Genomic DNA, 57,671 nt, shown 5'->3' with positions numbered 1-57,671 from the left:
ACCCACCAGTTCCTAGATCAATGTCCTCAAACGTTTCAGGCTGTGCCGCGACAATTTCCGCCAATGATACCAGAAGTCGGGACTCTCCTGTCCTCGTATCGATGATGTGAATTCCGTCGCTACTGCTCGCGCCCGAATGTTTAAGACGTGATAGGTCACGAACGATGACGCCATATCCAGGTTGAACGTGGGCGATACGACGAAGGCAGGGGGATAGAGCGTGGTCTCCATCCGGAGAGACCATGTATACCGTATGCTGCAGCTTTCGTTCGGACTGGCCGAGTATGTCAACCCTCACACCGAATGGAACCCATGTGGTAGAATCCATCCGATTGAAGAAGAGGTCTGTGTCCGTTTTTCCCCATTGGGCCTGTGCCCCTAATTGGGTATCCCAAGCGGCTGTGGCAGAGCGATAGACCTCAACACCCATCACCAAGTCTATAACCACGACATCGGCGTGGTCTCCTGGAGCAGGTACTCGGTCTTCGAACGGAAACTCCGTTACCACGAGGTATCGTCCGGAAGGGCTAATGGGTGACGTGTCGAAGAATCGATGAATTGCAGGCTTGCTTCCAGGTGTCAGACAGAACACTGGAACAAGCGGATCGTGCTCCAGATACCGTGGGAAGGTGTCAGCAAGAATCGGCATTTGTAACTATCGCTCGTTCACGCGGCAGTACGCATCAATCAGTGTGTCGACTTGGAAGTCCCAAGAGAGCTCGCTCTCTACTCGTTGCCTTCCATAGGCGCCCATTCGCGCACGTTTTTCTGGATTGTCGACGAGTTCAAGGATCTTGTCCGCCATGTCCGTACTGTCATTCGCATTGGCATACAGAGATGCGTCTTGCGCGCTGTAGCGACCTTCCCGGACATCGAATTGAACAATGGGTTTTGAGAACGCCATGTACTCAAGAATCTTGTTCATCGTGGACTGATCATTCATTGGGTTTACCCGATCGGGGTTCACGCAGACATCTGCCGACGAAAGAACTTCGAACAGGACATTATCTGGCGCGCGACCGGTGAAATCGACATAGTCTTCGAGGCCGAGCGATCGACACTGATCTTTCAGCGCATCGAGGCTGGGGCCTCCGCCGACGAGGCAGAACTGAATATCCGAGCGCGCTCGTTCGAAGACGATGTGATGCGCCGCTTCGAGCAGGAGGTCGATGCCTTCCTGATCCCCCATGACTCCAACATAGCCAATGAGGAATTTACGTCCGTTCCGAAGCGAGTCATTGTTGGGCATTTGCCTAAGGCGCGTCAGGTCCGGACCAGAGCGAACAACGAACGTGTCTTCTGGTTTCTTCCCACCTCTGCTGTGGGCGATATCGCGATAGCTATTGTTTGTGCTGATCACAACATCAGCGCTTTTGAAGTTCAGTTTCTCCAAAAGAACCATCAATCGCCAGAACAAACCGCGGCGGTTGAATTTCGCTTCGTATAGTTCGGGATTGATGTCGTGATGATCAAAGATGTACTTCCGACCGAGTAGTTTGAACGGCCAGGCGACGAGGAACAGCAGGTCGGGTGGGTTACACCCCTGAATCGTATCGAACCCACGGGACACAAATATCTTCCACGCCAGCACCGTTTCCCAAAACAGTGCGGCTGAATATTCTGCGAGATAGCCAAGGGCGCCTTTTGCATCGACCGGCAGTGGATGGCGATGGATATGGACACCCTCGAGATATTCATATCGTTCTTCGAAGCCTTTTCCCGTTGGGCAGATCACGGAAACTTCCGCGCCTGCCGCGACAAGCGTCCGACATTCCTGCCAGACGCGACGATCGAATGGCAGAGGAAGGTTCTCTACGATGATCAATATTTTGCGACCATCGAGTTTGCCTTCGTGCTTCAGGCGATCTTGCCAACTGGACTGAACGTCCGGCTGGAGCTCGCCTTTATTAACGCTTCGGAGATTGATGACGTTCATGCGAGCGCATTCAGGTCGACGATGTCCTGTCCTTCTGCAAGGTTCAATTGTTTGATGGTTGGGTTGGCAACGATGATCCGGTCATACTGCTGGGTTTCAGCAATCTCTTTGGATACCAGTAGGTTTTGCAGTGCGGGAAGTTGGGTATAGGCATAACCCAAGTTCGCGCCGACGAGTTTAGTTGCATCAACCGCCGGATCGAAGATCGACAAATCGTATCCGTCTTTCAGCAGATTTCGTGCAAGGTCAATATTTGGGCTTTCTCTCAAATCGTCAGTATTCGCCTTGAAGGCCAACCCAACGAGAAGAACCTTGGCGCCCGCTTTGAGGCCTTTTGTTGTCATCTCATAAAGTCTGAATTTGTGTGCGTCGTTCGAGCGAAGTAGTGAATCGATCAAATACGTGCCAGCACCACAATCACCAGAAATGTATTGAAGCGCTCTGACATCCTTTGGTAGGCAGGATCCGCCGAATGCTCCGCCAGGTCGGGTGTAATACGGAGAAATGTTCAATTTTGTATCTGAGATGAAGATCTCGTGTGTTTTGGCAGCGCTGATACCGAGTTGCATGCAGACACGTCCGATTTCATTTGCATAAGCAACTTTTACCGCGTGCCAAGTGTTATCGACGAACTTGGTAATTTCAGACTCGCCATAGCCGACATAGAAGACTGGTGCTTTGATGTTAGCGTTCAGTTTGTCCATATTTGCACTCGGTTTCCCATCGCGCGTGCCAATGATGATCTTCGGTGGTTCGAAATAGTCTTTGATCGCCGCGGCTTCGCGCAAGAACTCCGGGTTGTAGACAAGTTCAATCGTGCGATCGAAGACTTCGTCCCCGAGTTCGGAGCGGAAAATGGGCTCGACCAATCCAGTAACCGTACCAGGACGGACGGTAGATCTGTATGCGACGGTTAGGGGTGAACTTCTATTTGGGTCTACTGCCTGTGCGATCTGACGCGATACTTCAGCAATATAGGACATATTGTGAGATCCGTCCGGAGCGCTCGGTGTCCCCACACATACAATCGCGAGATCTACGTCGGCCAGCCTATCCCCAATGTCAGTGAAGGCGGACACTCGTCCAGCATCTTTAACTTCGGTCAAAAGCTCTTGAATTCCAGGTTCGCTAAAAGGTGCGACACCTCTGTTGATCTTGTCTACCTTCTGGCCACTGACGTCAAAGCCAATGACGCTGTGGCCCTCTGATGCGATACAGCACATTGCGGTAAAGCCGACGTAGCCCAGTCCAAAAATTGCTACTTTCATACGGGGTATCCTTTGTTTGATAGTCGTCCCGTTCTGACAGAGATGTGCAGAGCTCACGCAAGGGCGTGTTCAGCGCTGACATTTCAACGTCTGTTGGGGGTGGTTCGACGGATGGGAGGTGTGGAAAGGCTCGTTGGTTCAGTGTCCAACGGAACCGAATTTTCGACGTAGTGCCTGAAAGGGAGCAAGTGCGTATCGTTCCGATAGCCAGGCTATCGGAATGGTCACGATAAAGACGATAATTGCGTTAGCAACAAGAGTTCCGTATCCATTTCCGACGCCAACATAATCACCCATTGATCGCAGGTAATTACAGGGAGCGAGATGCCAAATATACATCCCATAAGACAGTCTTCCCAACAGTTTGAGGACCGGGACGTCGAGTAGACCGATAATGAAGGCTCCGAACTGGGAGAAGAACAGGAAGAACATGAACAGAATAATGGAGATATTCTGAAGCGAGTATCTGTATGTCGATCTGAACTCATGGCTCCGAATGGCGAGTGCAACGAGCATCAACGCTATGGACGCGAACAGTATGATAGGCCACGTCTTTGAGACGAATGTCGAAACTTTCGCAAAGCGATAGCGACATACGATTGCCATTACGCACCCGATCAAGAGGGAGTCGATCCGGCTCTCTGTTGCGACGTACGTATAAACGCTGTTTGCGTAGGAGATGCGTTCGATCGCGAAATTCTCAAAAGCGTACACGCGATAGAATGGAACAAGGATGATGTAGAGAACTGCCAGAAAAACAAATCGGAATGGAGACTTCCGAGTTAGATAATAAGCTGCAGGCATCACGATGTAGAAGTGTTCTTCGATAGCAAGTGACCAGAAGTGTCCGACTGGAAACAAACTGGTCTCGCTCGTCCATTTGAAGATCTTTGCGTAGTTCGCGAAATAAAAGGCGGGCGCGATTACATCCATCCAGTTGATATTTGACAAGATGAGGCCCGCGGCAACCACAAACAGAAGGTATAGGTACAGCTCAGGTGTCAGTCGCAAGTAACGACGAACATAAAAGTTCCTGATTGAAAGTGCTCCTGAATTCTCCCATTCCGAGATCAGTAGGTTTGTTATGAGAAAACCGCTCAATACGAAGAAGATGGTAACGCCAAGTCCGCCGGGTATGATGTGACCGAACCCTGCATGGGCGACCATCACCAGTCCAACGGAAAAGGCCCTGATGCCGTCGAGTCCTGGAATGGAGCTCTTTTCGGCTCCATCGAATATGAAACGATAACAGCTTTGGGGGGCGCAACTTTGCGTCATAAAAATACCAGTTGTCTTGATTAGCTTAGCAAAAGCAGCGCTATGGAAGCGAGCTCAGATGTGGTTATCCACCGCGAGCGAAGAGTACTTCACGGAAAGTGCGTACAAGAATGATAAAGTCTCTCCAAAGAGACCAGTTGCGAACATACCAGGCATCCATCCGGGCGCGTTCCGCAAACGTGGTGGAGTTACGGCCATTTGTCTGCCAGATGCCAGTAATCCCTGGCCGCATGCGTTTGTAAGCAGCGATTGAGGGACCGTACTCTTCGATTTGAGGGATGGTCATAGGGCGTGGACCAACCAAACTCATGTCGCCGCGAAGAATGTTGATAAGCTGAGGAAGCTCATCCAGATTGGCTTTCCGTATGATTTTTCCAATTCGCGTAATGCGCGGATCTTTTTGTAGTTTTTGATACGCGTTCCATTCAGCGGCGACTTTGGGATCCGATGCGATCATCTGGCTCAATCGTTCTTCCGCATTCATGATCATGGAACGGAACTTCAGGCATTTGAATACTTCGCCGTTCCGACCAAGCCGTTCCTGTCGGAACATGGCGGGGCCGCCATCAAGCTTGATGAGCGATGAAATGATAATGAAGACAGGGGAGAGAACTAGAAGCATCGTGAAAGACACTGCGATGTCAAACAGTCTCTTCGTCGCGAGTGCCAAGGGCCTCGCAAGAACATCGGGCACTTCCAGGACAGAAATATCTTCAAGAGGATAGTTATGTACCTCGGCCTGGTTCGGTAGTGGGCTGCTCTGAGCAGAGAACATGAAGGGAAGCCCTTCCGCGACCAGTGATTCGAGTACCTCGTGCTGTTCCTGGTCTTCAGGCGCCGGGGCATAGATGATCACAGATCCCGAACTCGTGGCTGCCCGCATGGCATTAAGAAGGTTAGTGGCAGCATTGCCCGAGCAGAAAAACTTCTTCGTGAGCACAATTCCCAGTTCATCGTGTTTCTCAATGAGCTTTGAAACCTGGTCCGCTCTGTTTGGCGCCGTAAACAGGACAGCATTATTCGTCCAGATGTTCGCCGAGCGAAGTATATGTCCGGCAATCAGGCGACCGATAATAATCAGGGGAACCAGCAACAACCAGTAAGAGAGAGTGAGTAATCGTGACCCAACCTCAACAGTCGCGAATTGTGTTGCGGCTGCGCAGATTAATGCCATTCCACAGCCGCCGAGAATTTGTCCGAGTCGATTGATCAACGCCTCTCGTCTTCGATAGTGACCCTTGGAGGTGAACCATGCGAATAGTGCGACGGTGAACACGAAGATGATAGATATGTGAAATGTAAATTCAACGGATTCTATCGCTATGGGGCGCGCGCCCAGAAGAGGGCGAATGGCATTGCTAAGCGTAACTGAGACCAGAACCGCGAGAATCGCGGAAACGATATCTGCGTATACTAAAACAGTCGATTTCGTGTGCTGAATTAGGAAAGATGCGGGGCGATCAATGTGCTGGTCAACATCACGCGCCGGTCCGTTTGAATTCAAGAACATAGATTGCCTGTTTCCAAGACGTACAACGACTATGCATCTAGTCGTACGCGCCTACGCTGTGTCTTCCATGAGCAACGAAAGCAGTGAACGGATAAAGTGAAATCGCTTTGAGAGGCGATGACACTATTTCGGCCGCTTGCTTTCCGCAGACCGAAAACTCGTGATGGGAGTCGCTTCACGAATATCCGTCGAGAAGTATTCCTGTCGGGCTCTGAAGTTGATTATTGATGTTGAGCAAGACGACTAATGAAAAGCTACCGCACTCCCGGGTGCAAGCATTTGAGCTCACGCGGAAGTTATTTGGGTCGTGTTTGCGAGGCCTAGCTATAGAGCTGCGTAGGCGAGGTCAATGGGGAATTCGACGAAGTTTTGAAGTCAATTTTCCGAATATCAAAATTTGGTCGTTCGTTGGTCTATCCGATTGCATTTCGTGCACTGGGGGTGCTGCATCTTGCCAGAAAATTTCGACGCCATGTTCGGAGGATGCGCGAGATATATAGAAGACGGCCCACGAATATAGTGGCTTTCCTGGAATTCAGTAGGCAGAAAAAGTTCATTCTTCTTTTCTTTTTCTGCGGTTGGAAAGTGCCGTTTTCTGGGCGTGGTACTTCTTTTGGCTACCAGATGCGTTACCCCATCAGGTTGATCCCCTGAAGGCGGTCCGCTGCTAGTCTCGATCTATCGAACAAGAATCAGAGGCGGGTGGATACAATGCAGCCGGTGCGAACTACCGTAGAGCATTTAAGTGCGAGTTCGGATGAATGGTTCGACATTGCAAATTCGGTTGAGGTCGTCCTGGATCGAGCAAGCCCTGCGTCAAGACTTGATATCGTTCGCCAATTGCAGGTGGCCGGTCACAATGACTGGACAGTGCTGCCTGGCGGCGAGCCAGGTGACTGTCGTCGTTTTCTCCTCGCAATGATTGATGGTGGACATAGTGTCAATGCGTCCGAGCATACCGTGAAAGCCGCGATTCAGCGCCGATTGGATCAAGTCCGTATCTATCTGAAACGCATCGGACCGGACATGGAAGGTGTGGTCCTTTATGTGGATAGGTCGCATTTTATGTGGCGTGGCGGATTGAAGTCACCAGCGTACCAGATCTGGTGCGAGGCGTGGTGTCGGTTTCGCGCGATTCTAAAAGAAACCCGCCCGCAAATGAATGTCCGGATTGTCTTTGCCCGGCCGGAGTCGTCAGAATTTGATATTTGTCATTTTGGAATAGATGGTGCCCCGGTCGGTGGGCGGCGTCTGCTAAATTGGTGGCGAGACGCAAGCATAAATCACAGGCATCAGTTCCGGGAGCGGATTTTGTTGGCTCGTCGTTTGGGCGTGATGGTAGATTTCGAATGCAGTTACATTCATGAGAGTTCGGCCTCGTTTGATGTGCGGCGGCCTTGGTGTCCTGTATTGGAGTTTGGGCGGTCTTCTCAGCGCCCTGGCGATACGGATATCCAGCGTGTGAGGCTGCATCTGGATCCAGGACAAGATATGCCGTTTGTATTTGATGGGCAAAAGTACAATTGGGAGCATCGCATGGACATTCACCTCGTCGAGAGAGGTGACGAGGACGGGCAGTTTGTTTGGCGCCCGGCAGATATGAGTTTGTTTTCTCTTGACCCGAGCCTTTGGCTCGTGCGGTCGGGCGCCCTGGTCTAGGTTATCTTGATGGGGTGCTCGAATGGGGGGGGGGGGCTGAGCCTATCCGGAGCCCAATTTAGACCTCCGGTGCCCTTCACTTAGATACCGTGGTCTTGCAGAACAGGCGCTAGGAAACCATCGTCCATGTTCCCATTCGATTTACTGAAGCGATCATCCAGTCCGTCCGGCTCGCCCGGAAAGCGCGCTTATGCGATTGGTGATATTCATGGATGCTTCGACTTGCTTCTGGATCTGGTCGCGCAGATCGAGGACGACAACGCGCGGCGAGCGCCAAAGGAGCTTGCCCTTGTGTTTCTCGGTGATCTGATCGATCGCGGGCCTTCTTCACGATCCGTGGTGCAGTTTCTGCGAGACGAATTATCTGTGCGGCACACATGCCATTTCATCGCCGGGAATCATGAAGAAATTCTCGTCCGCGCGTTAAGCGGCGAAACGCAGCTGATTAGACCCTGGTTGCAACAGGGCGGCTTGGCGTGTGCGGAGAGTTACGGTGTGCAAAGCCGTGAGCTGCGTGATCTGGATGAGTTCGAGCTGCGTGAAGTTTTGCTATCCGCCATTCCATCTGACGATATTCAGTTCATGTCCGGATTTCATGACTATGTGCGCTTTGGCGATTACCTTTTTGTGCATGCTGGGATCCGTCCCGGGATTCCATTTGAGCATCAGACACCGCAGGACATGCACTGGATAAGAGAGCCTTTCCTGAGGTCGCGCATCGATCATGGTCTTGTGGTCGTGCATGGTCATACGATTAGTCGCGAGGTGGATACCTGTGCCAATCGGATTGGACTGGATACCGGCGCGTATCGGAGTGGTGTTCTGAGCGCGCTGATGATTGATGGGCAAACGCGGCACATACTTCAAACTTGTTCTGCTGACGTGTCAGAACCTGCCGTCTGACCCCCAAATGGGGGAATGGTGACATGATGGTTGATTGGGTATTTTCGTAGGCAAGTAATCATATTGCACTGTCACGTTCACAACGAACAATGTCTTGCAGGGAAGATAAGATGATGAACAAAGCTCGTCTTTTGGTTAGCGCGACAATCGTCGCCGCATTCGCCTGCGGAATGGCGGCGGCAGATCAGGCGGAAGGAGGTGCCGGTAGCGGTCCCATCGGAACCTTGTCTGGGGTGACAGGTGCCGTTGAGGTGCAGCGCAGCGGGATCACTGTTTCGGTGACGGACGGTTTCCAGTTGATGCCAGGCGACAGGATCATCACGGGGGCAGATGCCCAGGTTCAAGTCTCCGCCCCGGGGTGTTCTCCCGTGAGTGTTGGGGCGAGTAGTTCAATGGCAACAGGCGCGAATGTTTGCACAGCAGAAATAGTGCAGCTTCAGGCGAGCAACTTCGGTGCTGCACCAGTTCAGGCACCGGATAGTGCACCTCTACTTGGGTTCAACAGCCCAGTTATTCCCGCCGCGGTAGGGGCTGGTGTGCTTGTTGGTGGCGTCATCATCATTAATGAGCTTGATGACGATGGTGACCCAATTAGTCCGTAAGGGGTGTAATTATTTCTGCGCTCATCATGGTGTGATGGTGAGCTGTGCTGATCGCGATCAATACAAGCACATGTATATTTTTGACGGGCTGGATTGTGCGCAATCTCAGCTCGTTTTTGTATGCCGATCTGACGGCGTTCCAGGTCATGCTTCATTTTCCAGCTTGTTGGTTAGTCCAAATGTGGGGCCGTCTCGGGTGGCTTTCGATGAGGCAAGATCATTGGCACCTAAATTCACGACGGGGTCAGCTGGGCTGGATTAATAAAAATCAGCCCACGAACAACAGTCTGTCGGGGGATATCTATGTCAACGGTTTCGAGCTGCGTGGTTTCTGATGCAGCACAGGTTCGCCATGAAGTGCATTGCGGCGAGTTCAGGCACTGGTACGTGGTGCAAAGCAAGGCAGGACAGGAGGCTCTTGCCAACTCCCATCTTTCACGCCAGGGCTACCGATCTTTCCTGCCAACCTTTGAGAAGAATGTGCGGCATGCCCGAAAGGTTGTTCGTCGAAAGAAGCCGCTTTTCCCTGGATACCTGTTTGTTGAATTAAATCTTGAGAAAGACAGCTGGTATCCGATAAACAGCACGATCGGCGTAAGCAGGGTGCTGAGTTTCGGGGGGCAGCTGGCACAGCTCCCGTTCGGTCTTGTTGAGCGCATGATAGAGCTGTCTGATCGACAGGGAGCAGGAAGTGTTCAGCCGGAGTTTACGCCTGGGGATCGTGTGCGCGTCCTATCGGGTGCTTTCGACAACTGGATTGGCGATGTGGTTTCGTTGCCGGATACGGATCGCGTAACCTTGCTGGTTAGCATGTTGTCGCGAAAGGTTCCCGTCACTGTCAGGCAAAGCCAGCTGCAAAAAATCGGCTAGACAGCAGTAGCTGTTGGCCACTTATATGGGCCACAGCACCGAGAACTGCGTGCCACGGCCTGGTTCGCTATCTATGAAAATTGCGCCGTCGTAGGACTTGGCAATATTGGAAACGATTACGAGGCCGATGCCGGTTCCCAATTCTTTCTTGGTGGTGAAATAGGGTTTCAGCACGTTTCGTCGTGTTGCCTCATCCATGCCGGCTCCGTTGTCGGATACTTCAAGGCAGAGATATTTCTGTTCGCGTGTGGTGCTGCCGAAGTCGGGTTGGCGTTCTGCGAACTCCTCTGGCGCATGATTGATTTTGATTGTGAGTTCGGGGTTGGTTTTGTTCGCCCTCAGGGCGTGTCGCGCGTTGATCGAGAGGTTCATGATCAATTGTTGCAGATCAGTGACGTCAATTTGGTAATCCTTGATAGCTTCATCAATGGAGACGTGCACCTTGGTTTTCTTGCCAGATCCAAGCTCTATGAGTGTCACGATCTCGTCGATGACATCGGAAACATTGTGAGCGCCTGCAGTTTCGTGTCGCTCGTGCGGATGTATCAGCCGCTCTACAAGCAGGCCTGACATTCGTGATGCGGCGAGAATTCGTTCAGCATAAACGTGCGCGTGGCGCTCCGGGTTGGACAAGATAAGTGTTGCAAACCCCGCCGTTGCAGCAATCAGATTATTCAAGTCGTGCGCGACGCCCTCCACAAAATGACTTTGCGAAGAGATTGTGCTTTCGTCATCGTCTAGCGGCTGGTCTTTATTCATAACTGTCTTCAATTTCCTCGCGATCGGATATGCGTGATGTGACAATGAAGTGTGATGCTGCTGGCGGTTTGGTGTGCCCAATTTTTCCGATGCGCTTCAGACGTTGCGTCAAACATTCGTAGCGTCGGCAAACATACTGGCGCCTAGAGTCTAACGTATATTCCTCATGTGCCGTTCCCAAAGATTCGGGGGGGTGGAAAGCTTGGTGGCTTCACTTTGCCATTGTGAGGTGGCGGTCCCATCATATTGTTCCGCCGGGGGCATCCTGCGTGATGCGCCACATTGCGGGTGATGTATTTCCAAAGTTGATTGATGGAACATCACTTCCTGCAAGCTGAATTCCAAGTCAATGCTACTGCCTAGCAAATGATCATTCTTGCATCATCTGGTAGGAAGCAGTGAATCAATTTGAATTTTGGCAGCAATGCCCCCCGTTTAGGGTAGTAATTGATATGTTTTTCTATATGCAGTTTTGGCTGCTCGTTGGTGTCTATCCCCTCATCAGGTTGGACGGCAAGGTGCATTCAGGCGCTGTATCGAAACTGAGTTAGGCTAACATTTTGACCGACGAGCAAACCCAATTTTCGAGGGGGAGGCTATTAGGGGGGGCCATATGGGGGTATCAGTTGGCGTGTATGTTTGGGCTATACTTGTCTCCACACTCTTGGGGGCGATGGGCGACCAAAGCGCATCATCAATAATCTGATCGGACCGAATATTGTGACTAGTGAAACTGGTATGAAGATTCTTGTGGCTGATGATCACAGCTTGTTTGTGGACGCCTTGTCCTGCCTGCTGGAGATGTGGCCTGACGTGGCAAAGGTCGTGAAGGCATCAGACTATGCGAGCGCAGTGCGCTCCTTGTACGACAATCCGGACACTGCGGTTGCGTTGCTTGATATCAGAATGCCCGGCTTGGCTCTTCCATCAGGCTTCGCGAACTTTCGTGAGATCATGCCGGATGTAAAGTTGATCGCGCTTTCGGGTATTGCCTCGAGAGGTGAGATCGAATTAGCCCTTGAGGGTGGGGCTAATGGCTTCATTTCAAAGAGTATTTTGGGTCACGAGTTCGTCCGGGCGGTGCGGGACATTTGCAAGAATGAAGGCTCTGAGAAGACCCGGTCATTTGGCGTAATGGCCCATGATCGCCAGGTGAGTGTTCGGTTCACTGAGCGCGAGCAGGATGTCCTCGGACTGCTTCAAAGCGGAATGACGAACAAGGAAATGGCTCGCGAGCTGGGATTGTCTCCCGAGACTATCAAGATTTACGTGAAGTCTATTGGGGACAAGCTCGGTTCGCGGAACCGGACGGAACTGATCGTCCGTGCCTTGGAAGTTGGAGCCATTCGTCACGCGGTCTGACTTTGACATAATGCTGCAAGGATATGCGGGTTTTGTGGCAGAATGCAGACTATTTTTCTCGGAAGCTGCATTTTTCTTCTAAAAATCAGTTCACGAATGAAGCGTATACTCAGGGCTTCGAAGTTCCCGCTCGACTAGTTGGGGGAGTAATAGATGCCTCTGTTCACGAAGCTTGGTTGCTGTGCCAACAATCCTCACTAGAGCGTTTTGTTCGTGAGATGGATTTGCATATGGAGGCGGAAACTAAAACATAGTTGCTAGTAGTCACTAGGTTTTCTGGGGCGGAACGAAACTGAACGATTACCCTTTCCTTCAATAAACTATAGGGTGTATCTACTAGCGCTAATCGTCAAAAGTTGGGGGGGCGTCATGAGCCAGAGTCGGATCGATTGGGACAAGCTCCGCGTCTTCAAAGTAGTGGCTGAGATGGGTAGCATGACGGCTGCCGCTGCTCGTCTGAATGAGTCGCCGCCGACCGTCAGCCGCAAGATGGATGAATTGGAGAAGTTCCTCAGCAGCAAGCTGTTCACGCGGTCGACGCGAGGCATGGAGCTGACTGAGACCGGCAAGATCGTCCTGCGCTATTCGCGGCAAATGGAAGATGCGGCAAATCAGGTGCTGAGCGAGGCTGTTGGCCAGAGTGATGGCTCAGAGGGGCGCGTCACGATAGGAACTGGCGATGGTGTCGGGCCGTACTGGATTGCGCCACGTCTCGCGCAATTTCAGAAGGTGCACCCGAAAGCGCAGGTTCGTATGCATGTTCAGGAGCAGGAGCCTGATCTACTGAAAGACGAAGTCGATATTGCAATCCAGTTCACCGAGCCGAGGGATCCTGAAATTATCTCCCACAAGCTGGGTACGCTTCATTATATCGGCTTTGCTTCTCAGGATTATCTGGATGCGCAGGAAACGCTGCCGTCGAGCCTTTTTGAGTACTATCAGTATCGCTGCATCTTGCACGAATCGTATGTGCGCCAAGTCGAGCGATGGGCGCCCAAGGCGGGCGAGTTGAAGAAGATGATCGACTTTGCGTTCGTGACGAATTCGGCGAGCGCCATGATCGAGCTTTGTCGCCGAGGCGGGGGAATCGCCCTCCTGCCGACTTATCACAAGGAAGTATTCCCGGACCTCATGGCGCTGGATATGTCTGAAGTGGCACCGATCCAGTTCTGGATCGCTTATACCGACCAGACACGCCGCACGCCTCTTGGAAATCTCATGATCGAGTGGATCAAGTCATTGTTCGCCAAGGATGCATCGCCTTGGTTCACGGACGACTTCCTCCACCCAAAAGAACTGAGTGAATTGTCTGCCACCGGCCAAGAGCCCGCGGCTAAAAATCGTGCAGTGGGTTAGGTTGAGGTCGCCGTTGGGTCGGACTTAGTCAGTCGACATGACGCGCAGAACTTTAGCCATCATGCTAAGGCGTTCCTTGGACGGCGTCCGATCGATCCAGGAGTGACACTCTGCCCGCACCTTGGCGGACGGATCAGCATCCTTGCTATCTTCCGCGTTCTCGTCCTCGAACAGGCTGGCAATGGAAACGCGGAGAACATCCGCAACATTCGCGAGCATGCCGGCGCTGAGGCGATTTGTGCCGGTTTCGTACTTCTGCAGCTGTTGATGGCTGATGCCCAGCTCGGAGCCGAGTTCGGCAAGAGTCAAATTACGGTCCAGACGAAGTCTTCGGATTTTTTCGCCAACCATCTGATCGACTGCCGTTGGGGCTCTGGAAGTAGATTGCTTCATGATCTGCTCTCTCCATATATCCATCAGAGGTGACAAGTTTTCGCGCAAAGGGTGTTATAGCAAGATTGCCGTTACCCCCAAAAATGTAATGCGCGGAGACTTACGTATTACGCTCCGATTATGAATCCAATACTGAACTGCTTTGGGGTTTGAAAAAACCCATATAAAGCAGCGCTTTGTGTAATTCGTTTAATCCATGATAGGGCGCAGCGGTCGCCACCATAGGTGGATTAAACTTGCGTAACGATCAGTAATCTTTTTTCCACTTTATAGAGAGCCTTGCCTCTCCGTCTGTAGTAGTTTCTGAAGTAACCGAGACTTGAGGTCTTGGCTCCCACTCAACCTCAACGGAACTTCCTGCCGCGCCTGCTGAGTTTAACTCGAGATATACATCCTCCGCGATGTATTGTCCCACACCTACTTGGGCGGCTCCTTCTTCACTCGTGCCAAACGACAAGCGGTCTACGCCCAACGCTGCCTGGAGCTCGGAGGTCGGGTCGAATCCCGTGCTATTGCCACTCAGTTGCGCGATTGAATTGGCCAATTGCGCTGCTTCGAGTGCGGACAGGTCGACCGATGAGCGGCCAAAGAGCAGGCGGGAAAGAATCTCGTCTTCCGGCAAGTCCGGTGTGCTGCTCAATTCGATGTCGGGTCGCATCGGTGAGCCGGTTAAAGCGACCGTCGCTTCAAAACCGTTGACGCTTCGCTCGGCTTCGATGTCCAGTCGCGCGCGTTGGATGGGCCCATCGAAGTAAACTGTCCCACTGTCAAAGACGAATGGGCGGCCAGCTAGGGCAAGTGTTCCGCGTCGCATACTGGCGCGTCCGTTAAGTTGCGGGTCAGCTGCCGTTCCGGTCAGTTTCAGGTTGGCGCTCCACTCACTTTCAAGGCCGCGCCCGTCGATATAGACACGCCGGTCAGCTGCGATGGCCAGATCGAGCGCCAGGGACTGGCGGAATTCGCTTTCGCCGGCTGCGAACTCGCCGTCTTCCATCCATCGTACGTCAATCGCTTGGGCTTTCGATGAGGGAAGATTGTCGAGATTGAATTCTGCCGATTCGATGTCCAGCTTGCCATTCACTGTGCGAGATACTGCGTCTCCGGTTAGCGAAATGTCGCCATCCGCTCGCAAAGAGTCGCCGTCGCGATTGTAGAGCAGCAGATCCGAAAACTCGGTCTCGAGACTTGTGTTGTCATTAGACAACGCTCCCAGGATCTTGGCGGAGCCGCCGTCCGCGCCGTCGCCTGATCCATTCAGTCGTAGCTCATTGTCGCCATATGCCGCTTCGAGACTCAAATTCACGAGCCGAAGACTGGTTGCGCCAAATTCGTAGATGCCATCGCTCAAATCCGCGTGGGCGCTGAATTGCGGAGATTTGAGTGGTCCACTGAGGCTGGCTGATGCGTCGATTATTCCGCCGATGTCGTGACCATAGGCAAGTGCGAGGGATCGCAGATCCGATAGATCTCCATTGAGGTTGGCGGTTCCTTCTACCGGGGCGTCCATATTGAGATGCGCAATCCCGTCCGGATTGGCGGATACGGGCAATGAAGCGGCGCCAGCGAGTCGAAGGGCCCCATAATCCCCGGCCCCTTCAATCGTCAGGGCCTGGCCGCGCAACTGTCCGACCAGTTCGATGGCAAGGGACCGTTCCAGGCCGGGGAGCGGCCCTTCAACTTCCATGTCAAACTGACCTTCCGGGTTCGCGCCGAATAGCAGGAAGTCGCCACGGCCATTCACCATCACGCGCCGGGTGGCTATGCCTGCCGACGCCATCACGGGGGCCAGGTCGACGTTTGCGATCTCGAACTTCATTCGGGGCGTGCGCGTGTCTTCCTCAATGCGGGCTTCAATCGATCCGCCGAACATTGCGAGGTTCGCCTCGATGGATGGCGTGTCTCCCAAGCGCCAGCTGACAGGCTGGACCGAACGAACTGCTTCGCCAAGCAGTGTGCCATCCAGCTCGATCTGGCCGCTTGGATAATTGGCTGCGAAGTCTGCTGATCCAAGCATGTCCAGTGATGTCGGCCGGGCATCATGGTCTCGTTCGATTTGAACGGCGAAATTGTATCCTTCCGGAGCGTTTTGGATCTTCCCTGTTACGGAATCGAAGCGCAATGAAGGGGATAGCCAGACGTCACGCACGTCGCCAGATGCGACGATTGAAGTGTCTTCCTCTGGAGGGCGCCGAATTTGAACGGCGACATTGAACAGGCCCACTTGTCGAGACTCAAATGCGAATCTGTCTCCGGTGGCATTCAGGTTCATGTCGAGCCCAATGTCCCCTCCGTAAACCAGCGATCCGCTGAGTTGGGCGGTGTCGTATCTGGATGATATGTTCCGGAGTGCGAACACGCTATCGGCCCAAGAGGCGGTGGCGTTCACCGCGACAGGCTGCTGTCCCATCTGGCCTGCCAGCTCAACCGGCCCCGCCCAGGAATTGTCCTCATTCTGCAACTCGATCGTTGTCTCAAGGCCTTCAATCTCAACACTGTCCCGCGCGAGGCGGCCACCGGAAGATGCGAAGTGAACTGCGTCAATGCCATTCGAGCCGGTCAGTCGGACTGTGCCGGTGCCAAGCTGTATCTGCGTGCCAGAGATCGAAAGCGCGTCACTTTGCGCGAGCTGGACTACCAGATCGGTCGCGTCGCTTGCTGCAAACTTGCCTGAGCCCGTTGCGCTGAGATTGCTCCCGTCGAGCGATGCGGAGCGAACGACAAACGTCTGCCCCTTTTTCTGAATGTCACCTCGCAGCCGGGCAGATGCACCCAGCGCGTCGACGGCGATTGCGTTCAGAGCATCAATATTCTGGATGCGGAGATCTGCTGAAATGTTTGGTGCGTCGAATGTGCCGTTCAGCGCAAGAACGCCGCCCGCGGAAAGGTTCGGGGCAGTTGAGAGCAGTCCCGAGACATTTTGCAGTTTGACCTGCAGGTCGAGTGTCTTGTCTCGAGTGGATACGTTTCCACTGGCATCCGCCCTGCCGCGCTCGAGCTGAGCTGTGGAGGGAGACAAGCTCAGTTCGCCAGAAGTCCGGTCGTATTCCCCAGCTACCTGCATACTTGGCGTCTTCCCCAGAATTCGCAAGGCCGTTTTGTTCGACTTCAGAATACCTTTGCCGGCCAATTGTCCTTCAAATTTAATTGTCTGCTCGTTCGAGCGAATCTTCACCGGCCCGCTAATCTGGTCAAACGGGAGGTCGGATCCATCGCGGCGATTCAGAATCGCGTCGCCTGACATTGTCGGTATCCCCAGCGGGTCTGCTAGCTGGCCTGTGAAAGTCAAGTCTGCGGAAAAGTCAGTAAGCGTCTCAAAACCTGTAAAGGAAAGATCAAGATTGAGTGGGCCATCAAGATCACGTTTGTCACTCCGATAAGTGCCGTTGGCGGACAGTGTGCCTGAGGCAACGTTCGCCGATAGCTCGAAAGGTGCCTTTTTCTTTCCGGTTTCGGCGTCCAGCGTGACACGCGCGGATTGTCCGACAAGTTGTCTTACCCGGTCTGATACGGGCAACCGCTCGGCGTTGATGGTTGTGTTGGCGCGCAGCTTGCCATCGGTGATCTTGGCGGTGAGTTCGGCGACTGTCGCATCTGACAGTTTCAGTTCAGCAAAGCCATCACCGGATTCCAGCGTGCCGCTGGCGCGCGCGATGAGGGTGGCGTTTTCGCCTTCTGGCAGATTGGTGAGGGTGGCGATCGTTCCGCCGGCTGGTGCTTCGATGTCCGCATCGATGCGAAAGGCCCCCGAGGCGTTGCGCGTCAGGCGCGCGTCTATCCTGTCTCCAGCGCCTTCAAGGGGCAGGGCGGTGAGCGCGAGTTCAAACGTCCGCGTTTTTGGTAGGCTGAAATTGCCATCAATTTCAAAGGCCGCCTTAGGGCCTGCGACGCCTTCCTGTAGTAATAACTCGTCAATCGCCAGCGTATCGAGCGACACTGCCCAATTGCTGGAGCCGGAAGAGTTCTGTTCATCGCGTCGGCTGAGGATCGGGCGACGGATGACATTGATCCTGTCCGCCCCTATCAGGTCCAGCTTCACTGTTCGGGATACGAGACGCGCGGGCGACCAGGCAAGGTCTATGCCTTCGGCGGTGAGCCATACGCCGTCGTCATCTGATATGGTCAGACATGCAACAGACATCTGGTCCAGCGGATCTCCGCGCAGCCCATCAATTTCTACTGTTCCAAGTGGCCCGGCTTCTCGACCATCAATCTGTGCCTCCAGAAAAGCGCGACCACCGTTGGAGGCAATCCAGATGCGTGCGGCAATCAGAATTGTGCACAGGACGAGCAAGACTGACAGCGCCGCCATCAGCCAGCGACGTCTACGGACCATGCCAAGAAGGGAGTGAAACGCTGCCATCAGAACGCCTGTCCGATAGATACGTAGATTTGCACGGGGTCGTCACCGTCGCGGCGATCCAGAGGTGTTGCAATGTCAAACCGTACTGGACCGAAACCTGGGTAGAAGCGCACGCCGAAGCCGACCGACGTTCGCATCTCGCCGATGGCTTCATCCACAGAGCCGGCCGCAGAGCCGGAATCGACAAAGGCCACATAACCCCAACGTTCTGATTTGCGCCAGCGAAGCTCGGCTGATGCGGCGAACATCGCGTCACCTCCGATGATGTTTCCGTCTGCGTCGGTCGGGGAAAGGGACTGATACTCAAAGCCACGGACAGAGCCGCCGCCACCCGCATAGAATTTGCGATCGACCGGTACATCGTCTTCGCCGAGGAACGTCCCGGCCTCTGCGCGCACAGCGGCAACCAGCCGCTCCGAGATCTTGTGATAGGTTGACGCCGAACTTGTGATCCGCGTGAAGGGCGCTTCGCTATCGCCGACAGAGACGCCGGGCTCGACGCCAAGCGAAACACGATTGCCGGATTGAGGGTCCAGCGGTCGTTTCACCGTGTCGTAGGTTGCGCCTAGCGGGAAAGAGAAGGTGACCTGCTCCTCATAATCGTCCTCGCCGGCAGCGCGCAGTTCGTAATCCGTCGAGCGCGTCGCATCGATGGTTGCGCCCGCAGATAGCGTGAAGTGGTCGTTGAACGGTTGCGACAGGCTTGCCGTGGCGCTGATGCCCTGCAGGTCGTAGGCATCTGTTTCTTCTGCGCGGATGCCTGTCTCTGCAGAAAAGTCGCGACCATACCTGCCAATATTGGGACGGTTATAGCTCAGTGTCAGACCACTTGTGAGAGTCGCGATCTGCGCATCGACACCGAGCGTGTCGCCAACGCCGGTTAGATTGCGGCGTTCCCAACTCGCTGTGGCGCCGACCCCTTCAGATGTTGAAACGCTGATACCTGCGCCGATGGATCGGCGCTTGCCTTCGGACAATTGCAGCTCAACGGGATGTAATCCATCCGCCGCCGGATCTTCCTGGATCTGGACGCCAATACCATCAAACAGTCCGGTCCCGCGTATGCGGGTGCGAAGCGTTTCCACCTTTTCCGGAGTGTAGTAGTTGCCGAGTTCCCAATTGCGAAGAATTTCAATCGAGCGATCTTTCGTCTCCAGGCCTTCCGGAATGATCAGTTCGCCGAGTTGGACGCGTGGTCCCGGAACGAGTTGGTAGGTCAGCTCCAGCGTTTTGTCGGCGCGGGAGGCAAGCGCGTCGATGCCTTCGCTTTCCGCGAAGGCATACCCTTCACGACGGAGCTCAGTGACGAGCCGTCGCTCCAATTCCTCAATGTCAGTGGTTACGGCCCATGTGCCGATACCCAGTTCATCAGAGGCGATGCTCAGCTTGTCCAGAACGTCAGCTGGTAAAGTCTCCGTACCAGACAGGTTTATCTCGGCGATGGTGAAGCGCTCGCCAACGTCCACGTCGAGCTGGGGACGCATATCCATGTCTTCCACAAGGTCCGGGCTGACCACCGCCATGAAGTAACCTTCGGACGCGAGATATTCTTCCAGGGCGCTGGCGGCCTGGGTTGCGCGGCGCCTTACGTCCAGCAGGCTGGTTGGTTCGCCTGCGCGGATCTCGACGGATTTGAGCGCGCCGCTTTCCAGTTGTTTCGGTACACCCTCGATTGTGACCGGAATCGTCGTGTTGCCTGAGCCGGTCGTTTCGTCATTATCAGTGAATGGAAGATAGGCGCAGGCAGGGGCCAGGCTGAGCGCCAGGCAGCAGACAGCGATCCTGCCGAAAGGCGGGGCTGAATTCTGCGCGGGGCGGATCGCCCGATTTACCATCTTCCGTGTGATCCTTGCGTATCCATTGAGATATGTGCGCCATCGAGCTGAGTGTACGGTGAACAAGATTGCTGAAATTTGTCGCGCCTCCCCGGATATCTGCTTTTTTGTACGTTTGGGCGGTCGGAAGGGTCCTCGAAAATCTCAGCATGGGTCAGATTGCGCTCGTATTCGTGGTTTACCATATTCAAGGCTTCATTCTTTCCCACGGGGATTTTCATGACATATCTGATGGTTCTGGGCGGCCTCATTCTCTTGTTCATAGGGGGTGAAGGGCTGGTTCGCGGATCCGTGAGCGTTGCGCGAAAGCTCAACATTTCCGAACTCGTGATCGGGCTGACGCTGGTTGGCTTCGGCACATCGGTTCCTGAGTTGGTCACCAGCTTGCGAGCCATCAGTGAAGGCGCGGTGGGGATCGCTGTCGGAAACGTTGTCGGCTCCAATATCGCGAATGTCCTTCTTGTTCTGGGCGTAGCGGCCGTTATTCATCCAATCATCACCAACCCGCGGGCTCTGATGCGGGATACGTCCATCATGGTGATCATGACGGCTGTGCTGTGTACATTGATCTGGTTTGATTTGTTCTCGCGCCTTGCCGGCTTCGTACTGGTCGCCGCATTGCTGGCCTATATCGCCTTCTCGCTGATCGCTGATCGGACTGCGGGCGACAAGGCGGCGGACATGCATGCGGAGGAGGGCGAAATCGTCGAGGCGAACTATGGCATTCTTCTCGGCATTCTCATCGCGGTTGCGGGCCTGGCAGGCGTCGTCATCGGGGCAAAGCTGCTGGTTGATGGCGGTGTCATCATCGCGCGGGAGTTTGGCATCAGCGAGACAGTTATTGGTCTCTCGATTGTCGCTATCGGCACCAGCCTGCCTGAACTTGCCACATCGGCTATAGCGGCGTTCCGGGGCAAGGCGGATGTCGCGCTCGGCAACATCATTGGTTCGAACATCTTCAATATTCTCGGCATTCTGGGCGTAACGGCACTGGTGCATCCATTCAGTGTGCGCGGCGTACCGACCGGCGATGTAACGACAGATGCGATGTCGTCCGGAATCAGCCACAGCCTGATCAGTGTTGGCGATATTGCGGCTCTGCTTCTGTCTGTCGCGCTGATGGTGGTCTTTGCGATTTCCGGCAAGCTGGTTGCGCGCTGGGAGGGAGCGGTTCTCCTTTTCGCATATGCGCTCTATATGGGGCTGACCTTCAATCTCATTCCCGTACCGGCGATCCTTTAATATGGCTGACAATCCGATCTATCAGGGGCTGGGCCAACTCGGCCAGCAAACCGACCAACCGCAAAGCCCCGAGACAGCAGAGCTCGAGCGGGTGGCAAATCCGCATGCCGACACGCTCTATCTCACGCGCTTTGTTGCGCCGGAATTCACGTCCCTGTGTCCGGTCACGGGCCAGCCCGATTTCGCGCACCTTGTCATCGACTACGCGCCGGGTGATTGGCTGGTCGAATCCAAGAGCCTCAAGCTCTACCTGACCAGCTTCCGCAATCATGGCGCGTTTCACGAGGAATGCACGGTGTCTATCGGCAAGAAGATTTTTGACTTCACCGAGGCGAAGTGGCTGCGCATTTCCGGATACTGGTATCCGCGCGGCGGCATTCCGATTGATGTGTTCTGGCAGTCCGGCGAGGTGCCAGCCGGGCTCTATGTGCCCGACACCGGCGTCGCTTCTTATCGCGGTCGGGGCTAGCGCGACCAGCGCGTGACGATATCCGCCATGCAGGCGCGTCCACGTTCGGGTGGGTCGATCTTTGATGTGCCGAGATAGATAAACCCGGCGACGCGCTCTTTACCAGTGAGGCCGAGTGCTTCGGCGACCTGCTTGTCAAAGGCTGGCCATTCGCTGAGCCAGGCGCCCGCCCAGCCGCTGGCATTGGCGGCGAGCAGCAAATTGTAGCACACGGCCCCAGCGGACAATTCCTGTTCCCAAATTGGGGTACGCCCATCTTCCTTTGGTGAGGAAATGACGGCCACCACGGTTGGTGCGCGCAGGAACAGACCTGCGGCCTCCATCAAATCCTGTGACTCTGCATCTTCCAGGGTCTCGCCCCGAATGCGCGCCAGTTCCTGGCCAAAGTCGGCCCGCGCGTCGCCTTCGAACACGATGAAACGCCAGGGCGTCAGCTTGCGGTGATCCGGTACGCGAGCGGCGATCTCCAGCAACTCGTCCAGCGCGTCTGGCGTTGGGCCGGGTTCGGAGATGAAATGTTTTCCCGCCGAACGTCGCCGGGCCAGCAATTGCCGCGCCTCCGCGCTTGGGCGTGTTGCCAGCATTGGGGTTCCGATGGCGGGGGCGGGGGGGAATCGCTTTGTCATGGCGGCAACATAGGCTCGCGTGAGGCCCACTTAAAGCCGCCTGTTAACAATTGCCGTCTTGAGCTTGGGCCCCGAAAAGCGTACAAGAGTGAACAGTGTTCACTTTCTGAACGCTTTGCACGAAGATTGGGTCAAATGCAGACAGATGACGCCCCTGAAGAGACGCCAGCCGACCGTCGTCGGTCGCGCGTGCGGGAGTCCATCATCTCGGCCGCCGAGCGCGTGTTTGCCAAGGAGGGGGAGGAAGGTTTGTCGATCCGCCGTTTGGCGGACGAGATCGATTATTCGCCCTCTGCGATCTACAAATATTTCGGGTCCAAGGAAGAACTCATTGATGAGTTGAAGGAGGCGTTCTTCGAGCGGCTCCTGGAAAAGGTCGACAACAGTTCCAGCGCCGACCGTCCGTTTCTCGAGCGTGCAAAAGCGTGTGTCGCAACATATGTCGAAACCGCGGTGACACGCCCTTTCCACTACGCGGCCGCATTTTCCAGCATTCAGAATGATCTGCCTGAAAATGGTGCCGGAATTCTGTCGTGGGACGGGTTTGTGGCGTCGCAGAAAGGGCAGGCTTTCGGTGTGCTGATCAGCATGGTGCGCGAAGGGCAGGAACTTGGCGTGTTCGACCCGGCGCTGCACCCGGTCATCGCGGCGAAGTCTCTTTGGGCCGGGTCGCATGGACTTGCGCAATTATTGATCCACGTTCCAAAGTTCCATCAACTCGTGCCGGACGAAACGCCCATGTCGGCAACTGATTTCATAGAATTCCACGCAAGCCTGCAGATCCGCAGCCTGCTGAAACCCGCAGTCGCGAGTGAAAACGGCGACCTCTCAGGACAAGCAACATGACAGAGACAAACCCGCATATCGGAGATGTGTCGCGCGACAAGCGACCGACAGCCATCAAGGGGCTGATCTTCATGCTGATCCTGGTGGTGGTCTGCGTCGGTCTTGTGCTCGCGGCGACGCGCCTGCGCAGCGAAGAAGGGCCGAAGATTGCCAAGGCTGCTCCTATACCGATGACCGTTCAGGTCGCGCCGGTCGAATTGGTCACGGCTTTCACATTGAACGAGGCCTATTCCGGTCTTGCCGAAGCCAGACGCAACAGCGCGCTTGGCTTCTCGACCGGTGGTCGGATTGAATCGATTGCTGTGGATGTTGGCGACCGTGTCCAGCGCGGCAGCATCCTTGCCAGTTTGGATACGCGCGGCCTGCGTGCGCAACTGGCTTCGGCGAATGCCGTGGTTGAAGAGGCGCGCGCGGCGCATTCGCTTGCCATGAGTACGGTCGAGCGCCAACGCAAACTGAAGATGCAGGGGCATGTTTCCCAGCAAGCGGTGGATGAAGCTGAGGCGCAGGCAGATACGGCGCTCGCGCGTGTTGAAGCAGCCAAGGCGCAGGCAGACATTTACCGCGTGCAGATAGACCTGTCTCGCATCACAGCACCTTTCGATGGCGTGGTGACTTCCCGCATGGCGGACGAAGGTACCATTGCCGGGGCTGGCCAGCCTGTGCTGGACCTGGTCGAGGCGGGGCATCTGGAAGCTCGCATCGGACTGCCTGCCAACAGCGCCGCCCGCCTGACACCTGGCGAGACCTATGATCTCAAGACCGATGTTGGAACAGTCGAGGCCATTTTGCGCAGTGTCACCGGCGTGATCGATCCGGCGCAGCGCACTGTCGCAGCCGTTTTTGAAATCGAGAACAAGGGGCAGGTTGCGTCAGGAACTGTTGTGCGCCTGACGATGCAGAGAGACATTGATGAGCCGGGCTTCTGGGTGCCGGTCAAATCTTTGTCTACCGCGTCGCGCGGACTATGGTCGATCTATGTAGCGGAGCCGAGCGGGTCGGGCTGGAAGGTCGCCACCCGTCCGGTAGAAATGGTGCATACGGATGGGGATCGCGCCTTTGTTCGCGGCGCTGTCGAAGAAGGTGAGCGGGTCATAACCGATGGTTTGCAACGCATCGTGCCGGGTTTGCCGGTTGAGCCGCGCGACGTGCACCGTGCTGCTGCCGTGAATGGTGGCTAAGTCTCATGTCGACGCTTTTCTTCAAACTGCCGCGCCTTGCCATACTCGCGATCCTGGTTGTCCTGATCGGTGGGCTTGGCGCGATGCTGACGCTGGGGCGTCAGGAAGACCCGACCCTGATCGAGCGCTATGGCTTTGTGCTGACGCCATATCCCGGCGCGGACGCTGAACGGGTTGAGGCGCTCGTCACGGAACCTGTCGAAGCGGCTCTCATGGAGTTGGCCGAGATTGAAGACGTGACATCCACCAGCCGCGCGGGCTTTTCACAGGTGCGGATCGAGATCCGGGAAGACCTGACTGAAGGCGAGGTCGATGACACTTGGACGCTGATCCGGGGGCAAGTGGAAGAGGCGCAGGCCCAATTCCCATCTGGCGTCGGATCGCCTGAGGTTGAAAGACTGTATGTGGGCGCTGCGACGTTGGTCGTTGGTCTGACCTGGACAGGCGAGGGAGAGCCTCCCCTTGCTGTCATGCGCCGGCTTGTACTGGACCTCGAAGACAAATTCCAACGCCTTGGTGGCACCGAGGAAACGGAAACCTACGGTTTGCCAGAAGAAGAAGTTCGTGTGGTCGTCGATCCGCAGGCATTGTCGGCAGCGGGGCTGTCTTTCCGTGAGGCCGCGGGCCTTATCGCGTCGGCCGATAGCAAAACACCAGCTGGTCGCCTACGCGGGCAGGGTGGCACAATCGGCCTCGAGGTCGGCGGTGAGTTTGATGGCATCTCGCGCGTGCGCCAGGTGCCGCTTCTGCAGCGGCCTGACGGCTCGGCCGTCCGCGTGGCGGATGTCGCACGGGTGGAGAAGGGGTATGCTGATCCGTCCACCAAGCAGGCCTATGAAAACAATCTTCGGACTGTGCTAGTCGGCGTTTATATCTCGCCTGGACAGCGCGTGGACAAATGGGCAGAAAGCGCCCGCGCTATCGCCGATGAATTCGCGGCGTCAGCGCCACCGGGGCTGAAAGTAGAGACTGTATTTGATCAGAGTCTCTACACAAATGATCGCCTGAACGGCCTGGCGCAAAGCCTGTTATTCTCGGCCTTTATCGTTGTGCTCGTCCTGTTCGTGACGATGGGGTGGCGGTCCGCCATCGTTGTTGGCATGGCCATTCCGCTTACGGTCAGCCTGGTGCTGATCCTGTTCAGCGTATTCGGCCACCCGCTCCACCAGATGTCTGTGACGGGGCTCGTCATCTCACTTGGCTTGTTGATCGATAACGCCATCGTTGTGGTCGACGAGTTCGACCAATTGCGCGCCAAGGGCAAGAACCGTTTCGAGGCTATTCGGGAAAGTCTGGGTCACCTTGCCGCGCCGCTTGCCGCGTCGACATTGACCACAGCGCTTGCCTTTGCGCCCATCGCCCTGTTGCCGGGCGGCGCAGGCGAGTTCGTTGGCATGATCGGCCTGTCAGTTGTGTTCGCGATCTCCGCATCTTTCCTCATCTCCATTACCGTGATCCCGGCGATGGCCGGCTGGTTCGACCGCAAGCGCGGCTGGGAGACTGGCCACGCAAAACGCCCGCGCCGCTGGTGGCGGGACGGCGTGATGAACGACTATATTTCGGATGGCTACCGCGCCTCCATCGAGGCCATTTTGCGCTTCCCGCTGCTGGGCATCGCGATTGGTGTGGCCCCGGCCATATTCGGTTTCTGGCTCGTCGGGCAGTTGCCATCCCAATTCTTTCCGCAAACGGAGCGCGACCAGTTTCAGGTGACGTTCCAATTGTCGGCCGAGGCAGACATTCATGACACCGTCGATGTGGTTCATCGCGCCACCGACATGATCAGTGCCATTGAGGGTGTTGAAGATGTAACCTGGGTGCTCGGCCAGCCTTCGCCGCGTGTCTACTATAATGTTCTCAACAATACGGAAGGCGTTGAAGGCTTTGCGACAGGTTGGGTGCAGCTCGATTCAAATGAGCGCACGCATGAGATTGTCGGCGAAGTCCAGCGCATGGTGCGGGAGGAGTTTCCAAGTGCGCGCTTCCTGGCGCTGCCATTCGAGCAGGGCCCCCCCGCTGACGCACCGATCGAGTTGCGCGTCATGGGGAATGATTTTGATACTCTGGACATGATTGGCGACGAAATTCGCAACGTTCTCGGACAAACACCCGGCATCACCTACACGGTCGCGTCATTGGAATTGGGCGCGCCCACGATGCGCCTGCAGGCTGACGAAGCCGCATCGGCTCTCGCTGGTGAACGCCTGACCGATATCGCCGCAGACCTGAGCGCGGAACTCGAAGGCGTGCGGGCTGGCTCTGTGCTGGAGGGGACGGAAGAGTTGCCGGTAAAAGTGATTGCGCCGATGTCGCGCAGGTCTGGGATGACGGACTTGCGATCAGCCACAGTTGGCACTGGCTCTGGTACGCCGATTTCTGCCTTGGGCGAGGTGACGCTTGTGCCCGAAACCGCGGTGATCACGCGCCGCAATGGCCAGCGCATGAACCAGATTCTCGCCTATCTGGATCCATACACGCTGCCAGCACCTGTGCTTGCGGACTATCAGGCGCGGTTTGAGGAAACCGGGTTTCATGTTCCCGCTGGATATGAGGTCGTGATTGGAGGCGAAGCAGAGAATTCCAGCGACGCTGTTGGCAATCTCGCCGCTGTCGGTGTCCCACTCGTCATGGTGATGGCCGGGGCGATCATGCTGGTGTTCAATTCGTTCCGCATGATGCTGCTGGTGCTGGCGTCAGGATTTCTCTCGCTTGGCTATGCCTTCTTTGGGGTGTGGTTATTCAATCTGCCGTTCGGCTTCAATGCCATCATCGGCGGCCTTGGCCTGTTCGGCATTGCGATCAACGGCTCTATCGTCGTTCTGTCATTGCTCAGGGCGAATCCGGCTGCAATGGCGGATGACGTGATTGCCCAACGTGAAGTTGTCGTGGATGCGACGCGCCATATTGTGGCGACGACATTGACGACAATGGGAGGCTTTGTGCCGATCCTGCTGACGGGGGATTCCTTCTGGATGCCTCTGGCAGCGGGAATCTCCGGCGGGGTCAGTGGATCCGCGCTTCTGGCGCTGTATTTCACGCCGGCCGTATTCCGCATCACGACCATGAAACCTGTGCAGAAAACGTTTCGCCGGATCTTTAACCGTCAGGAAATACCCGCCGAATAGGGCAGGTCAAAGACTTGCACTTGGGCAAAAGTGGCCCATGTCGGAAAGACAGGCATTGGAAGGAAGAGATATGCCAGACAATCCGGATATCGGTGCACCCGCACCAGCCTGGAATCGCCTTCGCTTCGAAGCTCGCGCTGCGGCTGCGGACGAGCCTGCTCTGGCGAGCTATCTGAACTCTGCCATCCTGGCGCACTCAACCCTGTGTCAGGCGCTTTCCTTCCATCTCGCTGAAAAGCTGAAAAGCCCGGTCATGAGCACACAGCAGGTGCGCCAGATTCTCAGCGATACCTATGATTCCAACCATGCACTGGTCGAGGCCGCTGAAGACGACCTGCAAGCGGTCCTTGAGCGCGACCCTGCCTGCCGCGGCATGTTGCAGCCTTTCCTGTACTTCAAGGGTTTCCTTGCCCTTCAGACCTATCGCGTTGCTCATTCGCTCTGGCGTGAAGGGCGTGAAACGCTGTCCTTCCATTTCCAGAGCCGCGCTTCTGAATTGTTCGGCGTGGACATCCACCCAGCCGCCCGCATAGGGACGGCTGTCATGCTGGACCATGCGTCGGGCATCACGATTGGTGAAACGGCGATTGTCGGCGACGGGTGTTCATTGCTGCACGGTGTCACGCTCGGCGGAACCGGCAAGGAAGTGGGTGACCGCCATCCGAAGATCGGCAAGGGCGTGCTACTGTCCGTTGGGGCGAAGGTTCTCGGCAACATCCATATCGGTGACGAGGCCAAGGTCGCAGCGGGTAGTGTGGTGCTGAAAGACGTGCCAGCGAAGTGCACTGTGGCAGGCGTTCCGGCGCGAATTGTCAGCGGACCGTCCTGCTGCCATCCGGCAGAAACCATGGATCAGACGATTCCCGACGATATGGGCAAGTAAGTCCGCCGTTCGCGTGTCAGTTGACCGGCCTGAATACAAATCGCGCGACAGCTGAGTTTTTGCAGTAATTGACAGCAATATTGTCTCCAGCAACGTTTCATTTCGGGATCGGAATGTTGTTGCGGCCCTTTGTTTCGTTTAATATTTGACCCACGACCCGGTTTCGGGAGGGGTGTTTTTGGCGCGTGAACAGAGGGTGGCCGGTTGACCGACAGTAGCAGCACTGCAGGCCGGTTCATGCGCACGCGCAAGGTGCGGCGCGCTGAGGCAGAACGTTTGCCGTTTGTGCCCTACGCTGTGGTTCCTTTGGCCGCTCTGGGGCTCCTCCTTTTGTTCGCGATCTGGCCTTTTGCGTTTGGTGTGGTGCAGGCAACCGCCCAGCGGACCGCGTCGCAGGCGCTGGTTGAGGCTGATGCCAGCTGGGCCCGGTCTCGTGTCTCTGGCCAGTGGATCACGCTCGAAGGGCGTCCTCCCAGCCGTGAAGCCGCGGACGCTGCCGTCGACGCAGTGAGGAAAGCGCGCGCACCAGCCTTGTTCGGATCGGCTAGGCCGGTCACGCGCATTCGAGAAAATTTCGACTGGAGCCTTCTGGGTGAAGGTGCCGTTGGCCCCAATACGGATTGGTCGTTTCGTGTGGCTGATGGTGTGCTGACACTTGATGGCGATATGCCGAACACGGAAATTCGTCAGGAAGTCGTCGCAGCCGCTCGCACGAAAATAGACCCACCGCGCGTAATTTCCATTCAGGACAGTCTGTCGATCAATAACGAGCCCGTCGCCGATGGTTTCCTGGAAGTCGCCATGCGCGGCCTAAACACGGTGTCGAAGTGCGACCGCGGTGTATCTGCGTTTACCACGAACCGGTTTTCGCTTGATTGCGAGCTTCCGGGCGCCGAAGCCGCCGCCACACGCAAGCTTGCCCTGGAGCCGATCCCGTTAGGGGAGGTCGGGGCGATCAATGTCATCTCACGCGAAGCGGTCAGCTCCTGTGAAAGTTCACTTGAAGAATTGTTGGGCGATGCGCGCATTGAATTCCAGTCATCCAGCGCGGTGATCGGCGCATCAAGCGCTGGCCTGCTGGATGATGTCGCCGAAGCCGTGCGCGCATGCCCGGGATCTCTGCGCATCGCTGGCTATACAGACAGCACCGGTCTGCCGGAAACCAATCGCCAGCTCAGTCAGGCGCGCGCCGAAGCGGTGCGCAATGCACTGATCGCGCGGGGCGTGCCATCTGGCCGACTAGTCGCAACGGGGTATGGCGATGCCAGCCCGGTTGCGCCAAACTCCACTGCGGCAGGTCGCGCCCAGAACAGACGCATCGAGATTCGGGTGATCCGTGTCTCGGAATGAATTCCACCAGCTAGCCTGAAAGTAAACATCATGTGGTTTCTTCTCATCCAGATCTTGCTGCTCATGCTGCTTGCCGCGCTGGCGGGGGCAGCTCTGGTTTATTGGTGGATGCGCAATCGCTACGAGGACGTCACCGAGTCCTATGAAGAGCTGATGGAAAATAGCGCCATGTCGGAATTGCGTGCCGGCGTGACGCGTGACGATTTGCTGGCACACTTCGCCGCGATCGAGGAGCGGCTCTCTGCCATGCCTTCGCCGGTCACGCGGGATGAATTCCACGCCAACATCAACAGTCTGGGTGATCGTCTGAGAAACATTCCGACGCCAGACATTTCACCCGTGAATGCGCGTTTGGAGGCGATTGAAACCCGCCTTGCCGATAGCGGCTCAAGCTTTGACCCGGTTATCTCGCGGCTCGCTGATCTCGACATGGCTGTGGGCCAGTTGAAGAATACAGATCTGGACAGTCTGGAAGCCCGGCTGTCGCGCATCGAAGACAGTGTAAACGTGCTGGTCAATACAGAGCCACCGGCGATGCCACAAATGCCTGAGATACCAGCATTTCCGGAGATTCCTGAAGTTGATCTCGGCCCAATCCATAGCGGCCTTGCGCGCCTTGAACTTGCACTCGAGAATCTTGATGTGCCGGTTACGGATCTTGATCCGATCCGCGGGGATTTTGGCCAGATGGAAGCCCGTCTCGCCGAATTCGCCGAGCGGCTGGATGCCCAGCGCAAGGCTGACAATGAGAGCATGACCATCCGTCTGCAAACACTGTCTTCGTCTCTTGCCTCGCTGCGTGTGCCGGATGTGGACAGCCTGCGCGACCGCCTTGCCAAGCTTGAAACCGCGATCAGCCAGATCACTGTGCCGGACGTGGATCTCGGCCCGGTCACGGAAACCTTGCGCCAGATCGAACGCGACCTGAAGACTTCGCCGGATCATGTCCGCGTTACGCATAACAAGCTGGCCGATCTGGAAGGCGGTACGGCCGCCCTCCATTCGAAGCTCGCTGCACTTGAGGCCCATGTCGCCAGTATGGATCGTGGACCTGTGGACCTGTCACCACTGCAGGCACGCCTTGCGACACTCGATTCCGCGCTGGCAACGATGCGCGTCGACATTCAGTCCACATCCGACACATCCGACACATCCTCGCTTGAGCGCCGTCTGGCCACGCTGCAGGAGATGGTGGTCGGGCTTCAGGATCCCGACATGTCGGCAATCACGAACTCGCTCCGCAAGATGGAGGCGCGCCTCAATATGGCGGCGGTCGAAGACCGGCTGACTTCAATCGAGTACGGTATGGCGGCGATGCATCACATGGTGCGTACGCTTCAGGAAACCGCCTATTCGCGCACAGATATTGATTATTCTCAGCGCGTTCCGCTGTCCCAGGCGCAATTCACGCAAACCACAACGACAACGGAAACTCCGGCGACTCCCCCGCCACCACCACCTCCGCCGCCGCCTCCGGCCCCACAACCGGAGACGACCACGACCGTCCACAAGATCGAGATCATTCGCGGCCAGGACCCTGTTCGTCAGGCCATGCGCCCGGATGACCAGGCCAATTTGCTGGTCGAAGCGGCCTTCGGGGAGGAAGACGATCTTGAGCGCGTGAACGGTATTGGTCCGATGCTGGCTGAATTGCTGAATGAGATCGGCGTCTATTATTTCTGGCAGATTTCGGAATGGGGCCCTGACGAGATCCAGTGGGTCGATGACAAGCTGGAACATTTCAAGGGCCGTATCCTGCGCGATGACTGGGTCGGACAGGCCAAGGTTCTCGCGCTGCTCCCCGAAACAGCAAACCGCCCGCAAAGCGGCTGATTCAGGCTTCACAGCTGAAGGGCAGGCTTGCCCCCTTTTCTCGTGCCGGGAATTGGGGTTAGTTAATGCTGTGCTCGGGGGACGCATTGAGCAACCAGCGGAAGGGGACGCCCGCAATGCTTCGGACCGTAATTGCAGCCTTTCTATGCCTTATCCTGGCGCCCGTCGCATTGGCGGAAAGTCAACAAGCACCGCGCTACGCGCTCGTGATTGGCAATTCCAGCTATCAGCAGACCGGTTGGCAACTGCCCAATCCGGCGCGGGATGCACGCCTGATGGCCGAAACACTCGGCAAGGTGGGCTTTACGGTAGACCTGGTCATAGATGGCACGGAAGACCAGATGGAACGGGCCTTTGCCGATCACGGCGCGCGTCTCAAGGCGGGCGGCTCCGATTCTGTTGGTCTGATCTATTACGCTGGGCACGGGGTTCAGTCGCAGGGCCTGAACTATCTGGTGCCAGTGGATGCAAACGCCCGTTCGGAGCAGGACATCTGGCGACAGGCCCCGCGCCTTGGCGACGCGTTGCGCTATGTGGAGCATGCCGGGAATGCGGTGAATTTCGTCATTCTGGACGCCTGCCGCGACAATCCATTGCCAAGCGCAACGCGTAGTGCAGCGGGCGGGCTGGCCGAAGTGAAGCCGGCGCGCGGCCTGTTGATTTCATACTCCACCGCGCCGGGCTATGTCGCCTATGATGGCGAGGGCGAGAACTCGACCTTTGCGATGGCGCTGTCACAGACGATTGGCCAGCAGAACCTGATTGCCGAACAAGTCTTCAAGCGCGTGGCAGATCGGGTAAACCAGTCGACCAATGGATTGCAGACACCCTTTTACAATTCCGGGCTGACAGGTGCGGATTTCTGCTTCGCGGGCTGTGATGGCGGCCCGGCGCCCCAGCCCGTGCCAACCAATACCAGCGCGCAGTTGCCGGCCCATGGGGCACGTGGCTCAGCCGCCCGTAGCGCCGGTGACATGGCTGAGGTGCCAAACGCCGTGAATGCCGCGCCCGGCTTCACCAGCGTGTCCACCTTGCTGCGCGGCGCGGCCTTTACCGCGGCTGATGCCGGCGGCGCCATTGCCGAACGCAAGTTTCGCGATTGCACAGACTGTCCGGAAATGGTCGCCATTCCGGGCGGAGAGTTCATGATGGGCTCCCCGGCAACCGAGAAAGAACGCAAGGATAATGAGGGCCCACAATGGCGCGCCACGATCAAGCCCTTTGCCGCGTCCGCAACTGAGATCAGCTGGGCCGATCTGACCGCCTGTGTCGAAGGCGGCGGCTGCGTTGGAAACGAAGCCGCGAATGAGACCCGCAGTGACCAATGGCAACAGCCGGGTCTGCCGGTGATCAACATCACCTGGGTTGAGGCAATGGCCTATGTCGATTGGCTGAATACTCGCGTCGATGGGGAGCCCTATCGCCTGCTGAGCGAAGCAGAATGGGAGTATGCCGCGCGCGCAGGCACCACGACTGCTTTCAACACCGGCGATACGCTGACGGACCAGCAGGCGAACTTCAATGCCGGGCGGATCTACAATGACGGTCCGAAAGGCGTCTGGCCCCGCCGGCCCATGCCGGTTGGCTATTATCCGCCGAATGCCTTCGGCCTGCATGAGATGCACGGCAATGTCGCCGAATGGACCGCTGACTGTAGCGTGCGCAGCTATCTTGGCCGGTTTGGTGAGGCGACGGTCTATGATGAGCGTGGCTGTCGCTCCCGTGCAGTCCGGGGCGGCAGTTGGGAGAAGGTGCCGTCCTATGTTCGGTCCGCAATCCGTGATGCATTTCCGGATACGGGCCGCGATGATGGGATTGGATTTCGGGTCGCACGGGACAGGGATTAATCGATGAAGACCATCAGCCCCCTGATTAGCCATCACCGGTCCGAGCTCAAGGCAGAAGCCAAATTGGACCGTCACTTGCTGACCGGGGCGATCTTCATGGCGGTCGTGTCGTTCAGCGTCTTCCTGTCGACCCTTCTTGGCAAATACCCTTTGCCCTTCGGCGCGGACGTATTCGCAGATAATCCGGAGCGCATGATTGGCGCGTCAAATTTCTTCGTCGCGACCGCCATTGGCGCAGCGCTGCGCATCTGGCGAAAGCGGCAGATGCGGATCAAGCTGCTCGTGGCGGAGGCCTTCATTCGCGAAGGTGACGAGGACACCGGTTTGCGTCTGTTGCTGGAACCCGTCTTTGGTGAAACCGTCTGGGATGGCGCCGAAACGCCAATCCTCTCTGAAAGGAGCCGGGCATGAGCCTGCAATCAGAATCCGGAACCTCGCCGGTTACTTCGCTTGACCTGCTGCGCGAGTTGCAGGGAGAGCAGAAGGCTTTCCGCTTCCTGATCCGTGCCCTGGCGGTCTTGCTCGTCACGGCAGCGGTGATTGCTGTGGGCAGCGTAATCTATTTCTATGTCGCGCTTCAGGGGCTGAAATCGGAGTACGCCCATCAGGCGCGGTTGAACGAGATCAATCTCCGCATCGTCGCAGGAGAAGCCAGTCGACAGCGCGAGTCGACACAGGCTCAACTCGTCGCAATCCGCGAGGAAAATGAGTCGGCGCGCAGGCAGGCCGAGCTTTCAAGAGAATTGCAACAGGCCGGATCGGCGCGCCAGATCGCTGCTTACAAAGATCGCGCTGTGAACATTGCGCGCAGCCACGTGCTCGGCAAGACGATGAACGAGGTTACCTCGCAAGTGGTCAGCATGGTGCTCCGTGCGGATGAGGGGGGTGTCCGCCTGCTGAGGGATGAGGAGCACCAGTTGCTGCAGGCCGCTTTGGATGATTGGGGCGGAGAAGTGGACTCCGCAAATGTACGCGCTGCGTTTGAACGTTTGATGGATGCAGAGGCCCTGTCGGATCAGGCAATGGGCGCTGCGGGGCTGGCCATGCTGGAGTACCGCGCAGCAGATGAGGCGTCACTGGTCTGGAGCCAAGGATGCTCCACCGTGGTGGACTATGTAAACCAGGCGACGGCGCGCGATCTTGACGCGCCGATGCTGCTGATCTGGAAGGGCCAGTGCCTGCGCAAGCGCGGCGACGCCTTGCTGGCCTATCGCGCTTTCAGCGAGGCGGCACATCTGATTGGGGCGGATTCCGAAGACATCACACTGGAACAGGAACAGATGGCGCATCATGGCGTCGGCACAACACTGGTCGCGCTGGCGGCGCAGCGCGAACTGCCGGAAGGGCGCCTCTACGAAGAGGCGTTGCAGGAGGCCTTGTCAGAGCTGCGCATTGCGGCCCGCATCCGCGCTGAACGCGGCGCAACGCAGGTGGGCGTCGCCTATACGGAAGAGAATATCGGCTTCATTCACATACTGGACGAAGACTGGCCCACCGCGCTGGAACACACGCAACGGATTGATGATATTCTCCCGCTCGCCTGGAATTTGACGGTTCGCCACATCGCCGCCCGCGAGAATGAAGCGGCGCTGCGCCAGGCCGGGGCGAGCCAGGATGCGCTGGATTATATGGAAACGATTCAGGACGAAACGGCGATGGTGTTGTCGCTGATGGATTGCGACCAGATCGACAAGCCGGAATTGCAACGCCTGCTGCCGGCGCGTTTTGAGGAAACTGTGGAATCCCTGTCGGCGCATTGCGTTCTGGAGGCCGAGCGCAGCTGATTTGCAGGCTTTGCGGTTGCAACGCCAAGCAAAATCTCTAGGTTCGCCGCGAACACAAAGACCCAAGAGGAGCCCGACCCATGGAGCGCGAAGAAACGCTGCGCCTTGAAGCCTATCTCAAGGAAAAACTGCACCCGGGCCTTCGCCTGGTTGCGCGTGACAAGACCGATGATTCCGTTGAGTGCTATCTCGGCGCCGAATTCCTGGCCGTGGTCTACAAGGATGTGGACGAGGGCGAAACGTCCTACCAGTTCCAGATGACCGTGCTGTCGGAAGACATCAGCTAAACTGTTCTCGCCTCGACAGGCGGGCATGAAAAAGGCCGGCGCTCCTTTCTGGAGGGCCGGCCTTTCGCTTTTTGAAAGCGCTGTCGTGCTATTCGTAATCCTTGCGAACAATCACGGCGGTTTCGGGATAGTCGGTCCAGATGCCGTCGACACCAGCTTCGATGAGGACTTTCAACTCCTCTTCAGCTGATGCGAATCCTTCTGCCGGTTCATCATCGCGCACCGTGTAGACATGCACGATCTTGCCGAGGGCGTGGGCACGTTCAACGAAGTCTGTCGTTCCGCCTTCAGGGGTCAGGATCATCGCCTTGTGAGCGCCGACGCCTGCTGTCGGAATGTCTTCCAGCTTCATGTCCAGGCCGAGCAGGGCCGCGTAGGGCGGGCCGACGAGGTTCTGTACGAGTGTCAGGTCGCTCTTAGCGGCGACCTTGGCGAGGAAGTCCGGCTCAAAGCACTGGATGAAGATCGGAATGCCCGCTTCGACGAGGCCGCGCTCTTCAATCGTGTTCAGGATCGGATCGACCATGTCGAGCCCGGCCGCCGAGAAATTGGAAGGCCATTTGGCCTCGATGTGCAGGCCGACCTTCCGGCCTTGCGCCGCATTCTCTTCAACCAGGTCGATGATCTCGTCAAACGTCGCGATCCGGAACTGGTCGTTATAGTCTTGCGGGCGGCCTTCAACGCGCTGGATGGCATTCAGCGTCTTCAGCTCAGCGAGGGTGAAATCGTCAGACCACCAGTCTTCCTTGTCGCCCAGAGGCGTTTTACGCACGCTTTTGCGATCGGCGAATTCTTCGTGATCGGCAATGCTTGTCGTGTCGGACAGGTAGCCATCATGGTTGGCAACGAGAACGCCATCCTTGGTCATCACCAGATCCGGTTCGATGAAGTCAGCCCCCTGATCGATGGCGACCTGGTAAGCTTTCAGCGTGTGCTCGGGATAAAGGCCGCTTGCGCCGCGATGGGCGATGATGACAGGCGGCTCGCCCGTGAGGGTCTTTAGCGCGGTTTCGGTGTCGCTTGCGTCGGCCGGAGCTGCTTCTGCTGGCGCTTCAGCCGGGGCATCCACAGGCGCAATCGTTTCAGCCGCCGGATTGCAGGCGGCCAGCAACAGGCCGCCGAGGAGGAGATATTTCTTCATGGTTCATAGTCCTGTCTGGAGGATCGGGGCGAGCACGGGCCCGCCCCGGTATGTAGTCAGCCTAGAACTTGATATAGGCACCGGCTTTCAGCATCTGCGGCTTGCCGCGGATGATGGTATGCAGGCCAAAGGCACCGCCCGTGTTGCCCACGTCGATCAGGTATTCCTCATCGAAGATGTTTTCGCCCAGGAAGTAGACGCCCCACTGATCGTCTGCGCTGTCGAAGCCGATGCGGAGGTTGGCGATGCCATATGCGTCCTGTTCTTCCTCGACAAAGGTGCCGTCCGGATAGGCTTCACGAACACGGGTGAATCCACCATTTCCATCAGCGGCATAATTGTAGCCATTGTCATCTTCGAAATAGTGATGATCTTTCCAGACATAGCTCGGCACGATCGAGAAATCGCCGCGTTCGCCGGCCGGGATCGTGATGTCAGCCGCAAGCGAGAAGCTGTGCTCCGGGCTGATACGGAAGCTGTTACCAGCGAACTGGAGCGGGTTTCCGTTGTCGTCTTCGTCATCATATTCCGAATGCGTGTAGGCATATGTGCCGAGCAGGCGGATATTGTCGGTGACCAGGGCCTGACCATCGAATTCGAAGCCATACTGGGTGGCGTTACCGGAGTTCTCGGTGATGAAGACGCCGTTGATCGGGTCAAAGCGCGTGGTCTGGAAGTCCTTGTACTCACCATAATAGACCGAGCTGGTCATCTGGACGCGATTATCCCAGAGACGGGCGAATACACCGGCCTCGACATTGTCCAGCGTTTCCGCGTCGATGACATCATAGCTTGCACCAGAAGCGGAGAGCACTTCCGGGCGACGGCCCCGGCCGTAGGCGACCCAGGTGTTCACATTGTCAGATACGCGATAGGCGGCATTCAGGCGCCATGTGAACGCACCATCCGTTTCTTCTGATCCGGTAGCCTTGTTGTTGAGGCGATCAGCGCTCAGCAGCAGGGAGGGCGCCAGGGTCACACCATTGAGGCCGCCGAGGTACGGGTTGCTCTTGAGGACGGCTGCGACGGAGCTCGCCGCCAGGTCTTCCTTGGTGTAGCGAAGGCCACCTGTCAGTTCGAGGCGATCTGTCAGCTGATAGGTCACATCGCCGAACAGGTCATATGTGTCGCGTTCGTCGGTGGAGATTTGCTGTTCCAGATGCTCACCGTAAAGCGGTACCAGCGCGCCTTGCAGCAGGGCTGCCAGAGCGGAGTACTGAAGAGGCGTATCGAAGCTGCCGAAGTTTGCACCGCCCGGAATACCGGCGAGTGTCAGCGCGCCCTGTACCTGCTCAACGGTCAGGCCAGCGGCACCTGCGAGGCTCGGTGCAAACAGGGATTGAGCGTAAGCTTCATCCGTGGAGAAGCGCAGCTCATCCTTGCCGTTCACAGTGAAATAGTTTCCGCCGAAGAAGGCCGACAGTTTGCCACCGGCATCATAGTTCAGGCGCAATTCCTGGCTGAACGTATTGGCCTGGCGGCCCTGATAGAATTGAAGCAGGTTGAACTCGACACCATCAGAGTCCCACGCCTCATTCGAGAACAGGTTGCGATAGTCGGTGAGGGAGGTCAGTGACCAGTCATCGTTGAGGTCGTATTCGACGTTGGCGGTGACATAGAACAGCTCACGATCATTGCCGAGCTTGCTGCGGACCTGATCATCATTCACGTTCATGGCCGTTGCGCCGTATGGATCGACCTTCCCGTTTACCTCGAAGAAGCCGGACGTGAACTGGGTGCCGGTGGAATCATCGTCCTGATAGTTGACGAACAGGTCGGCGCGCAGCTGCGGGCTCGGCTCCCAGTGAAGGGCGGTGCGCAGGGCAAGCGTGTCCTGTCCCATCAGGTCCGGAGAGTTGGCGGTGTTCGGCACATAGCCGTCCATGTTCTTCAGCTGACCCGCAACGCGCAGGGCGAGCGTGTCATTGATGACGTAGTTGTAGTGGCCTTCCGCGCGGACGAAGCTGTAGTCACCGCCTTCGATGGAGGCTTTGCCGGAATTGCCGGACAGGGAGGCGCGGTTCTGGATGAAGTTCACGCCGCCAACCAGCGCGCCCTGGCCGAACAGAGTGGCTTGGGGGCCTTTGACAACCTCAACCCGCTCCATGTCATAGATGGCGAGATTGGTGGCAAACCCCACATTGCCGATGGCGACACCGTTCTGGAACATGGCCACGCGGGGCGTACCACCATCCGACACCACACCGCGCAGGGAATAGCTCGGCGCGTTGAGGCTTTGGGCCTGCACCTGCAGGCCGGGAACGAAGTTGCCAAGGTCTTCGAAATCATCCGCCGCGAGCAGGTCGATCAGGGCTTGGTTTGCCACAGACACGTTGATTGGAACGTCGATGAGCGCCTGTTGCTGCTTCTGTGTCGTCACGGTGACGACTTCCAGGTGACGAGCCTTTTCGGCGCTGGTTTCCTGTGCGTGAGCGGACAATTGTCCGGAGAGACCAAGAGCGGCAATTGCCGTCGCGGTAAGATAAGAGTGTTTCATGATTTGACCCGTTAACTAGGCGCACTGTGCGCAGTCGGGCGCTGCCTACTCAGCGGCTCAAACCGGCTCAAATCAAAGTTTTACAACAGAAAGTTCGAGAAGGTTTCAGTTTTGTGCGACGCACAAGCTTTGGGCGAAATCATCACAAAACCTTATTGAAGGTACACTTTTTGAGACTGCCGGAAGGTATGCGGATGAACAAAATCAGACATTCGCTCGGGTGTCGAAATATCACTATTTTTTCGTATGTGCAGCACTGATTAAATAGCGAGCACTTTGTGGGAGAAGACTTGATGGACGTTCCGTAAGGGGAGGTCCAGCGAGCCCGGCCCCCGATTCTGTCTAGAAGAGGGAGCCCTGATCGGTCTTCGGCTTCGTTGGCTTTGCCGCTTTTGGAACTGGCGGCGCAGGCGGTGGCGAAGGCGGTGTGGCTCCGTCCGGGCGCGCCATGACATCGCCATCACCGAAGCTGACCTTGAAGCTGGGTGTGGAGGCGGCGGCCGTCGCGGAGCGAACAAGATTGCCATCGGTATCGCGCACGATGGCATAGCCGCGCTTCAGTGTTGACTGATAGGACAGTGTTTCCAGCAGTTTGCCTTGTGCGGCCAGCGTGTTCCGCCGGGCTTCGATCAGGCGGTTGAGCGCCGGGCGCGCGCGGACGGCTGTGTCACGCAGGCGCTGTTTCGAGGCCCGGATTTCGGCGTTGAGACTGGCCGGGCTGATCGCCAGCCGGGAGACCCGCAGGCGGGCTTTCTGAACGAGCGCGAGCGCCGCCTTGGGAAGGCTCGCGCTGGCATAGTCGAGCCGCTGGCGCTTGGCCTGCAGCAGGGATTCGGGGCGGGGCAGTCGCGCTGCCGCCAGCTTGTCGCGTGATTGGCCGATGCGGCGGGCCAGAGCGCGCTTCAGGCGCTCGCCATGCTCTCCCGTCATCAGCAGCAATTCAGAGCGAACAGGCACAGCAATTTCTGCCGCTCCGGTCGGGGTCGGCGCGCGGGCGTCGGATACGTAATCGATGAGCGTTGTGTCAGTCTCATGCCCCACTGCAGAGATCAGCGGGATCTCGCTGTTGAAGGCGGCGCGAACGACGTTTTCCTCATTGAATGGCCAGAGATCTTCGATCGAGCCACCGCCCCGCGCGACGATCAGCACGTCCGGACGGTCAGCGCCGGTCATGGTATTGAAGCCTTCGATCCCCGCTGTGATCTGTCCGGCAGCGCTGTCACCCTGAACCAGTGCTGGCCAGACAATGACGCGCACCGGAAACCGGTCACGGATGCGGTGCAGGATATCCCGGATCACCGCCCCGGTCGGGCTGGTGACCACGCCAATCGTGCGGGGCAGGTAGGGCAGTTTCTTCTTGTGCTCGGGGGCGAACAGGCCTTCGGCGGCGAACTTCTTCTTCCGCTCCTCCAGCAGGGCCATGAGAGCGCCAGCGCCTGCCGGGCGCATGGAAGAGGCGATCATCTGGTAGTTGGATCGGCCCTCATAGATGGATAAACGGCCCGTCGCGATGACTTCGAGACCCTCTTCCGGCTTGAAGGGCAGGCGGTTGACCTGTCCCTTCCACATCACCGTATTCAGCACGGCCTTGTCGTCTTTCAGATCGCAATACATGTGACCGGACCGGGCAAGGGTGACGCGGCCCAATTCGCCGCGGACGACCACATGATCGTAATTGGTCTCAACCGTGCGCTTCAGGCTGGCGGCGAGGTCGGAAACCGACAGGGCGGCATCATTGGAGGGGGGCGTATCAGACGGCATGATCACAGTCATATAGGGGATGCCGGGCAGGGCAAGTGTTCTTCAGGGGTGCAGATGTGGTCACTCACTGTTAACAGATTTGATGAAAGTTCGGGGTGTACGAGGTAAAAACATTCGCATGACACGTCACGATTCAATGCCGGACAGTTTTGGCGAAAAGCTGTTTCGGGATGTGGCCGACTCCTGGGCCATGCCCATGATGATTCTGAACAAGGATCTGCGCTTCGCCTACGCCAACGACGCATACATGACCGCCACAGAAACTGACTGGGAGCGTCTGGCGGGACAGTACATATTCGACATCTTCCCCGATGTGAGGGGCCGCCAGGAACCGGTGGAGGCGAAATTCCGGGAAGTCTTCAGCGGCAAACGCACGACGCTGGATGCCCAGCCTTACGAACTGACCATGCCGGATGGCACCGTTGAGACTCGCGTCTGGCAAGCTGTTCAGGACCCTCACTATGATGAGGCTGGCAATGTCACGCACATGATCCAGCGGGCGGAAGACATTACGACGCAAGTCGAGCTGAAGCGCCAAAACGACTATATGGAAAACGAGCTGGCCCACCGCATTCGCAACATGTTTGCGGTGATCATGGCCACGTCCCGGATTTCAGGCGAAAGCGCAGATGACGTTGGCACGTATGTCAAGGATTTCAACGAGCGGCTGGCGTCCATGAGCCGGACCTATTTCGAGCTGAGCCGCCGGAATTGGCGCGGTCTCAGGCTGCGGGACATTCTTGAGAACGAACTGATTGCGATCGTCGGACGGAATGCGAGCCGCTTCACACTGGATGGCCCGGATTTCCTGCTCACCGTGAAGGCGAGCAAGGATGCCGCGATGATTGCGCACGAGCTCGCAGCCAACGCGCGCAAGTTTGGATGTTTCTCCGTGCCCGGCGGCCATCTCCATCTCAGCTGGAAGCTGGAAGACAATATTGTGGTTTCCGTCTGGAAAGAAACGGGTGTGGGCCCGGTTCAGCCACCTGCCCGGACAGGTTTCGGAACGCAGATCTTCAAGATGTTCCCGCGCACGCGGGTTGAGCGTGAATATACGGATGACGGTCTGATCGTGACGATCCATACCCAATTGCTGCCGTCATCCTATGAGGACGCCGCTAACGAGTTTGCGGAGCCGTTTCAGTAAGCATGCGGGACAATTGGGTTAGCAGCTTGCTCGTGATGATCGGCTTTGACAGGAAAGGTGCCTGACTGAATTCCGCGCCGCTGGTTTCCGGCGTGTTGCCAGAGACGGTCACAAACGGAACGCCCTGTTGCAGCAGACGTCCGGCCACAGGCGCGGAGGTTTCCCCTGCCAGATTGATGTCCAGCACAGCGCAGTCGCAAGGTGTCTCATCCAGCAATTGCATTGCCTCGAACACAGAGCCGACCGGCCCGATGACGGCATAACCGGCATCTTCCAGTGCGGCCGCCATGTCGATGGCGATGATCGCCTCATCCTCAACCACCAGCACCCGGCGATGGGCGCTCGGGGATTGCTGTGTCCCGGAAACGGGGGCCACGGATTGCGGATCAGGCGCCTCTGACTTTGACGGTTCTGGCACGAAGTCGGATTCGAAAACGCGGTCATCGACGCTGAAGAGGTGCCATTGCAGGCCTTCCGGCGGGAATTCCAGCTTCACGGGATAGCCGAACGCGATGCGCGTCATCTTTTCGATAACGGTTGAGCCGAAGCCCCGGCGCTCAGGCGCCTCAACGGGGGGGCCGCCACTTTCGATCCAGTTGATCTCGAACCGGTTTACATCCTCATCCGTCCGGATGTTCCAGGTGATTTGAACCTGACCGGTATCATTGGACAATGCGCCATACTTGCCGGCATTGGTGGCCAGCTCATGCAGTGCCATGCCCAGCGATTGTGCCGCCGCCGAGGTGAGGCGAACATGCGGGCCGTTCAGGATGATCCGGGTGCCGATGAAGTCTTCCAGATGGGCGAGCTGGGAGCTCATGATGTCTTCCACGCGTGCGCCGCGCCAGCCGGAACTGACCAGCAAATCCTGGCTGGAAGCCAGAGAGCGCATGCGCTCTGAGAAGCGGTCCAGGAAGTTTTCGCCGCTGGCCATCGTCTGGCGTGCGATTGCCTGAACCAGGGTCAGCATGTTCTTGGCGCGGTGGTTCACTTCACCCAGAAGGAGCTGAATACGCTCCTCGCGCTGTTTCTGGTCGGTCACATCCGTATTGGTGCCGAACCACATGATGATGTTGCCGTCATCACCTCTGATCGGATGGGCGCGGGAAAGGAACCAGCGGAACTTTCCATCCTTGCCGCGCAAGGGAAATGTATCTTCCCAGACTTCTCCCTTCTTGAGGGAGCTGAGGAAATGCTCGGTCGCGCGCGCTTCATGTTCGGGATGGTGAACGGACTTCCAGCCATGCCCCAGCGTGGTCGATTCATCAGCGCCTGTGAATTCATACCAGCGCTTGTTGTACCAGAAGATCTGGCCGTTTGGATCACACATCCAGGCGAGCTGGGGAATGTTGTCGGCGAGGGCCTTGAACTGGGTTTCGCTCTGCTCAAGCTTTTCCCGGCTTTCGAGTTCGGCAGACAGGTCCCGCACGATCTTTGACGCGCCGACGATCTTGCCATCTGCATCATGGATGGGAGAGACGGTGACCATGATATGCAAATCATGGCCGTCCTTGTGGCGGCGGACTGTCCTTAGATTTGAAACGGTCTTGTTGGCCTGAATCGCGGTGAGGATTTCATCCTCTTCCGTTTGCCTGTCTTCGGGGATCAGCAGGCGAATGGACTTGCCGATCACTTCCTGAGGGGCATAGCCGAACAGGCGTTCAGCCGCTGGGTTCCAGCTGGCGATGATGCCGTCTGTGGTCTTGGAAATGATGGCGTCGGTGGACGACGTGATGATGGCGCTAAGCCAGGAACTTTCGTCTGCCGACAAGGCAGGCGTGTTCGCAACCGGCGAGGGAGCGCTAGACAAAACATCCCGCTTCATGACGGGGCTCCCGATCAGGGTTTGTGCAGCGCCGAGCGCGCTGTTTTCAAACTGCATTATGACGGAAGTTGGGGGCCTGTCTACAACTCAGATCAATGTGAGCGAGTGCGCGCTGTCAATTTCGGCGCTCTTGTGCCGCGCCTGTGCGGGCCTGTTGTGCAAGCACTTGATTTTAATAGAGAAAATATGATGCTGGAATTGGCAGCGCCCCCGGGGGAGCGCTGCCTGATTTCCGGATTAGTAGCGGATGCGCAGGTCGGAGATCGACTGGGCGATCTTCGTGTAGGCTTCCTTCAGCTCTTCGGAGCTGTCAGGGGTGAAGGTGAACTCCTCCCCGGAGGCGCAATAGGCCAGGATCTCGCGGCCAGCCCGCGGGGCGCTGAAGGCCACGGTATAGACCTTGATGCCCTGTTCCTTGATGCCGTCGCACATCTTCTTGGACTGGTCGAAGGAGTCGCCTTCAGAGGTGTTGTACTCCTGGTTGAACTCACCATCCGTCATGATGATCATGGCCTTGGCGGAGTCCGGTTCGTCGTAAGGGTAGGGATCAGAGCCAGCCGGCCAGACCGTATCCCAATCCGGCGCGATCAGATACCAGCCCCAGGCGATGCCGAGGTGACCGGCTGTGCCGCCGCTCGCATTCAGGTCATCGATATAGTCATACAGCTTGTCGCGATTGGCCGTCATCGGTTGAGGGCCGATCGGGTTGCAGCTTTCCACCGTCCAGTACGGGTTTCCGTAATAGTCAGTGTATGGGTCGCCGTCACGGTCGCGCTGGATGTAGGCCTCGGCCGCTTCGATCCAGGCATACGGGCCGGGATCAGCATCCGTGAAGGCGTCGTCTCCAATCCGCTCTTTTACGCAAGTATTGTTGACGGTCTTCGTGGCTGTTTTTTCAACATCAGCATAGATGGCTTCGTAGCCCCATCTGCGGCAACTGCCATCGCGCCGCTCCCGTGTGCAGACATATTCGTAGCCGACGAACTCGCGAGTTGTATAAGTTTCCGTATAGATACGGATAGGTGTCTTGCCTGTGGCCTTGAGGAAATAGTCGCTGCCTGCATCCACCATTGAGGAATAGGACGCCATGCCGATGCGAACTTCGCCGGTTGTGCCATCATCCTTGACGGGGATAAGCACATCAACTGCCGTTTCCGCGGCATCTTTCAGAGCCGTCATCTTGCTGCCGCCCATGGAGCCGGAGACGTCGAACACAAAGGCGATATCGACCTTGCCGATACCATAGGTCGATGCGGATGTGACGCCAAAGGTCAGCTCTTTCGTGCCGGTGATCTGCATGATCGAGGTCGGCTGGTCACAGCGCACCGTAACGGAAATGTCCTGAGATTCGCTGGCAATGGTGGAGACGGGGTCAGCGCAATCTGTCGCCATGCCCTGGGCTTTCATCGCGGATTCGAAATAGTTCAGGATGTAGGCCTTGATCTGAGTGTCTGACTTGCCCTCCTGCATTTCCCGCGCGCCGGCGATCACCGCGCTGTCCAGAATGTACTGCACACGGTTCTTCGCGGTGTTGACCTGTTGAAGGTCAATCGCAAATCCCATCAGCAGGAAAAGCGGAATGGTCAACAGTGCGAAAATGATCGCGACATTGCCTTCGGTTTCGTCTTTCAGGCGGCGCAACGTTTTGAGCTGTGCTGCCGCAAAATTCAGGATAATCATGGTTCCCACCCCTGAGATAGCCTCACCTGGCCTTTTTAGGTTCACGCCGTACCATCGCAGATCGGGATAACTTCTCGGTAAAACCATGCCAGCCAAATGATCCGGCCCCGGAAAGGATATGTTAACCAGCGCTGGCGGCGCGACAGCCGGTTGGCTTCGCGCGGAAAGGATGGATTTCAGGCGGGTTCAGGACGTGTCCGGAGCGTGCGCCATCATCGCAACAGCGTGCAGATCACGGGCGCTTTCCTGTTGTAGATGCTTCAGTCTGCGCGACCTGAACACAGGCGGGCAGGCCGTGCGCAAGACGGGCGCAGCCGCACCGATCAGACGACGCATCCGGGTTATATATTGGCCCGGATGGTCCAGTGCATGGTTAATCGCCCGCAGTCGACGGATGAGAATTCCGCTGGGCAAAATGTCAGTCGGCAGCGCGGGATAATCCCGAAGGTCAACCGGTGCGGGCTCGTCCAGGAAGCGTATGCGCGGCCCGGTGCGGAACTGTTTCGGTGGGGGATTGGCCGCCTTGCGCGGCGTCGATTCCATCAGCCTGAAGCGCGGCTGTGACCCAAGGGCTTTGCCGGGCGGGGCGTCTTGGTGTGGTTGGGAGCGCGTCGGCACCGCGATGAGCCCGTTGAGCGAGCATGTTGGAAGGGCCCCCAGATCCTAGGCTTCGAGATAGAGCAGGCGGCGCAGGATGGCTTCAAGGAAGGTGACGAGGCCGCCAAGGCGCTCATGCTCTGCGCGGGGCAGGAAGGGCTTGGCCGGAACCGGCCAGAGGCCGAGCCCGGTGTGGGCCGATGAAGCGAGATAGCTGGCCACGGACCACCAGAACTCGATCAGGCCAAACAGGGAGGAGTCAGAACGCGCTTGCATGGCCCTGACCCTGACAGGCGCCCACCCCTGCCGGATTGGCAGCGGGAGAGCACCAGGTGGGCTGGTATCAATTCCTTGTAAATATTTGTATTTTTTAGGGTGAGTGCACGAAATGGATGAGGATAGGGTTGCCACTTTCCCCATCTGGCTCTGCCAGCAAAGCCGGCGGTGGCGGGCAGTGTGAGCGGTCTGCGCCGCTGAGGGCTTGATTCCGGGGGCCAACCCGCGCAATGAGCGCGGCCATGAACATTCTTCTGATCGGATCGGGCGGGCGTGAACACGCCCTGGCGTGGAAAATGGCGCAATCGCCACTGGTGGACATGGTTCACTCGACACCGGGCAATCCCGGCATGGACGAGATCGGCCCCTGTTTCGATGTGGCAGTCACCGATATCGACAAGCTGGTGCAGCTGACGCTGCAGGTGGAGCCGGACCTTGTGGTCATCGGACCGGAAGCGCCACTGGCCGAGGGGCTTGCAGACATCTTGCGGGCGCGGGGCTTTGACGTGTTCGGGCCCAGCCAGCAGGCGGCGCAGCTGGAAAGCTCCAAGGCGTTCTCCAAGGCGCGTATGGTGCAATATGGCGTGCCGACCGCGGCCTATGGTGAGTTCACCGATCCGGTGCTGGCGAAATCCTATCTGCGCACACTGGAAGCGCCCTATGTGCTGAAGGCCGATGGCCTGGCCGCGGGCAAGGGCGTGGTGATTGCCGAGACGCTGGAGCAGGCCGACGCCGAGATCGACGAGATGCTGTCCGGCAAGTTTGGCGATGCCTCCGCGACGCTGGTGATCGAGGAATTCATGCATGGCGAGGAAGCCAGCATCTTCGTGATCACCGATGGCGCCGGCGCAGTTTACCTGCCCGCGGCGCAGGACCACAAGCGCGCGGGCGATGGCGATACCGGGCCGAATACGGGCGGCATGGGCGCCTACGCCCCGGCGCCTGTGGTGACCGATGATATTCTTGCCCGCGTGAAGGCAGAGATCGTGCAGCCCATGCTGAAGGGCATGAAGGCGGACGGCATGCCGTATCAGGGCGTGCTCTATGTCGGCATCATGGTGACTGAGTCCGGGCCGAAGGTTGTGGAGTTCAATGCGCGGTTCGGAGACCCTGAATGCCAGGTCCTGATGAAAGGCCTGAAGGGCGACATCGTGCCGGCCATTCTGGGCGCGGCGACGGGCGGCCTGGAGGGCAATGAAGAGGCCTTCGAAGCGCTGCTGGAGCTGGACGGGTTCGAGCCGACAGCAACGATTGTTCTGGCCACGGAAGGCTATCCGGGCAGCTATGCCAAGGGCTCCATCATTCGCGGCGTGAAACCGGCCAATGAATTGCCGGGCGTCACCGTGTTCCATGCGGGCACCGATATTGATGAGGGTGGCGCGCTGGTGGCCAATGGTGGGCGTGTGTTGAACGTCACGGCCAGTGGCGAAACGCTGAAAGAGGCCGTCGACCGCGCCTATGCCGGCGTCGAGCAGATTGACTGGCCTGAAGGCTTCTGCCGCCGCGACATCGGCTGGCGCGCGCTGAGCTAGCGCCGCTGGCTCAGACACCTCTTTCCATTGTCGGGCTGGTTCCAGTTTCCTGCGCGGTTATAGTCTGATCGACTCGTAGCCGGTCAGGGAGATGTATATGCGGCAATTCGGGATATGGGGCGGTGCGGCGCTCTGCGCACTGGTTGCGGCGTGTGCCTCGCCGGGGCCGGAGACGCAGCCCCTGCAAGGTGACCTGCTGGTTTCCAATGTTCGCGTGATCGATTTTTCAGGCGAGGCCCCTGAGGTGCGCGACAATGCCTTCGTCCTGATTGGCGATGGCGGGGTTCTGGCCGTTGCGGAGACGCGGACGGGCCTGACCGCGACAGTGGAACAGGACGCCAGCGGGCTGACCATGATCCCCGGCCTGACCGACATGCATGTTCATGTCTGGGATGAGGCGGAGCTTGGCGCGTATCTCTCCTGGGGCGTGACGCGGGTGCGCAACATGTCAGGCCTGCCGTTTCACCTGACACTGGCCGAGCAGATCGAGGCAGGCGCCGTAATGGGGCCGCACCTTGTCACCACCGGGCCGATCCTGAACAGCGCCGGGCCGAATGCGCAGGTGAACCATCAATTTGTAGAGACGGCAGACGATGCGCGCGCCGCCATCGCATGGCAGGCCGAGCAGGGCTTCACGCGCCTGAAAGTGTATTCCAATCTCACCCGCGAGGCCTATGGCGCGGTGCGCGAAGAGGCGGACGCGCGCGGCTTCATCATCACCGGGCACACGCCCGAGGGGGTGCGCGGACCGGGCGTGCCGTTCGAAGCGCCATTCGACATCGCCTTCAGTGAAATCCTTGATGATGGCTTCGAGACGATCGAGCATGTGGAGTCGATTGTCTGGCACGGGTTGAGCGACCGGGAGGATGAGGTAGCGGCGCGGGCGCTGGCCGTACAGATCGCCGAGGCCAGTGTGCCGGTCACGCCGACGCTGCTGGCGTTTCACAATCTCTGGCGCGTGGCAGACACGCAGGGCGCGGCGCTGACCCGTCCGGAGACGGACTTATTGAATCCTCTGGTGCAAGCCACGGAAACCGACATGTACGAATACTGGTCGGGCGCGCCGGCCGGGCCGACGGCGGAACGGGATGCGTTTCACCTGCGCATGACCAGATGGCTGCACGAAGCGGGCGTCACGCTGGTCGCGGGCAGCGATGCGGGGATCTTCACCAATGTGCCGGGCCTGTCCCTGGTCGAGGAATTGGAGCTGATGGTGGAGGCGGGGCTGTCCCCGTTTGAGGCCCTGAAGGCGGCGACGGATGCGCCCGCGCGGGTGCTGGAGCGTGAGGGGCTGGATGGCTGCGCGCGCGAAGGCTGCGCGGCGGATCTTGTGCTCTATGCCTGTGATCCGCTGTCGGACATATCCTGTTTGCACGCACCTGAGGCCCTGATCCGCGCGGGCGACTGGCTGAGCGCGGAAGACCTGATGGCCCTGCGCGACAGCGCCCGCCATCACAATCTGGAGCGCACACAGGAAAACGTCATCGGTGGCCTCGCCGCGCAGGGCGTGGACGTGTCGGCGCTGGGCATCAATTAGGCGGAAGCTTGTCCTCAATGCGGTGCAGATAGTCCTCGCTGAAATCGATCTTCAGCGCCATCCAGAGCGGAATATGGTCTGACATGTGATAGGTGCGCCAGTTTGTGGCGTACCATTCGCGCTGTTGCGCCGGTGTTCGGGGGTCGCCCGCCACAACCTTCACATTTTCCTTGAAGGTGCGTTTCCGGTCGTGTGTGTCGCGCAGGTCGGTTTCGCCCATCTGGTCGAAATAGGCCAGGAAGTCCGACTCCGCTGCCGCAGGAAAATCCTCGTCAGCATCCATGTTGCGGATGGCGACGTCTTCTTCGGAAGCGCGGTAGACGACTTGGAAAAAATCGAGCGCACCGGCCTTTGCCTCATCCATCTTCACTTGGCCATGGTCTTCCAGCACGGCGATCTGGTCATAATATTCTGTCTGGAACATGTTGGTTGGTGCTTCCCGAAGTTTTGGGTGCATGCCGAAACCATTGTCGAGCAGCGCGTTCAGGGTTTCGCTCTCGCCGGTGCGCTGGCTGGGCTTGAGAATGTTGAAATCGCCGAGCACGAAATAGGTTTCCAGCGCGGATTCATCGAGCGTTTCGTGGCGCTCCGCGGCGGCCTCCTTGGCCTTGCGGCGCTCTTTCTCCGCCCGTTTCTGGAACACTTGCGCCACTTTTTCGATCTCTTGCCTGCGGCGTTCCAGTCCTTCCTTGCCGGATCCGTAATACATGTGCACGGTACAGAGATTGAATTTGAACCAGCCTGCCTGGAAGGATACCATGAAGGGCGTGCGGTTGAATTGCTTTCCGTTCAGTTCCTTCGCGCCTTCCGGCAATTCCAGCTCAACATCATCCGGCAGCGCGATGATCGTGCCATCTTTCTTTCGAAGAATGGCGTCCGCCGGCAGGGGCACCGATTGACGGGTACGGATGAGTTCATCTTCCAACAGCGTGATTTCGCCGACGATTGATCGGAAGTGAACCTTGCGCGTGTCGTATACGAACACCATACGTTCCTGGTTCCCGGTGACATCCGTGGCAATGAATTCCCAGTTTCTGCCCAGTATGTCCATAAGGTCTTTAAACAGGCTGAGATCGTCTGTGATTTCCTGAAGGGCGACGAGATCGAAGCCTGAAATGATCTGGGCCATGTAATGCAGCGGTTCCAGCGTGCGGTCGCCATAGCCCTTATTCTTGCCGAAATCTCTTATGTTCCATGTGGCGAGCAGCAGGGTGGCGTCGGTGTCCTTGGGCGGGACGCCGCCGCCGCCGTCCGCCTCGGGCCGGGCCATCCAGAGCTTCAGCTCTCGCAACCGATCAATCGTCCGCCGGGTGGTTTCGGGATTGTTCTTGAAAAACCCGTGATAGCGCAGCTTTGTTAGATTCATGATCGTCCCTCCCGCAAGGAATTATGCGCTGGAGGGGACGAAAAATCAACTTACAGGCGTTTGTCAGTCACGCGACGGATTCGGCAACTTGTCCGGGTTGCGCATGGCGTAGAGCCAGGCGATGCGGCCGGAAGAATCCGGGGCGAGGGTGAGGACGAGATCGACCTTTCCCTTCAGCCTGCGGATCAGGGCGGGGGCGCCATTGGCGAGGGCGGGCTCCATGGTCCAGTCTTCGCCGTCGCGCATTGATTTCATCATTACACCCATCAACACCTGAACAATATCCGCCGGGCCATGCAGCGGGCGCAGCGCCGCGCGGGCCTTGCGTCCGCCATCTGTATAGGCGGTGGCATCCGGTGACAGCAGGTTCAGCACGGCAGCGTGGTCCTGTGCAGCGGCGGCGGCCATGAAACGCTGGAGCAAATCCGCCACTTCAGACGGGGCAGCGTCAAAGCGCGGGCCGGTTTCCTGCAGGCGCTTGTGGGCGCGGCTGACCAATTGACGACAGGCAGCCTCAGACTTTCCCGTTGCGGCGGCGATTTCGTCATAGCCCGCATCGAAGGCTTCGCGCAGGATGAAGGCGGCGCGCTCTGTTTCCGACAGGCGCTCCATTGCCCAGAGCAGGGCGAGTTCACATTCCTGCGCCAGGGCGAAGCGATCCTCCACGGTCAGGCTGGGCGATTCCACGATAGGCTCTGGCAACCACGGGCCGGGATATGTCTCGCGGCGGGCGCGGGCAGAGCGCAGCGCGTCGATGGCGATGCGGGCGGCGGTGCGACGCAACCAGGCACGGGGGTTCTCGATGCGCGTACGGTCTGTCCGCTGCCAGCGCAGCCACGTGTCCTGTACGGCGTCTTCCGCGCCGGCCCGCTCGCCCAGCATGCGATAGCACAGGGCGGTCAGGCCGGGGCGTTCAGCCTCGAAGATGGCGGTTTCGGCGCTCATGCGGCGAGTGTCACAATCGTATCGCCAAAGTCCAGCCTCTGGCAGGCTTGTCCGTGGCCCATGCCGCGTTTCAGCACCGGATAGATGCGGCCCGACGCGGCGGCGAAGGCGCAGGACAGGGCGCATTTCTCGCCAAATTCCCTAGCGATCTCGCTGCGGAATTTGTCAGCCATCGGGTCGGCCTTGATAGCGGCCTCCGCAAAGCGGAATCCGAGCCCCATCGCCCCGGCCTTGTCGGCCTGGCCTTCGGCGCACAGGCGCAGGGTCTCCCGGTCCGCACCCGCGGCCAGCGCCATGTCGATGACCAGCTGAGCGCACGGCCCGCAATCGCCATCCAGCGTCGAGGCCAGCAATGCGCCGGTCCACACCGGCTGGCCAAGCGCCGGGCCGCGATAACGATAGAATTCCGGCAGCTTCAGCAGGCCGTAGACCGCGCCGGGCGAAACAGCGCAGATTTCATGCATGTAGCTGGTGTCATAATTGAAGCGCCGCCCGAATTTACGGATCTGAGCATTCAGAAAAGAACGGATCATGGAACTGTCTCCTGCATGGTTCAGAGACAGGACGAGACAGGGGCGGGTTTTGTGACAGGTGAGGCCCGACGGCCGATGGGCAAGCGGGCCTCAGATCAGGGGTCACTCGCTGCTGGAGTCCAGCATGGTGAGCTCGTGCATCAGGTATTGGCCCGTAATTTTGCGGAGCTCGGGATATGTCTTTGCCGTTTCGCGTGACATGTCCGCATTGGCTTCGCCCCAAGCCGTCATGAACGCATCATATTTTTCCCGCGAAGGCCCCAAGTCGGCCATGCTCGCATATTTTACGCCAAGGAGAATGTTGAAATGTCCGCTGTCCGGCATGGCACTGACCAGGATTGTGTAGTCTTCGATGTGGCCGAGGGATTTGGCCACTTCATTGGATTCGACCCATGTCGATTTGATGCCTTCGAGATAATAGTCCCCCATGTTTGAATCGACCTTGATTGTCGAGATCGACCAAACGGAATCGCTGACCGTATAATCTTCGTACACGTTCAATTGCGCCAAGGCCGGAGTCGCGAAAGCGGCCAGCGCTGCTGACAGAAGTAGTCCCTTGATATTCATTGTGTGTCTCCAAGACGAAAGAGCGCCTGCGCGCTCGCCAGTGGCCCCACCGCCACCATGACAGCAGGTTAATGTTGGTTAACGCCGGAGGCAAGTAAAAGACGGTCCGTTATCAAATAAAAATATTCAGAAGACGGTCTATTTCAATTGCTGAGCAGTCTCGGTGCTGGCGCAGTTGCTGCAGGTCGGGTGCTCAGGAGGCCGCGCTGGATGCATTTGCCGTTTCAAGCGCTTCAGCGGCCTCCATCCATTCGATTTCGGCCGCTTCGGCGGTTTCGGCATGCCTGGCGCGGTCTTTCAGCAGCTTCTCGAGTTCGTCAGCGGGAGGTGTGCCGTTTGCCAGTTTGGCGTCGATCTTCGCAATGGCGGTATTCGCCTTGTCGAGGCGCTCTTCAGCGTCACGGGCGGTTTTCTTCAGGGCGCTGAGACGCTTTTTCTCTTCCGGAGAGATCTCTTTCGGCGTGGCGGACTTGGCAGGCTTGGCCGCCTTCGCGCCCTTGGTGTCGTCGCGGTCCGCCTTCATGACGAGGGCGCGATAGTCGGCGAGGTCTCCGTCATAGGGTGCGGCGCGGCCATTATTGACCAGCCAGAGCCGGTCGGCGGTGGCCTCGGCAAGGTAGACATCGTGCGTGATCAGCAAGACGGCGCCGGGAAATTCGTTCAGCGCATAGATCAGCGCCTCGCGGCTATCGATATCGAGGTGAGAGGTCGGCTCGTCCAGGATGAGGATGTGCGGCGCGGCCGACGACATCAGACCGAGCAGGAGGCGCACTTTTTCGCCGCCGGACAGTTTCTCGACATTGGTTTCGACCTTCTCATGGCTGAAGCCCATTGCGGCAGCGGCGGCGCGCACTTTTGCCGGGGTCGTGCCGGGCGGCATGATGCGCTGAACGTGCAGCAGCACGCTATCGCCTTCGGAGAGTTCGTCCAGCTGGTCTTGAGAGAAATAGCCGATCCGCACGGCCTTTGGCACAACACGCTCCCCACCCAGAAGGGAAAGGCGCTCACCAATGGATTTGACCAGCGTCGTCTTGCCCTGTCCGTTCGCGCCGACAATGGCAATCCGGTCGTCCGGGTCCAGACGAAGGTTCACCTTGTCCAGAATGACCGCGTCCTCCCCATAGCCGAGCGTGGCATTGCGCAACTCCAGCATGGGCGGGGCGAGCTTGTCCTTTGGCGGGGCGAAATGGAACGGCGTTGTGCGGTCTTCCACCGGGATGGAGATGTCCTGCATCTTTTCGAGCATCTTGATGCGGGACTGGGCCTGACGCGCCTTGGACGCCTTGGCACGGAACCGGTCGACAAATGCCTGTAGGTGCTGGCGGTCCTTGTCTTGCTTGGCTTTCTGGGATTCGAGCTGGGCGAGCTTGGCGGCGCGCAGCTTCAGCCAGTCATCATAGCCGCCCGGCGTGATGGAAAGCTTGCGATGCTCCAGCGCCATTGTGTGCGTCACACAGCGGTTTAGAAGCTCCCGGTCATGGCTGACAATCAAGACGGTGTACGGATATTTCTTGATGTAGGATTCCAGCCAGGCAGCGCCTTCAAGGTCCAGATAGTTGGTCGGCTCGTCCAGCAGCAGGAAATCCGGCTGGGAGAACAGGACGCCGGCAATGGCGGCCCGCATGCGCCAGCCGCCCGAGAACTCCTTTGTCGCGCGGCCGAGGTCTTCGGTGGTGAAACCGAGCCCGTTGAGCACTTCGGCGGCGCGGGACTCGGCCGTCCAGGCGTCGATGTCCAGAAGGCGTTCATGGATTTCGCCGATCCGGTCAGGATCCGTCGCGGTTTCGGATTCCAGCATCAGCGCGTGGCGTTCCGTGTCTGCGGCGAGGACAACGTCCAGAATGGTGTCATCCGTCGCGGCGACCTCCTGCGCGACCCAGCCGAGCCGGGCGCCGGAATTCAGGCGGATGGCGCTGTCTGCGCGCGGGTTCTCGACGTCTTCGCGGATCAGACGCAGCAGGGTGGATTTGCCGGTGCCGTTGCGTCCGACAAGGCCGACCTTCCAGCCAGCCGAAATCTGCGCCGTGGCGGACTCGAACAGCGGCCGGGCTTCGATCTGGAAGTCGAGATTGGAAATCGTAAGCATGCGCGGCGGTCTACTAGAGACCACCGCGAAAGCAAGCAAAGAAGGGAGCCCGTCATGTCATCAGTAAGGGGGCACTGTGGGCTGACATGACGGGCAGTTCGCTGTGGGCTGGGGGGGGGACGGTGCACCACAGCGAACAGGGTCTCTTCGACACAGTTGATGTAGGCGCGCCAAGCGCGAGGGCAAAGGGCCTCACGCCTTCGTGATGGGTGAAGTTTGGGTAATGTTGCATGAGCGCCTGGAGCATATGCAGCTGCGGGAAGTTACGCTTCCCGCAGCCAGCAGCGACCCATATAAAAATTCGACCGATGGGGCCCCGGTCTTTCGTGGATTTAGTCCTCCGACCCGGCAAGGTCTTTCAGGATAATGGACCAATGGTCGAGCCCGTCATAGAAGCTCGCGACGGGAAGGCGTTCATTCAGGCCATGAGCGAACGTATCGTTCTGCTTGGCGGCCGCCGCTGAAATGCCGACCGTGTCATAGCCGAGATTGCGATAATGCATGCCATCCGTACCGCCCGATGACATGTGCGGCAGGATCGGCACCTCGACACCGCGCTCTGCGAGCGAGGCCTTGATTGCGTTGGTCACGTCTTCGCGCAGGATGGATTCCGGGCTTTCAACAAGGTCGGAGATCAATTCGAACTTCACGCCTTCATTGTCGATGACGTCTTTCAGTGTGGCCTCGGTCGCCTCAATGCCGACCCCCGGGAAGATGCGGCAGTTGACGGTGACGGTGGCGGATTGCGGCAGTGCGTTTTCGGCATGTCCACCGCGCAGCATGGTCGCCACGCAAGTGGTACCGATGGTGCCGACGGTTGCCGGATTGGCGCGCAGTACCGCGATCGCGTCTTCATTGGACGGGTCATCGGCAAAGTCCCGCATCGCCTGACCGAGTTTGTCGAGCCGCTGGCGCCCGCCGATGCGGAGCGACGCGCGTGTCAGTTCGCTCGACATGACCGGGAATGTGTGGTCCCGAATTTTCAGGATCGCCTCGGAGAGCTCGTAGATTGCATTATCCGTGCGCGGAGTAGATGAGTGACCTCCTGGATTGGTCACGGTCAGTTCCCAGGTTGCGTAGGTCTTTTCAGCGCCCTGCACACCGTAATAAAGCGGCTGGCCATTTGGTCCGAGCGCCAGACCGCCTGCATCGGCGTTCAACACGAATTCCGGCTTGATATGCTCATGGACATATTGGGCCTGACCGCGGGTTGAGACCATACCGGTCTCTTCATCACCGGACAGCACCATGACAATGTCACGGTTCGGCTTCCAGCCTTCGTTTTTCAGGCGAATGAAGGTCTGGACCAGATTGGTCACACCATACTTGTTGTCAGCGGTTCCGCGCCCGAAGAAATAGCCGTCTTCCTCAATCAGTTCATACGGCGCCCGAACCCAATCCTCGGCCAGCGCATCGACCACATCCGCATGGGCGAGCAGAACGATGGGTGCCTTCACAGGGTCTTCGGCCCGGTACCAGACCATTAGGCCCTGTGTAGCCTCGCCATTGTTTTCGTAGTCCGTGATCTTCATGTCTTCGTCGGTAAACCCGGCGGCAGACAGTTCGCTCATCAGGTATTCGAAGACTTCCGGTACATTTTCCTGCCCACGGGCAGATCGGATCGAGACGACCTTGGCGTAGATCTCGCGCGCTTTCAATTCGTCTTCGGTGCGCTCCTGCGCGACAGCGACGGGCGTCAGGCAGCTTGCGCCCAGCAGTGCAGAAAGGGCGAAAAGCGAATGTCTCGTGGGCATGGTCACTCCTTGGTGTCGGGGCGCGGGCAGTGCGCGGAATCATTTTTTCGTACTTTAGTCATATGTTGACGAGAGTCAGTAGCGATATCGGGCAATGTCGGGTCAGCATCCGTTCGGATCGGTGCCGAAGGATCATCGCGTTGCCTCCAGATCAGACACCAGCGACGCGGCTTGTCGATCAAGGTAATCAAGAAACGACGGCAGCCACGCAAGTTTGCTCAGCTGGAAATTCAGCTGCAATCGAAGCGCCTCGGACTCCCGCAGATTTTCGGCTGAGTGCGAAACGAGAGAAAAATCTTCTGGCGGCGGACAGTTTTCGTAGAATGAATCCGGATTTGCACCTGGTTGGCTGGGTTCGGGGCTGGCTGCCGAGGAGAGACAGTCACCAATGACCATACCGACGCGGCCTTCGATCAATTGGCGCGACAGGTCGCGATACCCCGACTGGAATATCGTCAGCGTTTCAATCTCGTTGACCGAGTCTTCATAATAGTCGCGCAGTCGGCGCTGCATCGATCCGCTGGCAATGAGGTCGAGATCACCAGAATTCTGAAGTTCCCTGTAAATCTGCGCCGACGGCTCGAACGGCCATTCGCCGCCGGCAATCCAGCTGTCCAGGACAAATCCCCACGTTTCATCAATCGTTTCGGGCGGATCGGACCGCAGCGCATTATCCACGCGCAGAGCGGCTTCCTGGACCTCCGCGTACCATTGCCGACGAACCGCAAAGGCATCCAGATCAGCATTGAGATCCGCAATCAGTCGCTCACGCGAGGTCTCGGCCTCAAGACGATCCTTCCGCGCCTCATTCCAGTTGTTGACCTGCAGGCCAAGGAACACGCCGAGCACGACGATCAGTGTCT

The 57,671-nt window shown here is 57.8% G+C and carries 45 protein-coding genes (1 of these 45 running past the window's edge); 21 read left to right on the top strand and 24 right to left on the bottom strand.

Annotation, left to right across the window (positions count from 1 at the left end):
• The 5 genes from HY36_RS06545 to HY36_RS17735 all read right to left on the bottom strand — a co-directional run.
• A protein-coding gene (locus tag HY36_RS06545) for a hypothetical protein (protein WP_155841755.1) crosses the window boundary here: on the bottom strand, positions 1-649 show its start. The gene continues 686 nt to the left of window position 1, outside the view; 649 of the gene's 1,335 nt are visible here — the first part of the coding sequence; its start codon is at positions 647-649; its stop codon lies beyond the left edge, outside the window.
• Between the two features lie 6 nt (positions 650-655).
• Positions 656-1,936: a glycosyltransferase family 4 protein gene (locus HY36_RS06540; protein ID WP_081806068.1), complete on the bottom strand. Its 1,281-nt coding sequence runs from the start codon at positions 1,934-1,936 to the stop codon at positions 656-658.
• Positions 1,933-3,204 (bottom strand): nucleotide sugar dehydrogenase, encoded by a 1,272-nt coding sequence (locus HY36_RS06535; protein WP_035550157.1) that lies wholly within the window; start codon positions 3,202-3,204, stop codon positions 1,933-1,935. Before HY36_RS06535 ends, HY36_RS06540 begins: the two co-directional genes overlap by 4 nt.
• A gap of 138 nt (positions 3,205-3,342) precedes the next feature.
• Positions 3,343-4,482: an acyltransferase family protein gene (locus tag HY36_RS06530; RefSeq protein ID WP_051602570.1), complete on the bottom strand. Its 1,140-nt coding sequence runs from the start codon at positions 4,480-4,482 to the stop codon at positions 3,343-3,345.
• 64 nt (positions 4,483-4,546) lie between these two features.
• Positions 4,547-5,992, bottom strand: a complete 1,446-nt coding sequence (locus tag HY36_RS17735) for an exopolysaccharide biosynthesis polyprenyl glycosylphosphotransferase (protein WP_051602569.1) — start codon at positions 5,990-5,992, stop codon at positions 4,547-4,549.
• A 711-nt stretch (positions 5,993-6,703) separates the two neighbouring features.
• Between HY36_RS17735 and HY36_RS06520 the strand changes: the two genes are divergently transcribed.
• The 4 genes from HY36_RS06520 to nusG all read left to right on the top strand — a co-directional run bounded on the left by HY36_RS06520 (position 6,704) and on the right by nusG (position 10,026).
• Positions 6,704-7,651: a hypothetical protein gene (locus HY36_RS06520; RefSeq protein ID WP_035550155.1), complete on the top strand. Its 948-nt coding sequence runs from the start codon at positions 6,704-6,706 to the stop codon at positions 7,649-7,651.
• A 126-nt stretch (positions 7,652-7,777) separates the two neighbouring features.
• Positions 7,778-8,554 (top strand): metallophosphoesterase, encoded by a 777-nt coding sequence (locus HY36_RS06515; RefSeq protein WP_035550152.1) that lies wholly within the window; start codon positions 7,778-7,780, stop codon positions 8,552-8,554.
• Positions 8,555-8,664: 110 nt separating this feature from the next.
• On the top strand, positions 8,665-9,156 hold the full coding sequence (locus tag HY36_RS06510; RefSeq protein ID WP_035550148.1) for a hypothetical protein: 492 nt from the start codon (positions 8,665-8,667) through the stop codon (positions 9,154-9,156).
• A 303-nt stretch (positions 9,157-9,459) separates the two neighbouring features.
• Positions 9,460-10,026, top strand: a complete 567-nt coding sequence (nusG, locus tag HY36_RS06505) for a transcription termination/antitermination protein NusG (RefSeq protein ID WP_051602568.1) — start codon at positions 9,460-9,462, stop codon at positions 10,024-10,026.
• 21 nt (positions 10,027-10,047) lie between these two features.
• On the opposite strand, the gene HY36_RS06500 is transcribed toward nusG, so the two are convergent.
• Positions 10,048-10,866: an ATP-binding protein gene (locus HY36_RS06500; protein ID WP_155841753.1), complete on the bottom strand. Its 819-nt coding sequence runs from the start codon at positions 10,864-10,866 to the stop codon at positions 10,048-10,050.
• 657 nt (positions 10,867-11,523) lie between these two features.
• Here HY36_RS06500 and HY36_RS06495 point away from each other — a divergent pair.
• Both HY36_RS06495 and HY36_RS06490 read left to right on the top strand, forming a co-directional pair.
• The gene (locus HY36_RS06495) at positions 11,524-12,147 is read left to right on the top strand and encodes a response regulator transcription factor (protein ID WP_035550143.1); all 624 of its coding nucleotides are present in this window, start codon (positions 11,524-11,526) and stop codon (positions 12,145-12,147) included.
• A 369-nt stretch (positions 12,148-12,516) separates the two neighbouring features.
• On the top strand, positions 12,517-13,503 hold the full coding sequence (locus HY36_RS06490; protein WP_035550141.1) for a LysR family transcriptional regulator: 987 nt from the start codon (positions 12,517-12,519) through the stop codon (positions 13,501-13,503).
• 24 nt (positions 13,504-13,527) lie between these two features.
• Here the strand turns inward: HY36_RS06490 and HY36_RS17730 are convergent, their stop codons facing one another.
• The 3 genes from HY36_RS17730 to HY36_RS06475 all read right to left on the bottom strand — a co-directional run bounded on the left by HY36_RS17730 (position 13,528) and on the right by HY36_RS06475 (position 20,091).
• The gene (locus tag HY36_RS17730; RefSeq protein ID WP_162175956.1) at positions 13,528-13,896 is read right to left on the bottom strand and encodes a helix-turn-helix domain-containing protein; all 369 of its coding nucleotides are present in this window, start codon (positions 13,894-13,896) and stop codon (positions 13,528-13,530) included.
• A gap of 247 nt (positions 13,897-14,143) precedes the next feature.
• Complete coding sequence (locus tag HY36_RS06480; protein WP_162175955.1) at positions 14,144-18,229, bottom strand: translocation/assembly module TamB domain-containing protein; 4,086 nt, start codon at positions 18,227-18,229, stop codon at positions 14,144-14,146.
• A 26-nt stretch (positions 18,230-18,255) separates the two neighbouring features.
• Positions 18,256-20,091, bottom strand: coding sequence for an autotransporter assembly complex protein TamA (locus tag HY36_RS06475; RefSeq protein WP_035550136.1), 1,836 nt, complete (start codon positions 20,089-20,091; stop codon positions 18,256-18,258).
• 219 nt (positions 20,092-20,310) lie between these two features.
• Here HY36_RS06475 and HY36_RS06470 point away from each other — a divergent pair, with 219 nt between their 5' ends.
• Positions 20,311-21,333 (top strand): calcium/sodium antiporter, encoded by a 1,023-nt coding sequence (locus HY36_RS06470; protein ID WP_035550133.1) that lies wholly within the window; start codon positions 20,311-20,313, stop codon positions 21,331-21,333.
• Position 21,334: 1 nt separating this feature from the next.
• Positions 21,335-21,802, top strand: coding sequence for a preQ(1) synthase (gene queF, locus HY36_RS06465; RefSeq protein ID WP_035550130.1), 468 nt, complete (start codon positions 21,335-21,337; stop codon positions 21,800-21,802).
• On the opposite strand, the gene HY36_RS06460 is transcribed toward queF, so the two are convergent.
• Entirely contained in the window at positions 21,799-22,428 is a 630-nt protein-coding gene (locus HY36_RS06460; protein ID WP_035550199.1) for a nitroreductase family protein, read from the bottom strand. The genes queF and HY36_RS06460 overlap by 4 nt on opposite strands.
• A 135-nt stretch (positions 22,429-22,563) precedes the next feature.
• Here HY36_RS06460 and HY36_RS06455 point away from each other — a divergent pair, with 135 nt between their 5' ends.
• The 10 genes from HY36_RS06455 to HY36_RS06405 all read left to right on the top strand — a co-directional run bounded on the left by HY36_RS06455 (position 22,564) and on the right by HY36_RS06405 (position 35,564).
• Positions 22,564-23,274, top strand: a complete 711-nt coding sequence (locus HY36_RS06455; RefSeq protein ID WP_051602566.1) for a TetR/AcrR family transcriptional regulator — start codon at positions 22,564-22,566, stop codon at positions 23,272-23,274.
• Positions 23,271-24,455, top strand: coding sequence for an efflux RND transporter periplasmic adaptor subunit (locus HY36_RS06450; protein WP_051602565.1), 1,185 nt, complete (start codon positions 23,271-23,273; stop codon positions 24,453-24,455). Before HY36_RS06455 ends, HY36_RS06450 begins: the two co-directional genes overlap by 4 nt.
• Before the next feature lie 5 nt (positions 24,456-24,460).
• Positions 24,461-27,580, top strand: a complete 3,120-nt coding sequence (locus HY36_RS06445; RefSeq protein ID WP_035550127.1) for an efflux RND transporter permease subunit — start codon at positions 24,461-24,463, stop codon at positions 27,578-27,580.
• A 70-nt stretch (positions 27,581-27,650) separates the two neighbouring features.
• The gene (gene cysE, locus HY36_RS06440) at positions 27,651-28,463 is read left to right on the top strand and encodes a serine O-acetyltransferase (protein WP_035550192.1); all 813 of its coding nucleotides are present in this window, start codon (positions 27,651-27,653) and stop codon (positions 28,461-28,463) included.
• Between the two features lie 204 nt (positions 28,464-28,667).
• Positions 28,668-29,813 (top strand): OmpA family protein, encoded by a 1,146-nt coding sequence (locus HY36_RS17725; protein ID WP_162175954.1) that lies wholly within the window; start codon positions 28,668-28,670, stop codon positions 29,811-29,813.
• 30 nt (positions 29,814-29,843) lie between these two features.
• Entirely contained in the window at positions 29,844-31,646 is a 1,803-nt protein-coding gene (locus tag HY36_RS17720) for a hypothetical protein (protein WP_051602563.1), read from the top strand.
• Between the two features lie 116 nt (positions 31,647-31,762).
• Entirely contained in the window at positions 31,763-33,493 is a 1,731-nt protein-coding gene (locus tag HY36_RS17715; protein ID WP_051602562.1) for an SUMF1/EgtB/PvdO family nonheme iron enzyme, read from the top strand.
• 3 nt (positions 33,494-33,496) lie between these two features.
• The gene (locus HY36_RS06415; protein ID WP_035550124.1) at positions 33,497-33,904 is read left to right on the top strand and encodes a hypothetical protein; all 408 of its coding nucleotides are present in this window, start codon (positions 33,497-33,499) and stop codon (positions 33,902-33,904) included.
• Positions 33,901-35,277 (top strand): hypothetical protein, encoded by a 1,377-nt coding sequence (locus tag HY36_RS06410; protein ID WP_035550121.1) that lies wholly within the window; start codon positions 33,901-33,903, stop codon positions 35,275-35,277. The genes HY36_RS06415 and HY36_RS06410 overlap by 4 nt, the downstream gene beginning before the upstream one ends.
• An 80-nt stretch (positions 35,278-35,357) precedes the next feature.
• Positions 35,358-35,564, top strand: coding sequence for a DUF3126 family protein (locus HY36_RS06405; protein WP_027836519.1), 207 nt, complete (start codon positions 35,358-35,360; stop codon positions 35,562-35,564).
• 88 nt (positions 35,565-35,652) lie between these two features.
• Here the strand turns inward: HY36_RS06405 and HY36_RS06400 are convergent, their stop codons facing one another.
• From HY36_RS06400 to xseA, 3 genes are all read right to left on the bottom strand, one after another.
• Positions 35,653-36,705: a glycerophosphodiester phosphodiesterase family protein gene (locus HY36_RS06400; RefSeq protein WP_035550117.1), complete on the bottom strand. Its 1,053-nt coding sequence runs from the start codon at positions 36,703-36,705 to the stop codon at positions 35,653-35,655.
• A 61-nt stretch (positions 36,706-36,766) separates the two neighbouring features.
• Positions 36,767-39,202: a TonB-dependent receptor gene (locus HY36_RS06395; protein WP_035550114.1), complete on the bottom strand. Its 2,436-nt coding sequence runs from the start codon at positions 39,200-39,202 to the stop codon at positions 36,767-36,769.
• A 342-nt stretch (positions 39,203-39,544) separates the two neighbouring features.
• Positions 39,545-40,963, bottom strand: a complete 1,419-nt coding sequence (xseA, locus tag HY36_RS06390; protein WP_164473912.1) for an exodeoxyribonuclease VII large subunit — start codon at positions 40,961-40,963, stop codon at positions 39,545-39,547.
• A gap of 118 nt (positions 40,964-41,081) precedes the next feature.
• Between xseA and HY36_RS06385 the strand changes: the two genes are divergently transcribed.
• A complete protein-coding gene (locus HY36_RS06385) occupies positions 41,082-42,110 on the top strand; it encodes a sensor histidine kinase (protein WP_035550108.1) in 1,029 nt (342 codons plus the stop codon).
• On the opposite strand, the gene HY36_RS06380 is transcribed toward HY36_RS06385, so the two are convergent.
• From HY36_RS06380 to HY36_RS06365, 4 genes are all read right to left on the bottom strand, one after another.
• Entirely contained in the window at positions 42,082-43,992 is a 1,911-nt protein-coding gene (locus HY36_RS06380; protein WP_162175953.1) for a PAS domain S-box protein, read from the bottom strand. The genes HY36_RS06385 and HY36_RS06380 overlap by 29 nt on opposite strands.
• A 180-nt stretch (positions 43,993-44,172) precedes the next feature.
• Complete coding sequence (locus tag HY36_RS06375) at positions 44,173-45,615, bottom strand: pilus assembly protein (RefSeq protein ID WP_035550106.1); 1,443 nt, start codon at positions 45,613-45,615, stop codon at positions 44,173-44,175.
• Positions 45,616-45,801: 186 nt separating this feature from the next.
• On the bottom strand, positions 45,802-46,158 hold the full coding sequence (locus HY36_RS06370) for a hypothetical protein (protein WP_035550104.1): 357 nt from the start codon (positions 46,156-46,158) through the stop codon (positions 45,802-45,804).
• 120 nt (positions 46,159-46,278) lie between these two features.
• Positions 46,279-46,488 (bottom strand): hypothetical protein, encoded by a 210-nt coding sequence (locus tag HY36_RS06365; RefSeq protein ID WP_035550101.1) that lies wholly within the window; start codon positions 46,486-46,488, stop codon positions 46,279-46,281.
• 242 nt (positions 46,489-46,730) lie between these two features.
• Here HY36_RS06365 and purD point away from each other — a divergent pair, with 242 nt between their 5' ends.
• Both purD and HY36_RS06355 read left to right on the top strand, forming a co-directional pair.
• Positions 46,731-48,020, top strand: a complete 1,290-nt coding sequence (gene purD / locus HY36_RS06360; RefSeq protein ID WP_035550176.1) for a phosphoribosylamine--glycine ligase — start codon at positions 46,731-46,733, stop codon at positions 48,018-48,020.
• Between the two features lie 97 nt (positions 48,021-48,117).
• Positions 48,118-49,557 carry an amidohydrolase family protein gene (locus HY36_RS06355; protein WP_035550098.1) on the top strand — a complete coding sequence of 480 codons (1,440 nt, stop codon included), beginning with the start codon at positions 48,118-48,120 and terminating at the stop codon, positions 49,555-49,557.
• Here HY36_RS06355 and HY36_RS06350 read toward each other — a convergent pair.
• The 7 genes from HY36_RS06350 to HY36_RS18510 form a co-directional block, all read right to left on the bottom strand.
• The gene (locus tag HY36_RS06350; RefSeq protein ID WP_035550095.1) at positions 49,550-50,923 is read right to left on the bottom strand and encodes an endonuclease/exonuclease/phosphatase family protein; all 1,374 of its coding nucleotides are present in this window, start codon (positions 50,921-50,923) and stop codon (positions 49,550-49,552) included. The two genes, HY36_RS06355 and HY36_RS06350, sit on opposite strands and share 8 nt — an antisense overlap.
• A gap of 63 nt (positions 50,924-50,986) precedes the next feature.
• Positions 50,987-51,868, bottom strand: coding sequence for an RNA polymerase sigma factor SigJ (gene sigJ, locus HY36_RS06345; RefSeq protein ID WP_035550092.1), 882 nt, complete (start codon positions 51,866-51,868; stop codon positions 50,987-50,989).
• Entirely contained in the window at positions 51,865-52,401 is a 537-nt protein-coding gene (locus tag HY36_RS06340; protein WP_035550088.1) for a hypothetical protein, read from the bottom strand. Before HY36_RS06340 ends, sigJ begins: the two co-directional genes overlap by 4 nt.
• A gap of 102 nt (positions 52,402-52,503) precedes the next feature.
• Complete coding sequence (locus tag HY36_RS06335) at positions 52,504-52,968, bottom strand: hypothetical protein (RefSeq protein ID WP_035550085.1); 465 nt, start codon at positions 52,966-52,968, stop codon at positions 52,504-52,506.
• Between the two features lie 193 nt (positions 52,969-53,161).
• Positions 53,162-55,054 (bottom strand): ABC-F family ATP-binding cassette domain-containing protein, encoded by a 1,893-nt coding sequence (locus tag HY36_RS06330; RefSeq protein ID WP_035550082.1) that lies wholly within the window; start codon positions 55,052-55,054, stop codon positions 53,162-53,164.
• 332 nt (positions 55,055-55,386) lie between these two features.
• A complete protein-coding gene (locus HY36_RS06325) occupies positions 55,387-56,808 on the bottom strand; it encodes a M20/M25/M40 family metallo-hydrolase (protein WP_035550080.1) in 1,422 nt (473 codons plus the stop codon).
• A 132-nt stretch (positions 56,809-56,940) separates the two neighbouring features.
• A partial coding sequence (locus tag HY36_RS18510; protein WP_035550077.1) for a hypothetical protein occupies positions 56,941-57,671 on the bottom strand: 731 nt, incomplete at its 5' end.

Origin of the sequence: Hyphomonas atlantica corrig. (genome assembly GCF_000682715.1) — a bacterium.
GTDB classification, from domain to species: Bacteria; Pseudomonadota; Alphaproteobacteria; order Caulobacterales; family Hyphomonadaceae; genus Hyphomonas; species Hyphomonas atlantica.
Note: the sequence above shows the minus strand (reverse complement) of the source record. Positions and strands in the feature narration are given on the sequence as shown.

What these genes read in the sequence shown, in the direction of transcription:
- HY36_RS06540 (WP_081806068.1), bottom strand. Translation starts at nt 1,936, where the DNA reads ATGAACGTCATCAATCTCCGAAGCGTTAATAAAGGCGAGCTCCAGCCG.
- HY36_RS06535 (WP_035550157.1), bottom strand. Translation starts at nt 3,204, where the DNA reads ATGAAAGTAGCAATTTTTGGACTGGGCTACGTCGGCTTTACCGCAATG.
- HY36_RS06530 (WP_051602570.1), bottom strand. Translation starts at nt 4,482, where the DNA reads ATGACGCAAAGTTGCGCCCCCCAAAGCTGTTATCGTTTCATATTCGAT.
- HY36_RS17735 (WP_051602569.1), bottom strand. Translation starts at nt 5,992, where the DNA reads ATGTTCTTGAATTCAAACGGACCGGCGCGTGATGTTGACCAGCACATT.
- HY36_RS06520 (WP_035550155.1), top strand. Translation starts at nt 6,704, where the DNA reads ATGCAGCCGGTGCGAACTACCGTAGAGCATTTAAGTGCGAGTTCGGAT.
- HY36_RS06515 (WP_035550152.1), top strand. Translation starts at nt 7,778, where the DNA reads ATGTTCCCATTCGATTTACTGAAGCGATCATCCAGTCCGTCCGGCTCG.
- HY36_RS06510 (WP_035550148.1), top strand. Translation starts at nt 8,665, where the DNA reads ATGATGAACAAAGCTCGTCTTTTGGTTAGCGCGACAATCGTCGCCGCA.
- nusG (WP_051602568.1), top strand. Translation starts at nt 9,460, where the DNA reads ATGTCAACGGTTTCGAGCTGCGTGGTTTCTGATGCAGCACAGGTTCGC.
- HY36_RS06495 (WP_035550143.1), top strand. Translation starts at nt 11,524, where the DNA reads ATGAAGATTCTTGTGGCTGATGATCACAGCTTGTTTGTGGACGCCTTG.
- HY36_RS06490 (WP_035550141.1), top strand. Translation starts at nt 12,517, where the DNA reads ATGAGCCAGAGTCGGATCGATTGGGACAAGCTCCGCGTCTTCAAAGTA.
- HY36_RS17730 (WP_162175956.1), bottom strand. Translation starts at nt 13,896, where the DNA reads ATGAAGCAATCTACTTCCAGAGCCCCAACGGCAGTCGATCAGATGGTT.
- HY36_RS06480 (WP_162175955.1), bottom strand. Translation starts at nt 18,229, where the DNA reads ATGGTCCGTAGACGTCGCTGGCTGATGGCGGCGCTGTCAGTCTTGCTC.
- HY36_RS06475 (WP_035550136.1), bottom strand. Translation starts at nt 20,091, where the DNA reads ATGGTAAATCGGGCGATCCGCCCCGCGCAGAATTCAGCCCCGCCTTTC.
- HY36_RS06470 (WP_035550133.1), top strand. Translation starts at nt 20,311, where the DNA reads ATGACATATCTGATGGTTCTGGGCGGCCTCATTCTCTTGTTCATAGGG.
- queF (WP_035550130.1), top strand. Translation starts at nt 21,335, where the DNA reads ATGGCTGACAATCCGATCTATCAGGGGCTGGGCCAACTCGGCCAGCAA.
- HY36_RS06460 (WP_035550199.1), bottom strand. Translation starts at nt 22,428, where the DNA reads ATGACAAAGCGATTCCCCCCCGCCCCCGCCATCGGAACCCCAATGCTG.
- HY36_RS06455 (WP_051602566.1), top strand. Translation starts at nt 22,564, where the DNA reads ATGCAGACAGATGACGCCCCTGAAGAGACGCCAGCCGACCGTCGTCGG.
- HY36_RS06450 (WP_051602565.1), top strand. Translation starts at nt 23,271, where the DNA reads ATGACAGAGACAAACCCGCATATCGGAGATGTGTCGCGCGACAAGCGA.
- HY36_RS06445 (WP_035550127.1), top strand. Translation starts at nt 24,461, where the DNA reads ATGTCGACGCTTTTCTTCAAACTGCCGCGCCTTGCCATACTCGCGATC.
- cysE (WP_035550192.1), top strand. Translation starts at nt 27,651, where the DNA reads ATGCCAGACAATCCGGATATCGGTGCACCCGCACCAGCCTGGAATCGC.
- HY36_RS17720 (WP_051602563.1), top strand. Translation starts at nt 29,844, where the DNA reads ATGTGGTTTCTTCTCATCCAGATCTTGCTGCTCATGCTGCTTGCCGCG.
- HY36_RS17715 (WP_051602562.1), top strand. Translation starts at nt 31,763, where the DNA reads ATGCTTCGGACCGTAATTGCAGCCTTTCTATGCCTTATCCTGGCGCCC.
- HY36_RS06415 (WP_035550124.1), top strand. Translation starts at nt 33,497, where the DNA reads ATGAAGACCATCAGCCCCCTGATTAGCCATCACCGGTCCGAGCTCAAG.
- HY36_RS06410 (WP_035550121.1), top strand. Translation starts at nt 33,901, where the DNA reads ATGAGCCTGCAATCAGAATCCGGAACCTCGCCGGTTACTTCGCTTGAC.
- HY36_RS06405 (WP_027836519.1), top strand. Translation starts at nt 35,358, where the DNA reads ATGGAGCGCGAAGAAACGCTGCGCCTTGAAGCCTATCTCAAGGAAAAA.
- HY36_RS06400 (WP_035550117.1), bottom strand. Translation starts at nt 36,705, where the DNA reads ATGAAGAAATATCTCCTCCTCGGCGGCCTGTTGCTGGCCGCCTGCAAT.
- HY36_RS06395 (WP_035550114.1), bottom strand. Translation starts at nt 39,202, where the DNA reads ATGAAACACTCTTATCTTACCGCGACGGCAATTGCCGCTCTTGGTCTC.
- xseA (WP_164473912.1), bottom strand. Translation starts at nt 40,963, where the DNA reads ATGCCGTCTGATACGCCCCCCTCCAATGATGCCGCCCTGTCGGTTTCC.
- HY36_RS06385 (WP_035550108.1), top strand. Translation starts at nt 41,082, where the DNA reads ATGACACGTCACGATTCAATGCCGGACAGTTTTGGCGAAAAGCTGTTT.
- HY36_RS06380 (WP_162175953.1), bottom strand. Translation starts at nt 43,992, where the DNA reads ATGCAGTTTGAAAACAGCGCGCTCGGCGCTGCACAAACCCTGATCGGG.
- HY36_RS06375 (WP_035550106.1), bottom strand. Translation starts at nt 45,615, where the DNA reads ATGATTATCCTGAATTTTGCGGCAGCACAGCTCAAAACGTTGCGCCGC.
- HY36_RS06370 (WP_035550104.1), bottom strand. Translation starts at nt 46,158, where the DNA reads ATGGAATCGACGCCGCGCAAGGCGGCCAATCCCCCACCGAAACAGTTC.
- HY36_RS06365 (WP_035550101.1), bottom strand. Translation starts at nt 46,488, where the DNA reads ATGCAAGCGCGTTCTGACTCCTCCCTGTTTGGCCTGATCGAGTTCTGG.
- purD (WP_035550176.1), top strand. Translation starts at nt 46,731, where the DNA reads ATGAACATTCTTCTGATCGGATCGGGCGGGCGTGAACACGCCCTGGCG.
- HY36_RS06355 (WP_035550098.1), top strand. Translation starts at nt 48,118, where the DNA reads ATGCGGCAATTCGGGATATGGGGCGGTGCGGCGCTCTGCGCACTGGTT.
- HY36_RS06350 (WP_035550095.1), bottom strand. Translation starts at nt 50,923, where the DNA reads ATGAATCTAACAAAGCTGCGCTATCACGGGTTTTTCAAGAACAATCCC.
- sigJ (WP_035550092.1), bottom strand. Translation starts at nt 51,868, where the DNA reads ATGAGCGCCGAAACCGCCATCTTCGAGGCTGAACGCCCCGGCCTGACC.
- HY36_RS06340 (WP_035550088.1), bottom strand. Translation starts at nt 52,401, where the DNA reads ATGATCCGTTCTTTTCTGAATGCTCAGATCCGTAAATTCGGGCGGCGC.
- HY36_RS06335 (WP_035550085.1), bottom strand. Translation starts at nt 52,968, where the DNA reads ATGAATATCAAGGGACTACTTCTGTCAGCAGCGCTGGCCGCTTTCGCG.
- HY36_RS06330 (WP_035550082.1), bottom strand. Translation starts at nt 55,054, where the DNA reads ATGCTTACGATTTCCAATCTCGACTTCCAGATCGAAGCCCGGCCGCTG.
- HY36_RS06325 (WP_035550080.1), bottom strand. Translation starts at nt 56,808, where the DNA reads ATGCCCACGAGACATTCGCTTTTCGCCCTTTCTGCACTGCTGGGCGCA.